The organism is Burkholderia sp. AU27893, from assembly GCF_002223205.1.
Lineage (GTDB): Bacteria > Pseudomonadota > Gammaproteobacteria > Burkholderiales > Burkholderiaceae > Burkholderia.
In genome coordinates this window covers 571,270-626,953 of sequence record NZ_NKFD01000004.1, presented here as the reverse complement: position 1 = coordinate 626,953, position 55,684 = coordinate 571,270, and the positions used below count along the sequence as shown (strand labels likewise).

The following is a 55,684-nucleotide window of genomic DNA, read 5'->3' as shown; positions in this document are numbered from 1 at the left end:
TCCGGTCGCGTCGTCGCTGCGCGATGCGACGCTGGCCTGACGCACTGAACCCAAGGGAGACCGACATGACCCGTTTCAAGCCATCCCGCCTCATCGCGGCGCTGCTGCTGTGCGCCACCGCCCCGCTCACCGCGTTCGCACAGGGCCCCGACGGCACGCTCGTGACGATCCGCAACTTCATGTTTTCGCCGATGTCGACGACGATCAAGGCCGGCACGACGATCACGTGGAAGAACCTCGACGCGGAACCGCACACCGTCGTCAACGACGCGGGCATCTTTCATTCGAAGGCGCTCGACCAGGACGAGACGTACGCGTTCCGCTTCGACAAACCGGGCGTCTACAAGGTGTTCTGCGGGATTCACCCGTACATGAAGGAGACCATCACGGTCGAATGACGCGGCGCGTCACGACATGCGCTTGAGGGTCGGAAACGACCGACGTCGAAGCAGACGCGGCCGCCCGTTGCACTGCGGGCGGCCCTGCGCCGCCGATCGCCTAAACTGAATCGATCCGTTCGGACCCGACCCACCCTCATACGCAGCGAGGCCAGCCATGACCGCAAGCCAGCCGGCACGCATGGATCTCCCCGGGCAAGTGGTGCTCGTGCTCCAGGGCGGCGGCGCACTGGGCGCATTCCAGCTCGGTGTCTTTCAGGCGATGGACGAAGCCGGAATCCGCCCCGATTGGGTGGTCGGGACATCGATCGGCGCGATCAACGCGGCGCTGATCGCCGGGAACCCGCCGGCGCAGCGTTACGACAAGCTGTCGGCATTCTGGCGCCGGGTGACCGAACGGACCCGTTTCGACACTGCGCCGCTGCTGCCCGGCTGGAACCGGACGCTGGCCGAGCTGATGATCATCGGCGGCGGCATCGCGGGATTCTTCCAGCCCAATCCGGCCTCGTGGCTCGGGCCGATGGTTCGCCTCGGCGTCGATCGCGCGTCGTATTACCGGATCGCGCCGCTGCGCGATACCCTGGCGTCGCTGGTCGATCCCGAGCTGCTGAACGCGGGCCACCCGCGCCTGACCGTCAGCGCGGTCAATGCATGCTCGGGCACGATGCGCTATTTCGATTCACGCGATACGCGACTGTCGCTCGAGCACATCATGAGTTCCGGCGCGCTGCCGCCCGCGTTCCCGGCGATCAGGATCGACGGCGAGCCGTACTGGGATGGTGGCGTGTATTCGAACACGCCGGTCGAGGTCGTGCTCGACGACAATCCGCGCCGCAGCTCGATCATCTTCTCGGTCCAGATGTGGAACCCGGCCGGCCCCGAGCCCCAGAGCATCTGGCAGGTGTCGGAGCGGCAGAAGGACATCCAGTACGCGAGCCGCACCGACAGCCACATCGCGCGCCAGCAGCAAATTCACCGACTGCGCCACGTGATCCGCGAACTGGCGCGGCACGTGCCGGAGGCCGAACGCGCGTCGCCGGCCGTGCGCCGGCTCGCCGCGTGGGGATGCGAAACCACGATGCATCTGATCAAGCTCGCGGCACCGCGACTCGCCGACGACAATCAGTTCAAGGACATCGATTTCACGCCGGCCGGCATCGAGGCCCGCCGGCAGGCCGGCTACGAGGCCGCACAACGGGCCATCGCGGCGCGTCCGTGGGAGACACCGACGGACCCGACGGAAGGCCTGACGGTATTCGACGCCAGCGGGCCGCCGATCACGGAAGATCCGGCATGACACGCGGCACCGCTATCGCGCGCCGACGGCACCGGCACGATCACATGCGCCCGGCGGCCTGAAGGCAGGCCCGGCCGGCCGCATTCACCTCGACCATCGCCACGCCGTCCCGCGCGGGGTGCCGGACCACGTAGCCGCGCGTGCAGGCTTCCTCCCACACCGGCAGGCGCGGGCACGACGTGCGCCACGCATCGATCACTTCGTCATAGGGCCGCCCGGCGGGCCCGATCCATTCGAGCAGGTCGAGGATCAGCGACTCGATCGACGCCGATTCGCGCTCGAGCACGGCCGGATTGACCACGTGGATCGGCTGCCCGGCCGCATACGACACGATCTGGTCGAATACATCCGCGAACTGCGTCTCGTATTCGTCCTCCGTCACGTAGCCGATGTGCGGCGTGCATACGACATTCGGCAAACGCAGCAGCGGATGCCGCGGGTCGTGCAACGGCTCCGTCTCGTAGACGTCCACCGCCGCCATCCCGGGTCGGCCGGCCTGCAACGCCGCTTCGAGCGCGCCCGGTGCGACGAGGCCCGCGCGGCTCGTGTTCACCAGCAGCGCGCCCGGTTTCATCCGGCCCAGATCCGCGGCCGCCACGATGCCGCGCGTGGCCGGCACGAGTCGCAAATGCAGCGAAAGCACATCGCAGGTTTCGAAGAAGGCGGGCTTGTCCGGCGCCGTGCTCCACCCGTCGTCGCGCGCACGCTGCAGCGACGTTTCGCGCGCCCAGACCAGCACGTTCATCCCGAACGCGGCGCCGTACCGCGCAACCTCCGCACCAATCCGGCCATAGCCGTAAATCCCCAGCGTGCGCCCGCGCAGCGTCCGCCCGACGCCGATCTGCCAGTCACCGGCCTGCAGCGCGCGCATCTGCTGCGGAATCTGGCGCATCGCGGCGAGCACGAGACCCCACGTGAGCTCCGCGGCCGCATAGGAGGGCGTGCCCGCATGCTGGTTCGACGACACGATCACGCCGTGTGCGGTACATGCGTCGATGTCGATGTGCGGATAGACGCTGCGCTGGCTGATCAGCCGCAGCTTCGGCAGCCGCGCGATCAGCGGCGCGCGAATCTGCGTGCGTTCGCGGATCAGCACCAGCACTTCCGTGTCGCGCAGGCGCTCGGCCAGCGCGTCGACGTCCTGCACGTGATCGTTCCAGATCGTGACCGCGTGCCCGTCGAGCTTACGAAAGCACGGCAGCGTGCGCAGCGTGTCGAAATAATCGTCGAGGATCGTGATGTTCATGGCGAACGCTCCTGGCAACGCCGTCATCCTGAACCGGGAACGCTTCGCAGGGAAATGAATTTATCTTGCCGATTCCTGCATTTTTCTGATCGATCGATGTTCGCCCTGCGCGGATCTCGCACGCCCACTCACTGCCCTGCCGCGCGCATGTCCGGCGCCGTGCCGGCAACGACCGGACACGATTGCGGCAACGCCTGCCCGAACAGCACGGCCAGCCCGCAAGCGGACGTGAACATGCCGAGGCCGTCATGCCCGACGCCCGGCACTTCGACGACCTGCTGCGCGAGATCGTCAGGATGCCGTTTCTTCAGGTAATCGAAATACGCGAGCCCGCGTGCGAGCCGGTACGGGCCTTGCGCCATGGCCGCGCATGAGCGGTCGATGAAGTGGGTGTAAGGGTTCGTGTCGGCCAGGCCGAGCAGGTACACGACGTGACGCGCGACATAGCGTGTTTCGAGATCCCGCACGTCCTGCGACGCAACATAAGGCGGCGCCGACTTCAGCCCGTATTTCCACTCGGTCGCGCTCGGGCAGGTTCCGCCTGCGATCGCCTGGCCGTCCGGCCGCTCGTCGTCGAAATACAGGTAGCTCGACGGGTTCGCGACCACATAGCGCACCGCGATGCCGGCCCGCGCGAGCGCATCGCCTTCGTGCCCGGCCACCGCATAGCGCTGCAGCAACTGCGCGCCGGCGGAGTGGCCGATCACGACGACCGTCGACAACGCGGGATACAGGCTGCGGTCGGCGAAATGCGCGAGCAATGCGTCGAGCGCGGTGAACGAACTGATCGGGGCGGGCTGGCGTGCCGGTTCGCCGCCCTTCCATCCTTCCTGGGTCCAGGCGAGCGTCGGCGCGGGCAGCGAGAACGCACGCGTATCGGCGCGTGTCAGGAATTGCGGCGCGACGACCATCGTGCCCTGGCCCGCCGCACCGGCCTTCTCGACGACCTTGAGCCCCGATGCGAAATAAGCGTCGGCGTTGCGCAGCGTCCCGTGAATCACGATGAACACACGCGTGACGTCGGGTACCGCCTTGTCGACGGGATGGTCGGCATAGACGGGCAACATCGCGCTGCCCTGCGGCGTGTCGACAGTCAAGCGCTGGTCGGCGACTGCCTTCACCGGTGCTTCGAGACGTTCGCGCTGGGTGGGCGTGGCGGCTTCGACTGGATGCGCGCCGCCCAGGACGCCGATGGCTGCCGCGAGCGAAATCGCGAACGCCAGGGTTCGAGTGGCCGGCAACACGCGTGAGCGCCGGATGCTTACGGAGGCGACGGAAATGAGTGACATGGCAACCGATCGAGTGGCGGATATGACTTTAACGGCGATGGTCGCAGAATCCGTCGCGCGCTGCCGGACGGTTACGGGAAGCGCGTCAGTCGACCGGTTCTGCGCGGCGTTCGCGCCACGCGCCCATCCTCGGCATCACCGCACGTCGAACGTCGGGACACCTGGCCAACGACCGAATACCAACGTTACGCAACAGTGCGCTCTTTCAATTACAAATTCCGCACATTTAAAATAAAAATAAGAATAAATTATTTACCCTGGATCAAATTTTAAAAATCCATCACATACAATAAAACCGCCGATCCAGATGATTTATGTGACACCGAATCGGCATCCCGTTTCAATTATCGATATTGTTTCAACAATAGATAAGGAGAAGCGATCATGGCTCAAGTTACGCTTTGGGGCAGTGTGCAGGGCAACGGCACGGTCGTGGATGGCTCGGGCGGATTCACGGTGAAACGTGAAAGCACGGGAACGTATCAGCTCTCGTTCAGCACCGCATTCATCAAGACGCCGGCGGCTACCGCGTCGCAATGGGGATACGGCGGCGGGCAGAACACGCTGGACAACGTGATCTTCCCGGCACTTTCCGGCAGCGGCGCCACGATTCAGACCGGCGACTCGAATGGCAAATATACCGACCGGAATTTCAGTTTCGTCATTATCGGCACGATCAGCTGATATCCGATCGAATCTGCATTTACGCTGAAATCCGGGATTTCCTGGAAATACCATTTCGTCAATCCCGAGCGAAATGCAGGCGCCATGGGTTCGTCAGTTTGACGAACCCGGATGCCGGGATGAATCCCGCGAAATCGCCATTTCGCGGACACCCATTCCCGGCATCCGTCACCGGCCCCGCCAGCCGCCGACGGGTCGATCGCGCTGACCGGCAAGCGGATCGTCAGGATCGTCGATATCCCGACGATCGACGGGCCGGGGTGCGTCAGCCCGACGCTTCGGACGGATCGCGCTGCATCCGTTGCACGATCGCGTCCAGTTCGCCGAGATGCGTGACCACCGCCTGCTTGCCCGCGCGTGCCCATCCATCGAACGACGTCATCCCACTCACCGCGCCGACGAACGCCACGCCGGCACGCTCGGCCGCCTGTGCATCCACCGCGTGGTCACCCACGTAGATCGCCGAACGGGCCGGCACGCCCAGCCGTGCCAGCGCCAGCGCGAGCCCTTCGGGATCGGGCTTGTGACGCTGCACGTCCTCCCCGCCGATCAGCACGTCGACGCGCGACTGCAGTTCGTTCAGCGCAAGAATCGCCTCGATCCGGTAGCGGAACTTCGACGACACGATCGCGACCGCGAGACCCTGCTCGCGCAGACGCGCAAGCAGCGACGGCACCTCGGGATAGATGCGCGTGCCGTGCACCATGATCTCGTCGGCGCGTGCCACGAAGTGGCGCGCAAACGCGTCGGCCCGCGCCGGCTCGGTTTCGCCCGTCAGCGAGCGGAACATCTCGTGCAGCGGCAGCCCGATCACGGCACCGATCTGCGCCGGCGTCACGCCTGCGGCATCCAGTTGATGCAGCGCGTATTCGGTGCATTCGATGATCGCGGCGGACGAATCCGCCAGCGTCAGATCGAAATCGAAGATGACGGCCTGAACCGGCATGAAAGGACTCTCCGAAAGAAATCGGCTTGCGCGCGATGCGCCAACCGGCATGACGTTGCGATACATACCCGCGTGTCGATCGATCAGCGTTCCTGACCGGATTGCTCGCGATCGGCCGCGTCGAACCCGTCCGGGTCGCGCTTCGCCCATTGTTTTGCCCACCCCAGCAACGGTTGCAGCGACGCCTCGAGCCGCCGGCCTTCGGCCGTCATGCAATAGCCGCCCTCGCCGTGCTCGACGAGGCCCGACGCCTTGAGCTCGGCCAGCCGCGTATTGAGCAGGCGCGCATTCGTTTCGCAGGCTTCCTGCAGTGCCCGGAATGTGAGCGGCTCGCCGCGCAGTTCCCACAGGATGCGCAGCGTGGTGCGCCGCCCGAGCAGATCCAGCACGACCATGATGGGTCGTCCCGTCTTCGATCCGCGAACGCGCTGTCCGATTTTTGGTGTGGTCATGCTGTACTTTTTAAAGCAATCGCCACGCGGAGTCAATTGCTTGAATCGCGCCTCGCCTTTGCTTTACTTTTTAAAGCGTGGCGCCTACGCTTCCACGCATGCATCGTCTCAGGCACGGGGCTCACATGACTCAGCGTATTGCATCCGCATCACCGCCGTTCGAACCCGACATCGCAGCGTCGATCGACCGGATCATGCAGGGCCGTCCATCGTTGCGACTCTTCACCACGCTCGCGCGCGATCCGCGCCTGTTCACGAAATTCTTTGCCGCCGGCCTGCTGGACAAGGGCCATCTCGACATCCGGCAACGCGAGATCGTCATCGACCGCACTACCGCGCTTTGCGGGTGCGAATACGAATGGGGCGTGCATGTCGCCGTGTTCGCCCGGACGGCGAAGCTGACCAGCGAACAGATCCGGTCGTTGGCGCTCGGCTCGGCAGACGATGCATGCTGGGACGATGACGCCCGGGTGCTGATTCGGATGTGCGATGCGCTGCATCGGCACTGCGATATCGACGATGACCTGTGGCACGCGCTGTGCCTGCATTTCAGTGACGAGGCACGGCTCGAGCTGCTGATGCTCGCGGGCTTCTATCGGACGGTCAGTTGTCTCGCGACTGCACTGCGCCTGCCGCTTGAAGCGCATGCGGCACGGTTTCCGTCTCGTACGTCGGCATGTGCGGTTCATTCCCCTGATTTGCCGACCGAGGATCGACCGTGATTTCCGGCATGGCGACGAATACAAGGCGAGGGTCGAACGGGTGGATGGTTTTCCGCCCGTGATACGCGTGCTGGATGCGGTCGCGCATGTCGATGCGACCCAGGGGCGGTACACGTTTGTCGGACCGCCCGACTGAGGGTCAGATTGCGCCGTTGCGGTGCGACCCGACTCCCCCTTGAGATTCGCTACGATCCATCCCCGTTATCGCATTTCACTATCAACCCCATTGCCAGCAATGCTTTCAAACATATCGTCAAGTTCCGATATATGATTCGCCCATCGACGATACCTGTTTGCCTGACTGAAACGCCCGCCCGATCCATGCCGACCGAACTCGACATCGAAGCCATCCTGAAAGCGCTCTCGAACCCCGTGCGCCGGGAAATCCTCCTCTGGCTGAAAACGCCGGGCGAGCATTTCCCGAACCAGACGCTGCCGTATGAACACGGCGTCTGCGCGGGCCAGATCGACGCGCGCTGCGGGCTGTCGCAGTCGACCGTCTCCGCGCACCTCGCGACGCTCCAGCGCGCGGGGCTCGTGACGTCGACACGGATCGGCCAGTGGGCGTTCTTTCAACGCAACGAGGCCGTCATCGACGCATTTCACGACGCCCTGCGCCGCGAACTCTAGTCAACACGGCCGAACCCGGCCATGCGGAGCGCTGTCGCCCATGACGCGACGGTTTCCCGCCTTTCGTGAAGAGGTTATTTGCCATGCCCACCCTGTTCGATCCCGTCACCCTCGGCGACCTGACCCTGCCGAACCGCATCGTGATGGCGCCGCTCACGCGCTCCCGTGCCGGTGCGACGCGCGTGCCGAACGCACTGATGGCCCGCTACTACGCCGAGCGCGCGACGGCCGGCCTGATCATTACCGAGGCAACGTCGGTCACGCCGCAGGGCGTCGGCTACGCAGATACCCCCGGCATCTGGTCCGACGAGCAGGTCGAGGGCTGGAAACAGGTGACGCAGGCCGTGCATGCGGCCGGTGGGCGCATCGTGCTACAACTCTGGCACGTCGGCCGGATCTCCGACCCGGTGTTCCTGAACGGCGACCTGCCGGTCGCGCCGAGCGCGATCGCCGCGGGCGGCCACGTGAGCCTCGTGCGTCCGCAGCGCCCGTACGTGACGCCGCGCGCACTCGAGCTCGACGAAATCCCGGGCATCGTCGCCGCGTACCGCAAGGGGGCGGAAAACGCGAAGGCCGCCGGCTTCGACGGTGTCGAGATCCACGGCGCAAACGGCTACCTGCTCGACCAGTTCCTGCAGGACAGCACCAACCACCGCACCGATGCGTACGGCGGCCCGATCGAGAACCGCGCACGCCTGCTGCTCGAAGTGGTCGATGCGGCGATCGACGTGTGGGGCGCCGGCCGCGTCGGCGTGCACCTTGCCCCGCGCGGCGACGCGCACACGATGGGCGATTCCGATCCGGCGGCAACCTTCGGCTATGTCGCGCGCGAACTCGGCCGCCGCAAGATCGCGTTCATCTTCACGCGTGAGTCGTATTCGGGCGACCATCTGAGCCCGCGCCTGAAGGAAGCGTTCGGCGGCCCGCTGATCGCGAACGAGCAGTTCACGCTCGACACCGCGCAGGCCGCGCTCGCAGGCGGCAGCGCCGACGCGATCGCATGGGGCAAGCTGTTCATCGCGAACCCCGACCTGCCGCGCCGCCTCGAACTCGGCGCGCCGCTCAACAAGCCGGTGCCGGAGACGTTCTACGCGGAAGGCGAAACGGGTTATACCGATTACCCGGCGCTAAGCGACGCGGCCTGATCGCGCAGCGAGCCATGCGCGACGATTGGACCAGCCTCGCCCGTTCGTTCGTCGCGCACACCACCGGGCGGGCATGCAACGCGCTCGCCCTTCCCGCTCACCGCCTGCCGTCCACGGCGGGCGCGTCGACGAACAACGCCAGACCGACCAGGCTCGCCGCGCTGCATCCCAGCACATACCACGCAGGGGCGTAAAAACTGCCGGTCGCGCGCCACATCGCACCGACGATCAATTGGGCGAAGCCGCCGAAAATCGTCACGCCGAGCGCATAGATCATCCCGAGCGACATCGCCCGCACTTCGGGCCGAAATGCATCGAGAATCATCACGAAGCCGGCGGGACTCGACAGCGTCATCAAGCCGATCAGCACGATCACGACCGCGACCGCGGTGACCACCGACGGCCACCTGCTCATCGCGTAAAACGCCGGCAGCACGAGCACGGCCGACGCGACACACGTCACGCCCACCAGCCGCTTGCGACGACGCACGCGATCCGCAAGCCGTCCCGCGAGCGGTGAGCCGATCAGCAGCACGGCGCCCGCCGCGCAGCCCGACAGCAGCGACACCGACGCCGGCATGCCGACGGTCAGTGTCAGGAACGATGGCAGGAAAAACACGATCGTATAGGTGGTCGACGTGCCGCCGATCACGAGCAGCGTGCCGGCCACGACCTGCCGCCACGGAATGCGCGCACGCTCGCGCGGCGCGCCGGCCGCCGCGGGCGGCAGCGTATCGTCGAGGTGGCGCCGTAGATAGAAGCCGACCGGGCCGATCAGCAGACCGAGCACGAACGGTACGCGCCATCCCCACGCGTGCAGCGCTTCGGGCGACAGTGCGCGTGACAGCGTCAGCGCGACGAACGCGCCGACGAGGGTCGCGCCGCCCTGGCTCGCCATCTGCCAGCTCACCCGCTCGCCGCGCCTGCCGGCGTCACCCGCCTCCATCAGCAGGGTCGTCGCGGCGCCGACTTCGCCGCCCGCCGAAAAGCCCTGCAGCAGACGCCCGATGACGATCAGCAGCGGCGCGGCGATGCCGATCTGCGCATAGGTCGGCGCGAAGCCGATGATCCCGGTGCCGAGCGCCATCAACGCGACCGTCAGCACGAGTGCCGGCTTGCGCCCGGCGCGGTCCGCATAGGCGCCGATCGCGACGCTGCCGAGCGGTCGCGCGACGAACCCGACGCCGAACGTCGCGAGCGACAGCATCAGCGCGCCGACGTCGCTCGACGCGGGAAAGAACAGCTTGCCGATCAGGGCGGCGAAAAAACTGTAGACGGTGAAGTCGAAGAACTCGAGTCCGTTGCCGAGTGCGGCCGCAACGACCGTGCGGCGCGTCACGCGCGGCGCGGCATCGACCGGCGCAGCGGCCGTGCGATTCAGGGTATGCATCGGAAAATTCCCGTTCAGAAGTTGTGATACATGCCGAGCGACAGCGTCACGGGGGTCGTCCCGGTGCGTGGTGCGGTGCCGCCAGGCTCGGTCGGCAGCGGGTCGCCGTTCAGCAACACCGTCGAGATGCCGTAGTTGCGGATGAACCCCGCACGCGCATAGAGGCCCGTGCGTTTCGACAGCAGGTAGTCGTAGCCGAGCATCGCACCGAGCGCCGAGTCCTTGGCCGGCTGGCCGGCCGCGTCGCGTACTCCCGACGTATCGCGAAAGACGACCGACGCGCGAATCGCATTGACGCCGAACGGTACGATCGCGCCGACCGTGTAGACGCGCGCGATGCCGTCGCCGGCCAGCTTCGGCGCGTACTGGTTGAACGATGCGGACAGCACGATCCGCCCCGTGTCATAGACGGCGCCGAGCCCGTACAGGTCGTTGCGCACGGTGCTCACCCCGTTGACACCCCACACCTGGTTGTAGCTCGCGGCCAGATAGGTCGTGCCGTTGTACCACTGCAGCAGCGCGCCTTGCGCGGACGCCGCGGGCGCGCGCCCGGCAACGTTGCTCGGCGCATACATCAGCATGAGCGACGTGGTGCCCGCAACGATCGGCGTACGGTACGTGATGGCGTTGTCGACGCGCGCCGGCAATTGCGTCGCCCCTGGCCCGAGGTCCGAGTTGTAGCCGACGCCACGGCTCGTCTGCACGGCTGCCGCGCCCAGCCATGTATAGACCGAGTTCGTGCCCACCGTGCCGAATACGTCGATGAACAGCGGCAGCGCCGTGCCGATCTGTTTTCCGAGACGCAGCCGCCCGAAGTTGTCCGATGACAGGCCGACCCACGACTGCCGGTTGTAGGTCGACTGCTTGTCCTGCTGCGCGCCGTTGTTCGCGAGAAAACCGCTTTCGAGGTTGAACTCGGCACGCCAGCCGCCGCCGAGGTTCTCACGACCGAAGAAGCCGAATTTGGAGGTCCACTCGCCGCCGCTCTGCGTCTGCCACAGCGAATGGCCGCCGACCGTCTGGTAGTTGATCCCCATGTCGATCGAGCCATACAGCGCGACGCCCTCCGTCAGTCGACCGTTGTACTCGGGCACCGCCGCCAGCAACACGTCCTGATAGGGCACGGCGCGCGCGTTGCCGGCGCCGAGCGCGAGACAGGCCGCGCCAAGTGCAAATCGCTTCTTCATTCGCTATCCTTATCTTCAAGTCAATGCATGTCCGGCCGGTGGTCTCCTGTGCGCCGTCGTCAGCCCGCCGTCAGGAAGCGTTCGGCGATACCGGCGAAATAGGCCGCCCCCCAGCTCAGCGCAGTGTCGTTGAAGTCGTACCGCGGGTTGTGCACCGAACACCCGCCCCTGGAATCGACGCCGTTCCCGATCAGGACGTAGCAACCCGGTACGCATTCGGTCATCCACGAGAAATCCTCGCTGCCCATCACGCCGTCGGGTAACAGCGTGAGCGCGCCTTCACCGGCCAGCGCCGCGATCGTCTCGACCGCGAGATCCGACGCCGCGCGGTCGTTGTCCACGACACGCGAGATCGAGTGGTATTCGATCTGCGCGGTCATCCCGTAAGCCTGCGCCTGCGCGTCGACGATCCGGCGGATCCGCGCCTCGATTTCGTCGCGCGTGGCCGCATCGAGCGCACGCACGGACAACTGCAGCGTCGCGGTTTCCGGAATCACGTTCGGCGCGGTGCCCGCATGGAACGTGCCGACGGTCACGACGGCCGGTTTCAGCGGATCGACGTTGCGGGAGACGATCGATTGCAGCGCGGTCACGATTTGCGCGCCCGCGACGATCGGGTCGCTCGCGAGCTGCGGCATCGCACCGTGCCCGCCCTTGCCCGTCACGGTGATCGTCACCGAATCGGACGAGGCCATCATCGGCCCGTAGCGCAACGCGAAATGGCCGACCGGCACGCCCGGCGCGTTGTGCAGCGCATACACGCGTTCACACGGGAACCGTTCGAACAGGCCACCGTCGATCATCCGCTTTGCGCCACCGAGCCCTTCCTCGGCTGGCTGGAAAATCACGTTGAGCGTGCCGTCGAATCGGCCCTGTTCAGCGAGATAGTGCGCGGCGGCCAGCAAGATCGCCGTATGGCCGTCGTGTCCGCACGCGTGCATCGTGCGCGCAACCGTGCTCGCATACGGCAGCCCCGTCGCCTCCTCGATCGGCAGCGCGTCCATGTCGGCGCGCAGGCCGAGCGTGCGCGCCGACGCGCCGCGCCGCAATTGGCCGACGACACCCGTGCCGCCCACGCCCGTCGTCACGTCGTAACCCCATGCGGCCAGCTGTTCGGCGACGAGTTGCGCGGTGCGGGTCTCGGCGAAACCGAGTTCGGGATGGGCGTGGATGTCGCGGCGGATCGCCACGAATCGGGACTCCGACTCGCGAATCGCCGCGAGTACGTGAGCAAGGTTCTGCGTCATGAATGGCTCCGTGGAATCGGCCGCGTCGCGACCGTCCTGGCCAAGCATAGAGACGCGTTTCGGGTCAAAAAACTCACGAATTTTGATGCGGATAACTTTTGGTAATATATTTCGCATCATGAAAATCCATCAATTGCGCGCGCTCGTCGCGGTCACGACAGCCGGTAGCATCAAGGCCGCCGCCCAGACCCTGCACGTCACGCAGCCGGCCATCAGCAAGGCGATCCAGGAACTAGAGAACGAGTTCGGCGTACCGCTCCTCGAGCGCAAGCCGTGGGGCGTCGTGCCGACGCCGGAAGGCGACGCGCTGCTGGGGCGCGCGCAGGCTGTCGTGCGCGAGCTCGAACGGGCGAGCGAGGACATGGCGCACATGAAGGGGCTGCGAGACGGGCGGCTCGTGATCGGCTTCACGCCGATCGTCGCAGTGACGGGCTTTGCGGAGGCCTACGCCGCGTTCCGCCGTCACTGGCCGAACGTCGAGTGCGAACTGCGTGAACTGACGTTCAACCTGCTCTCCGAACAGTTGCGCAATCGCACGCTCGATCTCGCGTTCGTCGCCGTCACGGGCCCGATTGCCGAGTCGGTCGACACCAAGGCGATCCGCACGTTCGACACCGCGTTCGTCACCCGCGAGAACGGGCGCTTTGCGGGCGCGACATCGCTAGACGCACTGCGCGACGCGGAATGGATCCACGCCGATGCGAGCGACAACTTCCCCACGTATATCGGTGACCTGCATGCGCACGCGGGCCTGCCCCCGCCGCGCTGCATCACGCGCTGCACGTCGTATGCGCTGTTCTACAGCCTGATGATGACCAACGATGCGATTTTCTCGTGGACCCGGCTCTCGCTCGCGGAAACCGTGTTCGGCCAGAAGCTGACGCCGCTGCCGTTACCGATGTCGCCGCCACCGCTGCAGCTGTACCGGCTCACGCCGCCGGGGCTGCAATTGACGCGGCCCGCGTCCGACTTTCTTGCACACGTGGAAGCCGCGTTCGCGTCGCTGCCGCTTACCGGAAACTAGGCATTGCGCTGATACCGGATCGTGACGCAGACGGCATCATGACTCGCCGGGCCCGCATCAGCCTGGAACGCGCACCCGCATGAATACGCGCTGCGTCTCGTCGAGCCCGAGCGACACGTGATACGCGCGGATCGTACGCAGGGTATCGTCGAGCGTGGCGTCATCGACGATGCTGAAACCGAGGCGCGCGTAGTACGGCGCATTCCACGGCGCGTCGCGAAACGTCGACAGCACGATCTCCACGATCTCCTCCTGCGCCGCGCGCGCCCTCACCTGTTCGATCAGGCGCGCGCCGATCCGCTGTCCGGCATGCGACGGCGCGACATCCAGCTCTTCCAGATAAAGCCGCTGCGCATCGAGCCGCCGGTAGAACGCAAATCCGACGCACGCCCCCTGCGCATCGACCGCCACATACGCGCGACCGTCGTCGATGCGCTCGAGCACGGCCGTCGCATCGGTCGGCTCGCCTTCGGCGATGCGGGTCATGCCGATTGCGCGGAACCGCTGCGCGGCGGCGACTTCGACCGCGGCCATCGCGGCCGCGTCTTCCCGCGTGGCGGGACGGATCAGGATCGATGCAGTCATCACGGCAATTCAGGCAGGCAGTCTGGAACGGCCGTCACTATAATCGAAACCTCATACGTTTCGAACGCCCCCACCCACGAGGTTCGCCATGGCTTTGTCCGCGCTCGCCGTCTTCGCCGTCACCCTGCTCGTCACCGCCGGCACGCCCGGCCCGAGCGTCGCCGCGCTGGTCGCGCGCGTGCTGACGAACGGCGTGCGGGACGTGCTGCCGTTCCTCGCGGCCATGTGGGTCGGTGAAGCGCTGTGGCTCACGCTCGCGGTCGCGGGGCTGTCCGCGTTCGCGCGCACGTTCGCGGCCGGGCTGATCGTGCTGAAGCTGCTCGGCGTCGCGTACCTGCTGTTCCTTGCATGGAAGATGTGGACCGCGCCGACCGCGACCGGCGCCGACGACCTGCCGCGCGGCCAGTCGCCGTGGCGCATGTTCGTCGCGGGCATGCTCGTTACGCTCGGCAATCCGAAGATCATGGTGTTCTATCTCGCGCTGCTGCCGACGATCGTCGATCTCTCGCACGTGGGTGTGACCGCATGGGCCGAGCTGGTCGGCACGATGCTCGCGGTCCTGATCCTTGCCGACTGCTTCTGGTCGCTGCTGGCGTCACGCGCACGGGCGTTCCTGACGTCGGCACGCGCGAAGCGGTTCGCCAACCGCACGAGCGCGACCGCGATGGCCGGTGCGGCGGTGGCGATCGCGACGCGCTGAGCGCCACTGTCCGACGCCCGTCGCGCCGCGGCCCCTCCACTGCCCGGGGAATCGACATGAAAACCTGGCTTTCGGCTGCCCTGCTCTGCCTGTCCGCCACGCTCGCGCACGCGGCCGGCATCAAGTTCGTCACCATCCCGGCCGACGCGGCCGGCCCCGAGCTGCGCGCCGTCATCTGGACGCCCTGCGCAACCCCCGCGCAGTCGCTCACGATCGGCCCGTTCGTGCTGAAAGGGCAACGCAACTGCCCGACCGTCGGCGACAAGCTGCCGCTCGTCGTGATTTCGCACGGCCACGCCGGTACCTACTTCGGGCACCACGACCTCGCCGAAACGCTCGCCGACGCAGGCTACGTCGTCGCGGCGATCAACCATCCCGGCGACACGCATACCGACATGAGCCGCGCGGCCGACCTGCGGGAGCTGGTCGAACGGCCGGACGACATCAAGCGCCTGGTCGACTACATGCTGGCCGACGGGCCCGACGCCGCGCATATCGATCCTGCCCGGATCGGCTTCTTCGGCTTTTCGCGCGGCGGCTATACGGGCCTCGTGCTGGCCGGCGCCAATCCGGATTTCGTCCACGCGCACGTGGCCTGCCCGGACCCGACCTGGCTGATCTGCAAGCAGATCCGCGACCACGACCTGCCACGCGAGCCGCTGACGCACGATCCGCGGATCAAGGCCTACGTGATCGCCGACCCGATGAACGAATTCCCGAGCGCCGATACGCTCAAGGACGTGCACGCGCCGATCCAGCTGTGGGGGTCCGAAGCGGGCGGCGACGGCGTGGAGCCGGAAACGGTCCCCGCGCTGGCCGGCATGCTGCCGCAACGGCCGGAATTCCACGTCGTGCCGAATTCTGCGCATTTCGCGTTTCTCGCGCCGTGCTCCGACCAACTGGCGCAGGTCTCGCCTGACGTCTGTACCGATGCGAAGGGATTCGATCGCGCCGCCTTCCACGAAACGCTCGATGCAAAGGCGCTCGCGTTCTTCAGCGCCAATCTGCACTAACAGCGAAACGTCTTGCGCCAGACGCCCGGCGCCGGCACATGGTCGTTGCACGCGATCAGCGCGCGCACCAGCGCCCAGTCGTCGTCATCGCAGAAGTCGAGCAGCATCGTGCCATACGGGCCGGGCTGCTCGCGCAGCCGCTCGGCCAGCCGCGCATGAATGCCCCGCACCCTGCCGTCGCCGTGCGCGACCACCGAAGGATTCGCGCCCATCCCGGTCCCGCTGCAGAAGTTGATCGCCCAGCGGCCGCTGTCCGGCGACGGCATGTCCGTCAGCAGCGCGTCGATCGCCCGCCACTTCCAGCCGATCGACGCGGCCACCGGCACGCGGTATTCGTCCTGGATCACGAATGCGCCGTCGGGATGATCGATCGTGAAGGTCGCGTTGTCGGGCCACGCGGTCAGGTCGATGCCGAGCGGCCGGCTGCTGCGAAAACGCCGCAGCAGCACGATCGCGCCGCGCACGTCGCCGAGCGTGGGCAGCGTGCCGCCGGCATGCCAGCGCAGCCGCGGATGCCGCGCACGATGCGCGTCGAACGTCGCATCGAAACTGCGCGTGCACGCTTGCGCCGGCCATTCGTCCTTCACCGACATCACGATGCATTCGCGCGGATGCGCGTCGAGAAAACGCGCACAGGTGGCCAGCACGTCGTCGAACGTCATGCCGAGCGCGATGCCGCCGTGATGGATGTCGAATGCATCGCGCACGTGCCGGCAGCGGATGTCGAGCAGCCGCACGCCATGCGCGAGCTGGGCATCGAGCGGCGCACGCTGGGTGCGCACGAGCCCGTCGTCGACGGTATACGCACAGGTGTCATGGCTGCCCGGTAGGGTCAGCGTATGCAGCAGCCGCGCATCGTCGAGCGCCGACATCCAGTCGGCGGGCGGCATGCACGTATCGTGGCTCGAAGGGATCATGAATCGATGAATGACAAGGAAAGAAAGCCGTGGGTCACGGCATCGGATGTCGCGGCGCGCGCCGGCGTGTCGCGCTCCGCGGTGTCGCGTGCATTCTCGCCGACGGCGAGCATCGCCCCGCAGACGCGTGAGCGCGTGATGGTCGCCGCGCGCGCGCTCGGCTACCAGGTCAACCTGATCGCCCGCGACATGATCACGCAGCGCAGCAGCATGATCGGCGTCGTGACGGCCGGGTTCGAGAATCCGTTTCGCGCACGACTGCTGTCGGACCTGATGGCCGCGCTCGGGCAGCGCGCGCTCACGCCGCTCGTGACCAATGCCGAAGATCCGCGCCAGGTCCGGCAATCGCTCGAACAGCTGCTCAGCTACCGGATCGCGGGCCTCGTGATGACGTCCGCGTCGCCGCCGCTGTCGGTGGCGCAGCAGTATCTCGAACACCGGATTCCGGTCGTGATGATCAACCGCGAGGCGAACCTGCCGGGCGCGGACATCGTCGTCAGCGACAACGCGGCGGGCGCCGCCCATGCGGCGCAGCGGCTCGTGCGGGCCGGCGCGCGCCGGCTCGCGTTCGTCGGGCCGCGCGGTGCGAGCTACAGCGCGCAGTCGCGTGCTACCGCGTTCGAACAAGCGATCGGGCGCGGCGATGCATTCGACGCGACACTCGCACACGTGCTCGACACGCCGTCCGATACGCATGCAAGCGGCGTCGACGCCGCGCGGCAACTGTTCGCGAACGGCAAGCGGCCCGACGGCGTGTTCTGCTCGTCCGACCTGCTCGCGCTCGGCGTGATCGACGTCGCGCGCAGCGAATTCGGGTTGCGCGTGCCGGACGACGTGCGCGTGATCGGCTTCGACGACATCCCTGCCGCCGATTACGATGCGTACCGGCTCACGACGCTGCGGCAGGACACGCGCGGCCTCGCGCAGGCGGCAGTCGAGCTGCTCGCCGACCGGATGCAGACGTTCGACGGCCCGTCGCGCACGCGCATCGTGCCGGTCACGCAGGTGGTGCGGGCCAGCTGCGCATAACCAAGGAGAATCGGGCGCGGCGACGCCGCGCGTCACTTCAGCCCGCCCGCGAACCCGCGCAACAGGTAGCGCTGCACATAGCCGGCCACGGCCAGCGTGGGCAGCGACGCCATCAGCCCCGCGCTCATCAGGTCGCCCCAGTCGATGCCGTTCTCCGTCACGTAGCCGGCAATCGCGAGCGGCAGCGTGAAGCGGCTCGGCGTCGACACGAACAGCAGCGCGATCAGGAATTCGTTCCACGCGGCGATGAACACGAAGATCGCGGTTGCGATCAGCCCCGGCGCGCACAGCGGCAACACGATCTGCACGAGGCGGCGCGCGAGCCCCGCGCCGTCGATGCAGGCGGCTTCCTCGTATTCGATCGGCACGTCGCGCACGAACGCGAGCAGCATCCAGATCGCCATCGGCAGCGCGTAGATCTGGTACGCGAGCATCAGGCCGAGCGTCGAATCGAGCAGGTGCAGCCGCTTCGCGAGCGCGAACAGCGGCACCGCGATCGTGATCGGCGGCATCAGCTTCAACGCGAGCACGAGCACGAGGAACAGCAGGTCGAGCCGTGCGGGAAACCGCAGCCGCACGAGCGCATACGCGGCCGGAAACGCGAGCGCCAACGCGAGCAGCGTCGTGCCGAAGCCGACCAGCAGCGAATTGAACAGCGGTGCACCGATGCCGTTGGACCACACCGAGGCGAAATGCTCGAAGGTCGGCGCGGCCGGCCAGATCCGCAACGGATGATCGAGCCGTTCGAGTGTCGGCATGAACGCCGCGCCGGCCATCCACAGGCACGGCAGCAGCAACAGCGCGAGCGCGGCGATGCGCAACGCCCACGGCATCGCGCGACCGAAAGCGGCGCCCGTTCGCGCGCCCGTGATGCGAGCGGGTTGCGCCGTCATGCGCGCCGTTTGCGAACCGTCTGCCATACGTACCCCGAGACCAGCAGCGCGGACGCCGCGAGCATCAGCACCGACGCGGCGCTCGCCGGCCCGACGTTGAAGAAGCGGAAGCCCGTGTCGTAGATATAGGTCGACAGCGTCTGCGTCGCGTTGCCGGGGCCGCCGCCCGTCAGCGCATAGACCTTGTCGAACAGCTTGAACGTGTCGATCGAACGCAGCAGCAGCGCGAGGCCGATCTGCGGCGCCGCGAGCGGCAGCGTGATGTCGCGCAGGCATTGCCACTCGCTCGCGCCGTCGGTGCGCGCGGCTTCGTACAGCTCCTGCGGGATCGACTGCAGCCCGGCGAGCACGATCAGGAATGCCATCGGCGTCCACTGCCACACGTCGACGAGCGCGAGCGACCACAGCGCGAGATGCGGATCGGACAGCCAGCGTACGCCTTCGATGCCGAACGCCGCGAGCAGCGTGTTCAGGAAGCCGTCGAAGTTGAGCCAGTTGCGCCAGATCGCCGAACACACGAGCGTGGACAGCATCATCGGCAGGATCGCGAGCGGCAGCGCGATGCGCCGCCCCGGAAACGCGCGCACGAACAGCAGCGCGAGGCCGAAGCCCAGCGCGACTTCGGCGAGCGACGCGACGATCGTGAAGCGCAGCGTGTTGCCGAAGCCGGCCGTGAACGCGTCGTCGCCGAGCACCGCGCGATAGTTCGCGAGCCCGGCGAACGCGCGCCGGCCGGCCGAGTAGTCGACCCGGCAGAACGAATCGATCAGCACCTGCGCGACCGGATACAGCGCGAGCGCGGCGAGCACCAGCAGCGCGGGTCCGAGCAGCGCGACGAACGGCAGGCTGCGGCCGAAGGCTTTCATGCGCTGTGTTCCGGCGAGGGTTCGAGGCGCGTGGTCACTTGCCGGCCGCGGCCGTCGCCTGCGCGATCTTCTGCTGCGCCTGGCGCAGCGCGGCGTCGGGCGCGGCCTGCCCGGTCAGCGCGAGCTGCAGCTGGTCGCCGAGAATGCTCTCGACCTGCTGCCAGTCGTTCACGCGCGGCCGCGCACGGCCGGCTTCGAGCGCCTTCAGCTGATCCGGGTACCAGCGGTACTGGCGCACCAGCGCCGGATCGTTGAACACGCTGCGGCGGGTCGGCGGAATGCCGATGCCGGCGAGGCGCGTTTGCGTATCGCGGGCGGTCAGGTACGCGAGGAAATCCTGCGCGAGCTTCGCGTGCGGCGCGTCCTTCGGGATGCCCATCTGCCAGATGCCGAGCATCGGCGCCGGGCCGGCGGTCTGCCCGGGCGGCGGCTGCAGCGCGATCTGCCCGACCACGCGCGACTGCTTCGGATCGTCGAGCGCCGGCACCCACGCCGGCCATACCTCGATCGACTGCGCGGCCGTGCCGCGCTGCAGCGCATCGCGCACTTCTGCTGCGCCATATACGTCGACGTCCTTCGGCGCGGATGCCTTCAGCGCGAGGAAGGTCTTCAGCGCGGCCTGCGCCTCACGCGAATCGATCGTCACGTTGCCGGCACGGTCGAACACGTCGCCGCCGTAGGCCCACAGGATCGGCAGGAAGCCCGTCACGACCGGGTTGCCCTTCGTGCCGCGGAACACGACGCCCGACACGCTCTTGTCCGCGCCGCCGACGGTCTGCGCGATCTTCAGCACGTCGTCCCAGTTGCGCGGCGGCTGCAGCTTGTACTTCGCGAGCAGGTCCTTGCGATACGCGAACATCTCGACGTTGCCGACGATCGGCAGCGCGTACAGCGCCCCGGCCGCGTTGCGGCCGAGCGCGACGGTGGACGGCACGAGATCGGCATCCGCGAGCGACGCGGGCAGCGGCTTGAGCCAGCCGTTGCCGATGAATTCGGGCGCCCACGTGTCGTCCATCATCACGAGGTCGTACGCGCCGGTGCCTTCGCGCATCGACAGCTTGAGCTTCTGGTACAGGTTCGCGTTCGGCAGCTTGAGCAGCTCGATCTCGGTGCCCGGGTGCAGCTTGTTGAAGCCGGCGACGGCGTCGGCCAGCCCCTTGCCGTAGATATCGTCGCGGCCTGCGATGACGAGATCCGCGGCAACGGCGTGCGTGGCGGCGAAGGACAGCGCAAGGGCGGCGGACAGCGCGCGCAGGCGGCTCAGCAAGGTCATGAGGTCTCTCTCGTTCGGCGTGGTGGCGGGACGGCCGGGCGTTGCACACGTGTGCAACGCGGGGGATGCTTCCGGCCGCCTGTAGCGAACGCCATTGTTCACGCCGATCGTTAAGAATTTATGGCACGCGGCGATCGCCGGTGCGCGGCGCCTGCCGCAGCGCTTGCCATGGCGAATCGGGCGGCAACCCGGCCGCCCGCCAACCGCCTGCCGCCTGCCGCTCGCCGCCCGTTGCTCCTCGCCGGCCGCCCGCGTTCCGCGCGCCGTGTCGCATGCCCTGCGCTTAAAAGTTCACACGAATGCCCGCCATCACCGCCAGTTGCCGGCTCGAGTTGCTGTTCGCGAGCACCGGGATCTGCGCGTAGTTCACCGCGTTGCCGTCCGCGTCGGTGCCGAGCCCCTTCCCGCTCGCGATCTGGCCGATCGCGACCGCATACAGCGCCGTGCGCTTCGACAGGCTGTAGTTCGTGCCGACGTTCACCTGGTGGAACCGCGTCGTGCCGCGCCCGTCGGTATGCGCGGCGTTGAAGATGTACGCAACGCCGCCCTGCAGCGCGGGTGTGAACATGTACGTGGCGTTCAGCTCGCCGATATCGAACGTGAACGCCTGCGTGCGCGGCTGCGCGGTGGTCGAGAAATAGCGGCTGTCGCCGAGGCGCGTATGCGTATAGGTGAGCGCGATCGTCGCGTCGCCGAACGTGACCGAGCCGCCCGCGCCGAACGCGCGCATCGAACCCGCATCCTGCAGCAGGCAATACATCGCCCCTGGGTTGCTGCACGCGAAATCGCCGATATAGCCGTTCGCGCCGCCGAGCGCCGCGTCCAGCGGCTGGTGCAGGTCGAGGTAGCCGACCGAGAATGCGACCGGCGCACGCGTGTACGTCGCGGCCACCGCGTAACCGCGCTTCGCGGAGAAATCGCCGGCCTGCCCGCCGAAGCTGAACGTGCCGCCGAACGTGAGGCCGTTGAAATCGGCGCTGGTGAACTTCACCGCGTTGTTGAAGTTGAACGCGGCGTTCAGGTTGTCGACGTCGCCGAGATGCGAGCCGTACGGCGTCGCCCAGTTGTTGCTCGACACGTACGCGCCGAGCATGTCGGTGTACGAGTCGTACTGGCGGCCGAGGCCGAGCGTGCCGATCCCGTCCTGGCGCAGCCCGACCCATGCCTGCCGGCTGAAGGCCGTGCCGCCCTGCAGCGCCTGCCCGTTCGCGGACAGGAACTGCTGCTCGAGCGTGAACACCGCATTGAGCCCGCCGCCGAGCGGCTCGGCGCCCTGGAAGCCGAACCGCGACGGCACGAGGTTGCCGCCACCCATCTGCCATGCATGGCCGCCGCCCGTGCTGCCGTCGGCGCGCGTGAACTGCTGGTTCGTCGAGTAGATGATGCCGGTATCCACGGTGCCGTACAGCGTCACGCTGCCCGAGGTCTGCGCGTGCGCGTGCATGCAACCCAGCGTCGCCGCCGCCGCGGCCAGTCGTCGTCCGATCTTCATGTCCCGCCCCTCTGTTGTCATCGATTCGCAGTGCAGATCGATGAGGTTATCGATATGGGTGACAGGACTCTATCCAGCGAAAATTCAGGACCTCTATCGCAAATCGGCAAACGGTCGCACGCGTTGCTTGCGACGGTGCTCGGCGGCGCCGGTTCGGCGCGCGTGCGTCATTCGGGGCGCGTCGTCTGCGACGGCAACTCGCCGAATAGATCGCGATACTCGCGCGCGAAATAGCCGAGGTGCGTGAACCCCCAGCTCGCGGCGGCCTCGCCGACGCCGAGCTGCTGCACGGGCGTCGTGCGCAGCATGCGGCGCACCGCGTTCAGCCGGATCGTGCGCAGATAGCCCACCGGCGTAACGTCGGCCACACGTTGAAAACTCGTTTGCAGCGTGCGGCGGCTGCAGCGCAGCGCGCGACACAGTTCGAGCACGGTGACGGGTTCCTCGGGCCGGTCGCGCAGATGCTTCTCGCAACGGCTCACGATGTCGCTGTAGGTGGCGTGCGTGATGTCGCGACGCTCGACGCCGATGCCCTGCTCGAGCGCATCGAGGAACATGCCGAGCATCGCGTCGCGGAACATCTTGCGGGTAGCCGCGTATTCGAGGTGGCCCGGGTTGCGCTGCGCATCGTCGATCAGCGACGACAGCCGCGCGCCGAGCGCGACGCCCTGCTCGTCGGACAGCCGCGTCACGTGGCGTAGCTTGCGCGCGCCGGACGCGCCGAATTCGGCTTCGCACAGCTCGTCGACCATGTCGGACGCCGCGCTGATCCCGACGAGCCCCATCCCTTCCGGCGTGTGGAATTCGAAATCCTCGCCGGCGCGCAGCGCGAGCAGCGCATAGCCGTCGACGGGCTGGCCCTGAAACGTGCCCGCGAGCGGCACGGACAGCGGCACCGCGAGCGACGTGCGCCCGGCCGGCGCGAGCCCGGTTTGCGCGACGCGCCGGTTGGTCGTTTCGCGGAAGAAGTGAAAATCGTCGTACAGCACCTGCGTGACGGTGCCCTTGAAGCGGCCCGGCGTCATCTGGCGGTACACCTGATGCCAGCCCGCGATCGCGAGCCCGTGATCGTGCACGTCTTCGTGTGAGCGTGACTGGAACAGCATCGGCATCTCCGGTAAAACCCTTAAACGCGGCCGCCGGTTCCCCGGCGCGCAACGCCACAGCTTACCCGTGCAAAATCCTGCGTAGTGCGGTTTCGAACGCAAGACAGGCCGCCGACAGCGCGGCGGCCTGCTCGCCCGTCACGCGGACGTAGCGGCGAAACGACGGCATCCGGTTCACGACCTCGCTGCCGCCGAACGGCACGATCGCGAGCGTCCAGCGGCCGTCGCGCGCGTCGATCGTGCAGTCGGTCAGGTGCAGCGGCCGCAGCGCGTCGGCCAGCGACGGCTCGGCGACCAGTGCGGCCAGCGTGTCGGCGAATCCGGGGTCGCATCCTGGAGCGGCCAGCCCGTCGATACCCGTGCAGCGCAGCCAGCCGGTCTGCCGCACGCGCGCACTGCCCTGCACGGCCGGGCCGCACGCGGTGGCCGCCACCTTCACGTTGACCGTGTGCATCAGGAACTGGCGGTCGATCCGCTCGTCGATGCTCACGCGCGCGCCGTTCGGCAGCCTCGCCGTCCGACTGCCGACGTGATCGGCATCGCGCTCGGCGCCCAAATCCGCCAGCACGCGCGCGGCGATCGCGCCGGGCCGGTGGCCGGGCGGCGGCGCATCGGGCGCCATGCGCAAGCGGGCGAGCACGGCCTTCACGATGCGACGTGCTCGTTGCGCAGCACTTCCTCGACCGGCACCGGCCTGAACGGATGCCGGCGCTGCACGACGAGCGTCCAGAACAGCGCGTACAGCGCGGTGAGCCCGAGCATCGCGCCGAACGGCACGTAGATGTCGCGCGCGTTCATGCCCGGCGGCGTGATGTACCAGATCGCCAGGATGATGCCGACGCTCGACACGATCTGCGGCAGCGGGAACAGCGGCGAACGGTACGGGCGAGGCAGGTCCGGGCGGCGAATCCGCAGCATCACGACCGACGCGGTGACGAGCAGGTACGCGGTGCCCCACGCGCAGGTCGCGGCGAGCACGAGGTGCAGGATGCTGTCGAGATTGCCGTTGATCAGCCATGCGTGGAAGATCGGCACGATCGCCGCCGCCACGATGCCGACCACCGGCGTCTTGAAGCGCGGATGCAGGTACGCGAAGCAGCGCGGCAGCGCGCCGTCGATCGCCATCCCGTACAGGATGCGCGGCAGCCCGGCCATCAGCGTGTTGATCGTCGCGGCGCCCGCACAGAGGAACGCGATGCCGAACCAGATGCGGCCGAACGGCCCGAGCACCTGCAGCGCGAACGCGGGAATCGCGCCCGGCGTGTCGAGCAGGTGCGTGAGGCCGTCGGCGCTCACCGGCACGTTCGCGACCTGGCGGCGAATCGCCGCGCCGTACAGGAACATGCAGATCGCGACGCCGACGAGGCCCAGCGCCATCGCGCGCGGAATCGTCTTGCCCGGCGCCTTCATTTCCGGCGCGAGCGGCGTGACGAACTCGCAGCCGACGAACATGAACATCGCCATCCCGACCAGCGACAGCACGGCCGGCACCGACGTGCCGACTTCCGAGCCGCCGAACCAGCCGTCGAGATGCACGGCCGGCGCGGCCGCGAGCCCAAGGATCCCGAAGATCATCAGCGACAGCCACATGCCGGCCGTCAGCACGATCTCGAGCTTGCTGAACACCTTGATGCCGATGATGTTGGTGATCGCGAACGTGACGACGAGGCCGACGCCGACGAGCCACGAGCTGTTGTGCTTCTCGAACGCGGCATTCAGCGATTCGAAATTGACGAGCGCCATGATGCCGCTCAGGATCGTTTCCGCCGTGCCGGCGAATACGTGCACGAGAAAATACGCGGAGATCGTGCCGGTGATCGCCCAGAAGCGGCCGAGCCCGCACGACAGGTAATCGTAAACCGAGCCGGCCGTCGGCAGCATCGCGGCGGCTTCGGAGAAGGTGGTCGCCTGCGCCTGCATCATCACGAACGCGATGATCATCGCGACCGCGAACGCCCAGCCGCCCATCCCGAAGCCCGACGTCGCGGTGAGAATCACCGGGCTGGCCATGATGAGGCCGACGGCGCTCGCCAGCGCGGTCGGAAAGCCGACCGCACCCGCCTTCAGCGCCGTGCCGCCCCCCGCTTCAGCCGGCGTGCCGGCGGGCGTGTCGCCCGCTGCGCCGGTAACTCCAGACCATCCCGACATCCCTGTCTCCTTCCTGTGTCGACCGCGGCCGCCGCTTCGTCGGCGGCCGCGGTTCCATGGCTATGCGGTCGGCCCGGGCGGCGCTTCGGCGCTTCGATTCCCGGGCCCCTAGTCGATCACACCTCGATCCGATGTCGAAAAAATACGCAGGCAAAATAATCCGGTCATAGCGCAAATCGGCAAACCGGCGGCGGCTACGCTGCGCGCCGCCGGCGTGCCGCCACGCGGTCACACCGTCACGCGAACGGTACGGCCTCGAAGCCCGCCGCGAGCGCGTCGACGATCCGGTCGAGCTGCTCGCGCTGGATCACGAGCGGCGGCGACAGGATGATCTTCGTGCCGACCGGGCGCACCAGCACGCCGTTTTCGCGCGCGACTTCCGCGACCGCGTTCGCATAGCCCGAGAGCGGGTCGATCGGCTCGCGCGTGTCCTTGTTCGCGACCAGGTCGAGCGCGAGCATCAGCCCCTTGCCGCGCACTTCGCCGACCGCCGCGAAGCGTTCCGCGAACGGCTTCAACGCCTCGAGCAGATACGCGCCCTGCTTCGCCGCGTTCGCCGGGAGGTCCTCCTTCACGACGATGTCGAGGCTCGCGATCGCGGCCGCGCACGCGACCGGATGGCCCGCATACGTGTAGCCGTGCATGATCGCGCCGCCGAAATCGGCGTTCGCGGCGAACGCGTCCTCGATCCGCGCGTTCACGACCGTCGCGCCGAGCGGCACGTAGCCCGACGAGATGCCCTTCGCGAGACACATGATGTCCGGGCGCACGCCCCAGCCGCGGCTGCCGAACATACTGCCGCTGCGGCCGAAGCCCGTCACGACTTCGTCGGCGATCAGCAGGACGCCGTAACGGTCGCACACCTCGCGCACCAGCGGCCAGTAGTTGGCCGGCGGCACGATCACGCCGCCCGCGCCCTGGATCGGCTCCGCGATGAACGCGGCCACCGTGTCGGGGCTCTGGAACTGGATCTCGCGTTCCAGCATCTCCGCGCAGATCCGGCCGAGTGCTTCGGGATCCTGCGTGAACGGGTTGCGGTACAGCCACGGCGTCTCGACGTGGAAGCAGCCCGGCAGGTTCGGCTCGTAGTTGCGGCGGAACACCGTGTTGCCGTTCACCGACGCACCGCCGAAGTGCGTGCCGTGATAGCCCTGCTTCAGCGAGATGAACTTCGTGCGGTCGGCCTGGCCGCGCACCTTCCAGTACTGGCGCGCGATCTTCAGTGCGGTCTCGATCGAATCGGAACCGCCCGAGCTGTACAGCACACGGCGCATCCCTTCCGGTTCGAGCATGTCGATCACCTTCTTCGACAGCTCCTCCGCGCGCGGATGCGAAATGCCGTCGAACAGCTGGAAGTATTCGAGCTCATCGAGCTGGCGCACGATCGCGTCCTTCACTTCCTGGCGGTTGTGGCCGACGTTCACGTTCCACAGGCCCGCGACGCCGTCGACGAGCTTGCGGCCCTGTTCGTCGAATACGTAGCAGCCGTCGCCGCGCACGATGCGGATCGGCTTGCGCTGTTTCATCTCGTTCGGGTGCAGCATCGGGTGCCAGAATTTCGCTTCGTTGTAGCTCATTGCAGTCTCCACTGTCGGATCGGTTGAGGTTGAGGCCGCGCGTCAGTGCGCGATGCAGACGGATTTGGTTTCGGTGAAGCCTTCGATCGCGTACTGGCCGAATTCGCGGCCGATCCCCGATTGCTTGTAGCCGCCGAACGGCATCGACGGGTCGAGCGGGATATGGCAGTTCACCCACACGGTGCCGGCCTCGATCTGCGGCACGAGGTTCATCACGCGCGTCAGGTCATTGCTCCAGACGCTCGCCGCGAGGCCGTACGGCGACGCATTCGCGAGGCGCACCGCATCGGCCGCGTCGTCGAACGGCACGACGACGATCACCGGGCCGAACACTTCGTCGCGCACGATCGCGCTGTCCGGATGCGGATCGGCGATCACCGCCGGCTTCACGTAGTAGCCGGGCAGGTCGTCGGCCGGCGTGCCGCCCGCGAGGAACGTCAGGCCCGCGCGGCGCGCGCCTTCGATGTGCTGGACGACCTTGTCGCGATGGTGCGCGGACACCAGCGGGTTGATCTGCGCGGTCGTGTCGAGGCCCGCACCGAGCTTCATCGACTGCGCGACGCCCGCGAGACCGTCCGCGAGCTGCTTGAACTTGCTGCGGTGCACATAGATGCGCGAGGCGGCCGCGCACACCTGCCCCTGGTTGAAGAACGCGCCGGCCGCGACGCCGTCGAGCGCCCGCGCGACGTCGATGTCGTCGAGCATCACGATCGGGTTCTTGCCGCCGAGCTCGAGCGAGAATCTCGTCATGTTCTGCACGGCCGCCGCGCCGACCAGCTTGCCGGTCGCGGTCGAGCCCGTGAACGAGATCTTCGCGATCGACGGGTGGCTCGCGAGCGCGGCGCCGCACACGCGGCCGCCGGTGACGACGTTGAACACGCCGGGCGGCACGCCGGCCTCGCGGGCGAGCTCGGCCAGGCGCAGCGCGGTGAGCGGCGTTTCCGGCGACGGCTTCAGCACGATCGTGCAGCCGGCCGCGAGCGCGGGAATCAGCTTCCACACCGCGATCATCAACGGGAAATTCCACGGCACGATCGCGGCGACCACGCCGACCGGCTCCTTGCGCGTATAGGCCGTATAGCGCGCGCCGGGCGGGAACGGGATCGACACGTCGAGGGTCTGGCCGGTGATCTTGGTCGCCCAGCCGGCCATGTAGCGCACGTATTCGACGCTCGCGCCGACCTCGATCGCGCGCGACACGTGGATCGACTTGCCCTGGTTCAGCGTTTCGAGCTGCGCGAGCGTTTCGGCGTCGGCTTCGATCAGGTCGGCGAGTTTCAGCAGGATGCGTTCGCGGTCGGCCGGGCGCAGGCCGCTCCACACGCGGGTGTCGAATGCGCGCTTCGCGCTGGCGACCGCGCGGTCGACATCGCGCTCGTCGGCGTCCGCGACCGTCGCAAGCCGCTCGCCCGTCGCGGGGTCGTACACGTCGAGCCGCGCGGCCGCGTGGGCGGGCTGCATTTCACCGTCGATGAAGAGGCCGAAGTCGCGCGCAACGAAGGTGCGCACGGTGTCGCTGACGGCGACGAAATTCGTGGTGCTCATGGGCGTCTCGAGGATTGTCGTGGCTGGACCGCGTGCGCACGGGCACGCGGGCGTCGTTCCACTGTATCGACGAGGGTTCGCGCCCGGTGAGCGCAAATTGGCAGCGCGTGGGCGGTGGGGATGGCGGGTTCGAACCGCGTGGGATGGCTCTGGTGGTCGACGCGAAACGCCGGCCCGGCGCTGTGCCGGTCAGCCGCTGACGTTCAAGACAAGCAGCGCGTTGGAATTCATGAATCGACGATCTCGAAGGTGCGAAGTCCGGAGCGCAATTATCCGATGAATTACAGAAACAACGCCCCCACCAGTTCCGTGCGGTTCGACACGCCGAGCTTGCGATACATGCGCATCAGGTGCGTCTTGACGGTCGGCTGGCCCAGCGCGAGATCGCGCGCGATCTCCTTGTTCGAGCGGCCGTCGCGCACGAGGCGCGCGATCTGCTCCTCGCGGTAGGTCAGCCGCTCCTCGCAGCCGATCCGGTGAATTCCACGCCGCGCGCGCAGCAGCGGGCTCAGCGCGGCTTCGGCCACCGGCTGCAGCCGCGCGAGCGCATCGATTTCGCCGGGCGCGAACCGCCCGGCCGTGCTGTTGCCGGCCACGCCGCCGCGCGTGTCGCCCGACCCGAAGCGCAGCAGCGAGAACGCGCCGACCGTGCGGCCCGCGTCGCGCAGCCAGATCTCGACGACGTCGGCCACGTCGTGCCGCCGCAGGAAGCGGGTCCAGTACGCGGACGCGTCGCGCCTTTCATCAGGCAATTGGGAAGCAAGCGTGACGACCGCACGCTCGCCGGCCGCACAGCGCGACGGATGCAGCGGATCGAGCATCCGGTAGCGCGCGACATAGGTGCGATGCATCGATTCCGGCATCCCGAACAGCTCGAAATCGGCCGGTTCGCCGCTCTTGTCGAGCCGGTAGAACACGGTCGCGGACGGGCTCGCGAACGCGTCGAACGCGTCCACGCACGCGCGCAGCGCGCGTGGCCAGTCGGCGGCGGCCGGGTCGGCGGGAGCGGATGAGGTCGGCATGGTGGAATCGGCTGGCGGGCGAACTTATTGAAGATCGAAGTTCGGGCCAGCCTACCGACGCCGAAAAGCGCCGGTGAGCACAAATCGGCAAATCGTCCCGGCCCGGCCGCCATCGCGGGTTAGGCCGGGGCGATGCGGGCGCGCGACGGTACGCGCGCCGCTTTCAGCGTGCGTTCGCGGCGAACGTGTCGCAGGCGCTCAGTTCGCCCGATTGCATCCCGCGCCGCAGCCAGTACACGCGCTGGTCGCTGGTGCCGTGCGTGAAGCTCTCGGGCACGACATAGCCCTGCCCTTGCTGCTGCAGCCGGTCGTCGCCGATCGCGGCGGCCGCCTTCAGCCCCTGCTCGAAATCGCCGGGTTCGATCAGCCGCTGGTTCGCGCGCTGCGCGTTGTTCGCCCACACGCCGGCGAAGCAGTCGGCCTGCAGCTCCATCCGCACCGACAGCGCGTTCGAGTGGGCCTGGCTCGCCCGCCGGCGTGCGGCGTCGACCTTGTCGGAAATGCCGAGCAGGTTCTGCACATGGTGACCGACCTCGTGCGCGATCACGTAAGCCTGCGCGAAATCGCCGCCCGCGCCGAAACGCTTGCGCAATTCGTCGTAGAAACCGAGATCGATGTACACCTTGCGGTCGCCCGGGCAGTAGAACGGCCCCATCGCGGTCTGTCCGGTGCCGCATGCGGTCGGCGTCGAGTTCGTGAACATCACGAGCGTCGGCGGCTGGTACTGCGCGTGCAGCTGGGTATTGAACACGCCCGTCCACGTGCGCTCGATATTGCCGAGCACCTTGCGCGTGAACACGACGTTCGGTTCGTTCGCCGCCGCGCCCTGCCGCTGCGCGGGCGCGGGCTGCGCCTGCTGCTGGCGGCCCTGCAGCGCCGACGCGCCTTCGAGTATCACGCGCGGGTCGATCCCGAAGAAATACGACGCGGCGAACGCAACCACGATCGTGCCGATGCCGATCGTCGCGCCACGCCCGCCGCCGAACCCGGCGGCACCGCGCCGATCCTCGACGTTTGTGCTTTCCGTTTCGTCGTCCAGCCTCATAGCCGGCCCTCCCTGTTCTTGTCGATGGTCCGGCACGCGAGCGCGCACCGGGCGATAGGTTGTCGTGACACGATCCCCTGCCGATACAAGAGCCGCGCACGGGGGTGCGTACTCCTGCCGGGATCGTCGGCCTGCCGCTCCGCTCGCACGACGGAATCGGCCGGCCGATGCGCCGCGCGTCGATGCGCGGCCCGCCCGCGCTATTCTGCCGGGCTTTCGTGACTTATCGCAAAAATGTGGAGGATAGAGCGATTCGGCGCCGCACATCGTCAGCCTTTGCAAAATGGCCCGCGGCCGCGCCAATCGCCCGGACGCCGCCCGCGTTCATCCTTTAGGCTGATACCGGCGCGCGCCGGCGCCACCTAAAGTGACCGGAAACGACACCTTTCCGGAGCACGACATGACCCACCCGCCACCCCGCACGATCGCGATCACCGGCGCGGGCACCGGTATCGGCGCCGCGTGCGCGCGCCGCTTCGCCCGCCGCGGCGACCGCGTCGTGCTGATCGGGCGGCGCCAGGCGCCGCTCGACACGCTGGCCGCCGAAACGGGCGGCCTCGCGCTGGCCGGCGACGCCGCAAGCACCGCCGACTGGGCCCGCTTCCTGCCGCAGGTCGCCGAACGCTTCGGCCGCGTCGACGCGCTCGTCGCATGCGCGGGCGGCCACGGCCTCGGCCGCGCGGACGAAACCGACGACGCGCAATGGCGCGACGCGATGCACGCGAACCTCGACACCGCGTTCGTCAGCGCGCGTGCGTGCCTGCCCGACCTGATCGCGCAGCGCGGCAGCATCGTGCTGGTCGCATCGATCGCCGCGCTCGCGGCCGGGCCCGGCGTGTGCGGCTACACGGTCGGCAAGCACGCGCTGCTCGGGCTCGCGCGGTCGCTCGCACGTGACTACGGGCCGCACGGCGTGCGGGTGAATGCGGTGTGCCCCGGCTGGGTCCGCACGCCGATGGCCGACGCGGAGATGGAACCGCTGATGTCGGCGTACGGCGACACGCTCGACGGCGCGTATGCACGCGTCAGCGCCGACGCGCCGCTGCGGCGCGCGGCAGACCCTGACGAGATCGCGGCCGTGTGCGCGTTCCTCGCGTCACCGGACGCGTCGTTCGTGACCGGCGCGACGCTCGTCGCCGACGGCGGCGCGATGGTCGTCGACGTGCCGACGCTCGCGTTCGACAAGCTTTGATGCGCGCGGGTGCGCCGCTCGCGTGACGTACGCGTCGCGGGCGGCGTTGCGCGCACGTCCTCTCGTCCTCCCGCTCCAGCGCCTGCCCACGCACGCGCGCCGCGCCGCCCGCTTATTTCTCGCCCGCGAAAATCCGCTACCATCGACCGATCCCGCCGCCCCGCCCGGCCCCGCCTCACGGTTCGAACGTCGATGAACATCCGGTTTCTTGAAACCTTCGTCTGGCTCGCGAAGCTGGAAAATTTCCGGCTCACCGCCGAAAAACTGCACACCACACAGGCTGCCGTATCGAGCCGCATCGCGTCGCTCGAGGACGCATTCGACGTGCGCCTGTTCGACCGCAACACGCGCTCGGCCACGCTCACGCCCGCCGGGCGCCGCATGCTCGCGTACGCGGAGCGGATCGTTCGGCTCGACGGCGAAATGCGCCGCGACATCGATGCCGCGAGCGATGCGGGCCTGATCCGGATCGGCGTGATCGAATCGATCGTGCACAGCTGGTTCCCCGCGCTGATGGCGCAACTGCGCGAGCGCTATCCGCGCCTCGACGTCGAGATCACGAGCGACACGACGCTGCACCTGATCCGCCTGCTCAGCACCGACGGCGTCGACCTGATCCTGCAGACCGACCCCGTGCCCGGCCCCGATTTCACGAACCTGCCGCTATGCGAATTCCCGGTGCGCTGGGTGGCCAGCCCGCGCCTCGGGCTCGGCGGCCAGGCGCTCGACGTTGCGCGCCTCGCGGAATTCCCGATCATCAGCTTCTCGCGCCACTCGGGCCCGCACGCAACGATCGAGCGGCTGTTCGCGGCCGTCGAGCGGCCGGCCAGCATCAACTGCATCACGTCGGTCGCCGCGATGATCCGCCTCGTCGCCGACGGCTTCGGCGTGGCCGCGCTACCGCCCGCGATCATCGGGCGCGAGCTGCACGAAGGCACACTCGAACTGCTCGATGTCGAACCCGAATTCCCCGCGCTGCCGCTCGTCGCGACATACCGCAGCCAGGGCCTGCCGGTGGCCGCGCGCATCGCGGAGCTGGCCAGCGAAGTCGCGCGTGCAATGTCGGCCGCCGCGCATCACGCGAAGACGGCCGCGCCCGACAGCGCGGACAAAACAGCCGCCCGTCCCGCGACAAAAGCCAAAGCGAAAGCACCGGCAAAAGCGAAGCGCACGACACCATCCGCCCCGCCCGCCGCAAAACGCCGCCCGCGCCGCTCATAAGAAAACCTGTTCACCGCGAATTTGTTTTCTTGTTGGACGGGCGCGGCCCGTCTTCGGGAAACTGAGGTTCCTGACACCCCCCGTCACGAGGAACCCCGCGATGACCCGCCTTTCCCTTCCGCACGGCCAGCTTTGCGTCTGGACGGATATCGACCCCGCGCACGAAGCCGATTTCAACGCGTGGTACGACCGCGAGCACATGCAGGAACGTGTCGCGATTCCCGGCTTCACGCATGCACGGCGCTTTCGCGCGACCGATCGCGGCCCGCGCCAGTACCTCGCGCTGTACGTGACGGACGCGCTCGACGTGTTCCAAGGCGACGCGTACCGGCGCGCATTCACGCAGCAGACCGCATGGTCGCTCGCGAACTTCGAGCGCATGACGGGCACGCAGCGACGCGTCGGAGAACTGACGATCGAGGCCGGCGACGGCGAAGGCGCGCATCTCGCGCTGTTCGTGCTGCCGCCGGATCGCATCGACGTGCCGCAGCTGCGCGAGCGTTTCGACGACGTGCTGCACGAACCGGGCATCCACGCGGCACGACTGTTTTGCACCGCGCCCGAGCTGTCCGCGCCGATCGGCGCCGATGCGGCCGCCCGCCCGGCGGCCGATGCGCTCGTGCTGATCGAAGGCAGCGATGCGGCCGCGACCCGCCGCGTGGCCGCCACGCTCGCCGGGCACGACGACGTGCGCACCTTCGCGCTGCTGTGGCGCGCCGCCGCGCCGCTGCATGTCGCGCGCGGCGACGTCGAAACCGAACCCGCTGCCGCGGCATGTTCGGCCTGATCGCCCACGCCGGCCGCACCGCAGGCGCGACGCACACCCACGCATCGGTCCGGCATTTCATCCCGTTCCCCGTCACGACACGCCCGACACCATGAACACGCTCGCCCCGCCCGCCGCCCACGCGCCCCGCCGCGTCCGCACCAGCCGACTCGCGACCGCGAGCATGATCGGCACGTCGCTCGAGTGGTACGACTTCACGATCTACAACACGCTCGCCGCACTCGTCTTCAACCACCTGTTCTTTCCGTCGGTCGATCCGCTGGCCGGCACGATCCTCGCGTTCTCGACCTATGCGGTCGGCTACGTGTCGCGCCCGCTCGGCGGCTTCGTGTTCGGCAATCTCGGCGACCGCATCGGCCGCCGCGCGGTGCTGATGCTCACGCTCGTGCTGATGGGCGTGACGACCGCGTTGATGGGCGCGCTGCCGACCTACGCGCAGGCCGGCATCCTGAGCCCGATCCTGCTCGTCGCGCTGCGCTTCGTGCAGGGCGTCGCGCTCGGCGGCGAATGGGCAGGCGCGGTGCTGCTGTCGGTCGAGCACGGCGACCAGAAGCGGCGCGGGCTGTCCGCATCGTGGACGCAGATCGGCCCGTCGTTCGGCACGCTGCTCGGCACCGGCTGCATCGCGCTCGTGACGCTGTCGACCACGTCCGGCGACTTCCTGTCGTGGGGCTGGCGCGTACCGTTCGCGGCCAGCGCGCTGCTCGTGGTGTTCGGCTTCTGGCTGCGGCGCGGCGTCGACGAAACGCCGCAGTTCGAGCAGCTCGCCGAATCGCACGCGACCGCCGAGGTGCCCGTCGCGGACGTGCTGAAGTATCACTGGAAGCGCCTGCTGATCGCGGGTGGCTCGCGGATCGGCTCGGACGTGCTGTATGCGCTGATCGTCGTGTTCACGCTCACCTACGTGACGACCGTGCTGCACCTGTCGCGCCCTGTCGCCTTGACGGCCGTGATGATCGGCACGGCGTGCAACGCGCTCGCGGTGCCGTGCTTCGGCGCGTTGTCGGACCGCTTCGGCCGCCGGCCCGTGTATCTCGCCGGCGCGCTCGCCGGCATCGTGTGGGCGTTCGTGTTCTTCACGCTGCTCGATTCGGCGCGCCCCGGCGCGATCGTCGCGGCCGTCGCGATCGGCCTGGTGATCCACGCGGTGATGTACGGCCCGCAAGGCGCGTTCGTGACCGAACAGTTCCCGACCCGCGTGCGCTACGCGGGCTCGTCGCTCGCGTACACGCTAGCCGGCATCGTCGGCGGCGGCTTCGCGCCGCTCGTGATCGCCGCGCTGTTCCGGCAGACGGGCACGACGACGGCCGTGTCGCTGTATGTCACCGGCGCGCTCGTCGTCACGTCGATCGCGCTCCTCGTCGCACGCGAAACCGCGCACAAGCCGCTCGCGGATTGAACGTCGCCGCCGGCAAGCCGATTCATTCCTTCGCACTTCAAACTGATACGCATATGCCAACCCTGTCGTTCAATGTCATTCCCCGGAAAGGGGCGCCGGCCATCGTCGACGTCGAGATCGCGCGCGTCGTGATCGCCGGCTGGGCCGGCCGCGATCCGGCCGCGATCCAGGCGCATATCGACGAACTCGCCGCGCTCGGCGTCGCGCCGCCGTCGACCACGCCCTGCTTCTATCGCGTGTCGGCCGCGCTGCTCACGCAGGCGCCCGCGATCGGCGTGCTCGGCGCACGCTCGGGCGGCGAGATCGAATGCGTGCTGGTCGACAGCCCGGCCGGCACGCTCGTGACCGTCGGCTCCGATCATACGGATCGTGAGGTCGAAGCCTACGGCGTCGCGGTGTCGAAGCAGGTGTGCGCGAAACCGCTCGGCCGCGACGCGTGGCTTTATGCGGAAGTAGCGGATCACTGGGATGCGATCGAGATGCGTTCGTGGCTGATTTCGCAGGATGGCGGGCGGACGGCGTACCAGCACGGCGCGGTGAGTGGTTTGCTCGCGCCCGAGGTGCTGTGGCAGCGCTTCGACGATCGCCGGACGATGCCCGCGCGCGGCGCGATGTATGGCGGCACGGTTGCCGTGCATGGCCCGATTGCGGCAATGGGCGACGGCGACGCGTTCGAGATGGAGCTGCACGATCCGGTGCTCGGGCGCAGCCTTCGGCACCGCTACGCCGTGGAAGTGTTACCGGTCGTGGCATAACGGGCAACGAGGCGCGGCAGATGGGCACGACACCGTTCTGTCGCCGCGCCGGCTCCCGCGAACACGCCTAAAAGCAGTGATAATCGGGAAAGTTGAGCTGCGAGTTGCCGCAATACAGCACACCAGCTAGGTTGGTACACCCGCTCAATGCAAGCATCATTGCGCCCGCAACCGACACTTTCCATCCGAAATGCAACATTGCGCCCCCGTTTCCGCCTGATCGACATGAGCCGACATGATGCGCATCGGACGTGCCCGGGTATGTGGAGAATTGTTGTGCCGCAGGTGCTGCAGTTCGCCATCGTGCCCGCCCGTGCCGGAGCATGGACCCAGGCACGAGCCGTTGCTCACTTGAGACACCCGAGCCCCGCCAGCGTCGCTTCCACCGCCGTGTCGAGCGGCGTCACCGGCTCACGGCCGAGCACCGCGGTCACCCGCGTGTTGTCGAGCCGGATCGGCTCGCGCCACAGGTAGCGCATCTCGAGCAATTCGCGCAGCGTCGTGACGAACAGCGCCGCCGCCCATACGAACCACCACGGGAACTTGCGCACCGTCGGCCGCAGCCCATGCCGCTGCGCGACGCGGCGCACGGCCTCCGCCATCTGCGTGCCGTCCGCATCCCAATGCCCGCCGAGATGAAAGCGCGCGAACGGTTCCAGCGTGTCGCGCCGCTCGATCAGCTCGACCATCGCGCGCGCGGCGTCCGGCACATACGACCATTGGTGCCCGATGCCATCCCGCCCCGGCACGCTGATGGACGCAACCGGCTGCCCGGCCTTGACGAACCCCGCCGCAAACCAGCTGTTGCCGGTCAGCTTCGGCCCGAAGAAATCGCCGGCCCGCACGATGATCGTGCGAACGCCCTGCCCGGCCGCCTCCTGCAGCCGGCGCTCCAGCTCGACGCGAATCGCGCCCTTGCGCGTCGACGGATGCTGCGGCGCGTCTTCGACCAGCACCGGAAACGCATCGGCGCCGTAGTTGTAGACGGTGCCCGGCAGCACGACGGTGGCCCGCTCCGCCTTCGCCGCCGCGATCGTGTTGTCGATCATCGGCAGCACCTGCCCGGCCCAGTTCCGGTAGCCCGGCGGATTCACCGCGTGGACGATCACGCTGCAGCCGCGCGCGGCGCGGACGACCGCGTCACGATCCATCGCGTCGCCGCGCATCCACGTGATGCCGTCGCGCTCCACGACTTCGGCGTCGAGCCCGCGCTTCAACCCGCGCACCTGCCAGCCCGCATCACGCAACTGCCGCGCGACTTCCCCGCCAATTCCGCCGCTCGCGCCGAGCACGAGTGCCTGTCGTTGCGTCCCGCCTGCGTGAGTCGTCATTACCGCTCTCCTTGAATGAACCGTGATGACACGCATTCTGGCGCGGCTTCTACTATCAAGGAATTGCCGAACCCAATGGATCAGCTATACATTTATGTATGACCATCGATCTGAACTGGGAACGCTACCGCACCTTCCTCGCCGTGCTGACGGAAGGCTCGCTGTCGGGCGCGGCGCGCGCGCTCGGCATCACGCAGCCGACGGCCGGCCGCCACGTCGCGGCGCTGGAGGCCGCGTTCGGCCAGACGCTGTTCACGCGCTCGCCGTCCGGCCTGTTGCCGACCGAGGCGGCGCTCGCGCTGCGCGGCCATGCGGAGGCGCTGCGCAGCGCGGCCGCGGCGTTCGAGCGCGCGGCTGCGAGCCACGGCGCCGGCGTGCGCGGCATCGTGCGGATCTCGGCCAGCGACGTGATCGCCGTCGAAGTGCTGCCGCCGATGCTCGCGCAATTGCGGCGCAATCATCCGGGGCTCGTCATCGAGCTGGTGCCGACCGACCGCCTCCAGGACGTGCTCAAGCGCGAGGCCGACATCGCGGTACGGATGGCGCCGCCCACGCAGGAGGCGCTCGTCGCGCGCCGTATCGGCGCGGTCGATGTCGGGCTGTATGCGCGCGACGACTACCTGGCGCACAACGGGGTGCCCGAGACGACCGACGAACTCGCGCATCACGCGCTGATCGGCTTCGATACGGTCACGCCGTTCATCCGCTCGATGAGCCGCAGCATGCCGCTGTGGAAGCGCGATGCGTTCTCGCTGCGCACCGACAGCAACCTCGCCCAGCTCGCGATGATCCGCGCCGGCTACGGGTTAGGCTTCTGCCAGAGCGGGCTCGCGAAACGCGACGCACGGCTCGTGCGCGTGCTGCCGGACACGCTCGCGATGCAGCTGGAAACCTGGGTCGTGATGCATGAGGACCTGCGGTCGAGCCCGCGCTGCCGCGCGGTGTTCGATGCGCTGGCCGACGGGCTGCGTGCGTATGTGAGCGGCGAAACCGTCGAATAAACCGGGCGCGGCGACGGCACGAACGCAGGGAACGAAGCGCCCGCGCCGCGCTATTCGTAGATTTTCCCGGCGAACAGGATGTCCGCCATGCGCCGCCACGGATTGTCGGGCACGTCGTAGAAACGCAGCCCTTCCTCCGACACCTCGGCCCAGTCGACCATCGCGTCGAGATACTCGCCGATCGAGCGGTTTTCCCAGCCGAGCGCGGCGCGGGCGTACGGCGACGGCGGCACGTCGGCCTCGAGCTGGCGCTCCGTGTTCCAGTCGTGGCCGAGCACGCGCAGGAAGTGGATCAGCGAGCGTTCGTCGACCACGCGCTCCAGCGCATCCTGCAGCTTCGCGGCCATCTGGCGTTGCAGTTCGTCATTCATTTTTTGTCCCCTGGCGCGCCTCTCACCACGCGCCGCCGCCAATCGTGCGGCCCGGTTTTACATCAGCAATTGCCGCGACAGCACCTCGCGCGCCTGCGTGACGGCTTCGCGTTCGCCGGGCATCGGCGGCGTCAGCGAAAACACCGCGTCGGGCAGCGGCGGCAGCCGGTATTTCGCGCCGAGCCGCATCATGCCGTCGCCGATCGCCGACGCGCACAGGCAGCCCACCCCGAGCCCCGCCGCCAGCATCGACTGCAGCCCCGCCACCCCCGACGCGCTGTGCACGAGCCGGTACGGCATGTGCTGCTCGTCGAGCGAGCGCACCGCGACCTGATGCATCATGCAGTCGTCCGGCAGCAGCACGAGCGGCAGCGGCTCGGGCAACTGCTCGGCGAGCGCGGGCGATGCGACCCACGACAGCGGCTCACGCCGCAACACCCAGCGCGTATCGGCCGACGCCGGCCGGAACGGCCCGCTCGACAGGTTCATCACCACGCCGAGATCGACCTGCCCGCGCGCATGCGCGGCCTCGATATCGGCGCTCTTCATCGCGCTGACGTGCAGGCTCAGTTGCGGGTAGCACTCCCGCAGCCGCGCGAGCAGCCCCGCGACTTCGTTGGTCCGGTAGTAATCGGTGATCGCGACGCGCAGCTCGCCCTTGATCGCCTGCCCGCGCACTTCGTCGAACGCGGCCTCGTTCAGCGCGACGATGCGCCGCGCGTGCTGCAGCAGCCGCGAGCCGGCCGGCGTCGGCTCGACTCCGCGCTTGCTGCGCACGAACAGCGGCACGCCGGCGCGCGATTCGAGCTTGCGCACCTGCTCGCTGACCGTCGACTGCGACAGGTGCAGCAGCGGCGCGGCGGCCGTCAGGCTGCCGGCGTCCGCGACCGCCGCGAAAGTACGCAACTGATCCAGGTCGAAACCGCGCATCGCCATTCTCCATCCATCGATTAACCCGATGGATGCTACCACTAATTCCCGCTTTTCCGATTTATCGCCACCGCCGAGAATGGGGGTCAATCGCCCGCCCACGGCCGAACCGGCGCTTCTGTCGTCGCATCCGGCGTGAATGTGGCACTCATTCTTTCGGACCTGCTTCCATGACGAACGACACCCTTGCCCCCTGCGGGCCGGCCGGCACGGCCGCCGCAGCGACGCCGCGCAGCCACCACGGCTGGGCGCTGGTGGTCCTGCTGGTTGGCGCGATTTTGCCGCCGCTTGACTACTTCATTGTGAATCTCGCGCTGCCGGCCATCCGCGACGGCATCGGCGCACGCCCGGCAGAGTTGCAGCTGGTCGTATCGGCGTACGCGTGCGCGAACGCCGTCGTGCAGATCACCGGCGGCCGGCTCGGCGACCTGTACGGCCGCAAGCGGATGTTCATGATCGGGATGGCCGGCTTCGTCGTCGCGTCGACGCTGTGCGGGCTCGCCGGCAGCGGCGCGGTGTTGGTCGGCGGCCGCGTGCTGCAGGGCCTGTTCGCCGCGATCCTCGCGCCGCAGGTGCTCGCGACGATCCGCAGCGTGTTCAGCCCGCAGGAGCAGGTGCGCGTGATGGGCTTCTACGGTTTCGTGTTCGGTCTCGCGGCCGTGATCGGCCAACTCGGCGGCGGCGCGTTGATCAGCCTGCATCCGTTCGGGCTCGGCTGGCGCGCGATCTTCCTCGTCAACCTGCCGATCGGCATCCTCGCGCTGATCGGCAGCTGGCGCTTCATCCCGGAGAGCCGGCCGCCGAAAGGCCAGCGCATCGACGTGCCGGGCATGGTGCTGCTGTCGCTGTTCCTGCTGATGCTCGTCTACCCGCTCACGCACGGGCGCGAGGCCGGCTGGCCGCTGTGGATGGTCGCGTGCCTCGTCGGCGCGCTGCCGATGCTCGGCGCGCTGCTGGCGGTCGAGGCGCGCCGTCTCGCGGGCGGCCACGATCCGCTGCTCGACGTGCGCCTGTTCCGCAATCCCGTCGTCGCGCTCGGGCTCGTGCTGGCGTTCCTGTTCTATACGCTGAGCGCGTTCTTCCTGAGCTACGGCATCTACCTGCAGGGCTGCCTGAACTGGTCGCCGCTCGCGTCGGGGCTCGCGATCCTGCCGCTCGGGCTCGGCTTCCTGTCGAGCCCGCTGCTGATGCCGCGACTCGTCGGCCGGTTCGGCGGCTATCGCGTGCTCACGCTCGGTTTCGCGATGCTCGCGGCCGGCGTCGCGACGGCCGCCGCGCTGGCGGGTGCCGCCACGCCGGGCATCGGCTTTTACGTGGGGATCGCGGCGATCGGGATCGGCCAGGGCCTCGTGCTGCCGTCGGCCGTGCGGATCGTGCTCGCGGAAGTCGACACGGCGCGCGCCGGTGTCGCCTCCGGCATGGTCACCGCGATGCTGCAGATCGGCGCGGCCGTCGGCGCGGCGACGCTCGGCGGCGTGTTCTTCGCCCGGCTCGGCGCGCATCCAGCCGCACTCGATTACGTGCAGGGCTTCAGGACGTCGATGTTCGCGCTGACGGCCGTGCTGCTCGTGTGCATCGCGCTGTCGGCGATGCTCGGGCCGCTGCATCGGCGGCTGCATGCAGGCAGATAAGCGGGACGGGAAGCGTTGCGACGGCAAGGTCTGACGCGGAAGCGGTGCCGATGCAGGCGCGGACGCTTGCCGGCATCCGGCTCACGCGGGATGCTGGCGTTGCGCCTGGCGCGCCTCCCATTCGGCCAGCTCGAGGCGATAGCGCGCGAGGGCTTCGTCGTAGAGATCGAAGACGCACGGCGAGCAACCGCTGTTGCAGCAGTCTTCGAGTTCGGGCTGGATGGGCGGGGTCGGACGGGGATCGTCGACGGACGGATCCGGAGAGACAGTGTTGGGCACGGCGAAAATCGAATGAATGGACGCGTTCAGTATAAGCGGATGCCGCACGGCATGCGTGCCGCGCGGGCCATACCATGCTGCGTCATATCCCCAGTATCGTCACCTGGTCATGGCGGATCCGGACCTCGCGCGCCCACGCATCGATTTCGGCAATCACTTCCGCAAGCGCGGCGCAACGCGTGTCCAGACGGTCGATGAAATCCTGCCGCGAATCGCGGAATACGAAGCCGAGCCGCTCGAGTGTCGTCGTTGCCGCCGTGGCGTCGCTCACGCTTCGCCGGGCGCTGATCCATAATGGCGCGATTGTCGGCGAACCCGGCGACGCCGTCGATGTCTCGCTTCCATCGCGTTCCGGCCGGCGCACGACCCGGACCCACCACGACGCTCGCCGCCGCATCCTCGTCATCGCCCCACAGGAGCCGCACGATGGCCGAAGCAGTGAATCCGCCGGAAGTCTGGGCGCCGTTCGGCGCGTTCTCGATGGCCGTGATCCAGGGCGATGGCCGGATCGTGCATCTGAAGGGGCAAGTGTCGCTCGACCGCGACGGCCGGGTGGTCGGCCACGGCGACATGCGCACGCAGGTGCGTCAGACGCTCGACAACATCCGCACCGTGCTCAACGCGATGGGTGGACAGATGCAGGACGTGATCTCGCTCGTTCACTACGCGACCGACATCGATGCCTTCATGCAGGCAGGCGACATCCGCAAGACCTACTTCGCCGAGCCTTATCCCGTGACGACGACCGTCCAGATCGAGCGTCTCTACCATCCCGATCTGCTGATCGAGATCACCGCTGTTGCAGAAATTCCGCTGGCACGGTTTCGGCGGCCTGCACCGCGCGCGTGACTCAGCGATGTGGCGATGTGGTACCGCGCCGTATGACGCGCCGGCCGTCACCTTCCCGACCGGCGCGCCTGCCCACACCCCGAGCGCTTACTTCCCCTGCGCACCCGGCTTCGCGGCACCCGCACCCGCCTTGTCGGCCAGCGGCTGCCACGCGGCGCCGAGCGAATACCAGTCGACGCGGCGCGTGAGCGTCATGATGCCGGCGAGGATAGCGAACAGCAGCAGCGAACCGAGCATCAGCGCATTGTCCTCCGACAGCAGCAACCCGTAGAGCGCCGCGTACAGCACCGCGAGCAACACCGCGAACACCGCCCCGCGCTTCACGCTGTGCAGCACGAACGACAGGTAGAAGGCGAGCAACCCGATGCAGGCGCCGCTCGCCGCGAGGTACGCATACGCGAACTTGATGTGTTCGGACAGGCTCAGCAGCAACAGGAAGAACAGCGCGAGCGACAGGCCGACCAGCGTGTACTGGATCGGGTGAATGCGCAGCCGCTTCACGAGCTCGTACATGAAGAAGCTTGCAAACGTGAGCATCACGAACAGCGCGCCGTACTTCGTCGCACGCTCGGCCTGCAGGTAGACGTTCACGGGTTCGATCACCGACACCGACGCCATTTCGATCGCGCCTTCCCCGTCGCCGGAGATGATCTGCTCACGCGCTTTCGTATTGAACGACGTCACGCGCCAGTTGCCGGTGAAGCCGCGCGCATCGACCGTGCGGTTGTTCGGCAGGAACGCGCCGTCGAAGCTCGGATGCGGCCACGTCGATTTCAGCGAGAAATCGTTCTGGTCGCCCACCGGCGCAAACGCGACGGAATCCGCACCGCGCAACGGCAGGTCGACGCTGAACGGCACGACCGCCCCCGCGTTTGCGTCCGCCAGCGCCGCGAGATCGACGTTCGCGTGCACGCCCTGGCGCAGGCTGTCCAGCCGCGTGCCCTGCTCGACGTCGAAGCGCGTGCCGCCGATGCGCAGGTCGGGCTGCGCGGTCAGCCCGCGAATGTCGCCGATGCCGATCGACACATAGGCATCGTCGATCTTGAAGCTCACGTGGCCGTCCGCCTGCGGCAGCTTCTTCAGGTCCGGCAACGGCAGCGTGCCGGTCATCCGGCTTGCCAGCTCGTACACCAGCGCCTTGTGGATGCCGCGATAGCGGACGCTGGTCGTCAGCGTGCCGTCGACGTTCAGCGTCTTCGGAAACACGAGCAGGCGCTTCGTCTCGCTGCGCAGGCTCGTCTTCGTCGCGCCGCCGGCCGCCGAATCGTCGCGCACCCGCGTGACTTCCGTGTAGTGCACGACGAGCACGGGGCCCGCCACCGTCTGCGGCCCCGCATAGCTCGACCAGATGCTCTGCAGCGCATCCCGGCGATACGCGGCCCGTTCATGCACGATGCTTTGCACCATCTGCAGCGGGATCAGGATCAGCAGCGCGAGAAACGCGGTGATCGCGAATTTGAACAACAGGACTCGATTCATGGCCGACAGGTACCGGAGTAAAAGGGTACGGTCAGCATGAGCCGCCCCGGTGAAGGGCGATTGAAGCCGGTGTGAAGCGAAGGTGTGGCGAACGTGAAGTCGAAGCGTGTTCAGCCCGCCGACGGCAGCGTGAGCGTCGCGCACGCGCCGCCTTCGTCGCGGTTCGCAAGCGCGACCTGGCCGCGGTGCAGCATCGCGACCTCGCGGACGAAACACAGGCCGAGGCCCGTGCTGCGATCCTGGCCGTCGGGGCGCGGCAGCGAATAGAAGCGCTCGAACACGCGCGCCAGTGCGTAGTCGGGCACGCCGGGGCCGTCGTCGGCCACGCGCACGACCGCGACGTGCGCCCTGCCCGCCGGCTGCCGTTCGAGCGCGATGCGGATCGTGCTGCCCTGCGGCGCGAAATCCAGCGCGTTGTCGAGCAGGTTGCCGAGCGCCTGGCGCAGCAGGAACGGATCGCCTTCGACGATCGCCGGATCGGCCACGTCGTGCGCGTCGATCGCGAGGTTCACGCCGCGCTGCCGCGCGCGCGGCTCGATATCCTCGACGAGCTGTTCGAGCACCGGCCGCAGCGCGACCGGTTCGCGCACCGACAGGCGCTGCTTCTGCTCGACTTCGGCGAGCGCGAGCAGCTTGCGGATCATCTGTTCGAGGCGGCCGGCCTGGCGGCGGATGTTCTCGGTGAAGCGCCGCCGGTTCGCGACCGGCATCTCTTCCTGCAGCAGTTCGGCCGCGCCGCTGATCGCCGCCAGCGGGCTCTTCATCTCGTGCGTGAGCGTGTGGATGTAGGTCTCGACGTACTGCCGGTCCTCCAGCCGCTGATGCATGCTTTCGACCGCGCGCCCGAGCTCGGCCAGTTCGCTCGCGCCCTGCAGCGGCATGTCGGCGCGCTCGCCCGCCGCGATCGCGCGCGCATAGCGCTGCAGGCGCCGCAGCCCGACCACCAGCCACCACGTGCAGGCCACGCCGATCAGGATCGCGCCGCCCATCAGCAATGCGCCGTACAGCATGATCTTGCGCTGGCTGCGCGCGATGAACGGCGCGACCGTCTGGTTCGGCTTCGCGATCGTCAGCACGCCGATGATCGCGTTGCCGTGCCGGATCGGCGCCGCCACGTGCATCACGGTGCTGCTGTCGTCGTTCGGATCGCTACGCGTGCTGCGCGCGCCGTACTCGCCGCGCAGCGTCCGGTACACGTCGTTCCAGCGCGAATAGTCCTGCCCGAGCGCGCGGCCGGACGAGTCGTAGCGCACGATGCCGTGCGCGTCGGTGATGTAGAGGCGGTAGCCGATCGTGTTCTTCTGCACGCCCCATACGTTCGCGCTGATCGGGCGTTCGTGCAGCTTCGACAGTTGCCGCGCGAACGCGCCGTCGGCGATGCGGCCGTTCGCCATGTCGTCGGCGGCCAGCGTCGCGAGCACTTGCGCGGTATCGACGAGCGTGTCCTCCATCGCCTCGCGCACGCCCGGCTTCACCTCCTGCACGAACACGCGCAGCGTGATCAGCGCAGCCAGGCCGACGATCAGGAAAAAACCGAAGAAGATGCGCAGGCCGATATGCATGGGCGGTGCCGGTCGTTACGGTTGCAGCGAATAACCCATCCCGCGATGCGTGCGGATCGGGTCGCGCTCGGGGTCGATCGCGCGCAGCTTCGCGCGCAACGTCTTGATGTGCGTGTCGACCGTGCGGTCGGCCGAATCGAAGGCCTCGTGCCACACGAGGTCCATCAGTTGCTCACGCGAATAGATGCGCCCCGGATGCCGGACCAGCAGCGCCAGCAGCCCGAACTCGTAGCGCGTGAGGTCCAGTGCGTGGCCGAGCCACGATACGCGGGCGCCGTCGGTGTCGAGTGTGAAACCCGGTGCGGTTGTCTCGGCCTGTGCGGGTGATGTTGCAGGCGCGGATGCCGCTTCGGGCGCAGCCGTCCGGTAGAACCGCCGCAGGATCACGCGCACCCGCGCCGCCAGCTCGCGCGGCGAAAACGGCTTGACCACGTAATCGTCGGCGCCGATCTCGAGCCCGACGATCCGGTCGATTTCATCGTGCCGCGCGGTGAGGAAAATCACCGGCACGTCGGAGAACGTGCGCAGCCGCCGGCACACCTCGAAGCCGCTGAGATCCGGCAGGCCGACGTCGAGCACCACGAGATCGACGCGCGTGTCGCGCAGGTGGTCGAGCGCCGCCTGGCCGAGCATGCAGTGGACGGTCTGCATGCCGTCGGTGCCGAGGGCATAGATGATCGTGTCCGCGATCGCCACTTCATCTTCGACGATCAGGATAGTGGGCTGATGCATGGTCTGAGGCTGGGCTCGCGCAATCCGGTGCGACATTGTACGCACGGCCGGCCGTGGCGCGAGCCCCTGCCTTGCCCTTGCCCTGCCGCGCTATGCCACGCGGCCGGTCACTGGAATCGACGCGCCGGTGATCGCCTGCGCATCGGCCGACAGCAGGAAGCCGATCGTCGCCGCGATCTGCTCCGGCTTCACCCAGCGCGTGAAATCCGCGTCCGGCATGTCGGCGCGGTTCGGCGGCGTATCGATGATGCTCGGCAGGATCGCGTTCACCGTCACGCCGCGGTCGAGCAGTTCGGCCGCCAGCGCCTCGGTGAGCCGCGCGACGCCGGCCTTCGCGGCCGCGTAGGCGCCCATCCCCGTGCCGGCCTTGAACGCCGCGCCCGCGCCGATGTTGACGATGCGCCCGGCCGGGTTCGCCAGCAGGTGCGGCAGCGCGGCCTTCGATGCGTTCAGCGCGGTCTTCACGTTCAGTTCGTACATGCGGTCCCACGTGGCGGCGTCGCCGTCGGCGATCGTCTGCCACACGAACGCGCCCGCGATGTTCAGCAGCGCATCGACCCGGCCGAATTCGCGCTGCACGGTGTCGAGCGCCTGCGCGGCGGCCTGCGGATCGACGAGATCGATGCCGCCGATGCGCAGCGCGTCGGCCGGCACGCCGGGCAGCGCCTGCGCCGCCGGGGCCGCGCCGCGGCCGATCAGCGCGACGCGTGCACCGCGCGCGCCGAGCCACGCGGCCGTCGCGACGCCCAGATGGCCGAATCCGCCGGTGATCGCGACGGCCTTGCCTTTGAAATCGTGTTCCATCGATGTTTTCTCCTGGATCGAGGGTTGCTTGATGATGCGTGTCGCATGAGCGATGCCGGCTGCGGCATGCGTGCGCGGCCGGCAATGTGCCACAGGGTAGCGCCGTTCACGCATCCGTGCGCACGGCGACGAGGCTGCGACGGCGCAGCTCTTCCGTCGTTTCGCCCTGGTTGTCGGGGCGCCAGCCCGGCGGCAGCAGCACGAAGCGGATCGCGGTCCACACGTCGCGGGCGGTTGCGACGTCGCGGGCAAGGCTCGCCCAGTGCTCGAGCTCGACGACGAACGGGTTGCGCGAGCGGGTCGGCGTGACGAGGCCGAAACGGCACGGCTCATCGGCGCGCTCGGCGACGTAGGTGCCGAACAGCCGGTCGAACACGACCAGCACGCCGCCGTAGTTCGCATCGAGATAGTCGAGGTTCGACGCGTGGTGCACGCGGTGCGCGGACGGCGTGTTGAATACGGTTTCGAGCCAGCCGAGCTTCGGCATCCACGTGTTGTGCAGCCAGAACTGGTACATCAGGTTGAACGACAGGATCGCGAGCACGGCTTCCGGACGCACGCCGAGCCACACGAGCGGCGTGAAGAACATCGCGGCGCCGGCGATCTTGCCGGTCCAGCCGAGGCGAAACGCGGACGACAGCGTCAACTGGTTCGGCGAATGATGCACCGCATGGGTCGACCAGAAGAACCGCACGCGGTGCGACGCGCGGTGATACCAGTAGTAGCAGAACTCCTGGCCGACGAACACGAGCAGCGCGAGTGCAACGCTGTGGAGCGGGATCGTGAAGAGCCGGTGCGCCCATGCGAGGTCGAACAGCGGCGTGGCGAGCGACAGCGGCACCAGCGCGAGCAGCTTGCGGCCCGCGAGATCGACGAGCGACAGCCACACCTCGTTCCAGTCGAACGGTTCCGGCCCGCGGGCGCGGCGCCAGGTGAGCACGGCCGCCTCGACGAGCGAGACGGCGACGATGAAGAGCGTGACGTAGTACGCGAGCTTTCCTGTGGTGGTGAGCATGATGGGACTTTCCTCCGGTTGAGTCGGACGCGTCATCGGCGGCACGGGCTGCCATCGCGTCGAATGGAACGCACTGTAGTGGGCGCGGAACGGGAAGACCACGCGGGAAATATGTCGCCGTATGTCGTGGGGGAAGGCGCTCGGATGAGGTGTGGCGGGGGGAGGCGCTTGCGGGCTGGAGCGGGGCCGATTTCGGGCTGCGCGTTCGTGTGTCATGCGGGAAATGTGTCACCGCATGTCGCGGTGAAATGCGTCCGGGCGGTAAGCGGCGCTCGCGTGCGCTCATGGGTTGAAAACCGGCCCGCTTGTGCGTGCGCGCTTGCATGTCCGGCGAGCAATGTATCGCCGCCTGTCGCGCCGAAACCGGTCGACGCTGCACGCAACCGGCGGCGACGGATGCGGCTGCGCGACACATGCATGCGACAGGTGCCGATCGGAAGCCGATTCGTCGGACGGCATGCGATTACGGCCTCAGGAAGGAGAAGCCGGTTCCGGTCGCACGTGGCGCACTGCCCGTGTTCGGTTCGCGCGATTCACCACAGTGCATCTATGAATCGGCCGGCAAATATGTCGCCGCATGTCGCCGCGACACATTTGCGCGCTGCGCAAGACAGGTTCGGCCCCCGTGTCGCGCCACCCTGCTCTCACGCAATTGCATCGCCGACAGCCTTGCCCGGCGCGGCATGCCCGCGATCGGCGCGGCCGGCACACGCATTCGTCGTACTTCGAATCGGCACGCCACGTGTAACACCGCGACATCTTTTATGACGCGACGAGCGCGTGTCATCGCCCTAAAGTTCGTCCCGTCGCCACGCCACTGCGTGCACCGAAACGAACCGCAAGGACACCCGATGAAAAACCGCCTTCTCGTCATAGCCACTGCCCTCACCCTCGCCTGCGCGCCGGCCTTCGCCGGCTGGTCCGGCCACGGCACCGCATACACGCCGCGCGGCACCTACAACGGCGCACACGCCGGCTCGTGCGGCGGCGGCAGCTGCTCGCATGCGGGTGGCGTGATCGGCCCCGGCGGCGGTATCGCGACCAACACGGGCACCGTCACGCGCACCGCGCCCGGCCAGTTCTCGAACAGCGGCACGGCCGTCGGCCCGAACGGGCGCTCGGTCGAACACAGCGGCGACACGAGTTGCGCGGGCGGCACCTGCTCGCACACCGGTTCGCTGACGGGCTCGGACGGCCGCAGCGCCACGACGTCGGGCAGCGTGACGCGCAACGGCCCGGGCCAGTATTCGTCGAGCGGCACGATCACGGGCGCGAACGGCAACACGGCCAGCCACACGGCATCGACGAATTGCGCGGGCTCGACCTGCTCGCGCTCGGGCACCGTGACGGGCACCGACGGTGGAACCGTCACGCATTCCGGCAGCGCGACGCGCGTGGCGCCGGGTGTCGTGAAGACGTCGGGCGGATCGACGGTCGTGCACGGCGGCACGGTGTCGACCGGTGGCACGGCCGTGATCCACGGCAGCACGACGGCGGGCGGCACGGTCGTCGTGGCCGGCGGGACGGTGCCGGTTCCTGTCCCGGTGCCGGTGCCCGTCGTGGCGCCCGCGCCTGCTGCCGTGGTCGTGACGGCCCCGCCGCCCGTCGCCACCGTCGCTGTCGCGGCACCGGCGCCCGCACCGGCCGCCGTCGTGGTCACGCCCCCGCCGCCTCCGCCCGCCGTCATCGTCACGCCGCCGCCCCCGCCGAAGGTCGTGCGTGTTGCGGCGCCGAAGGCCATCGTCGTCACACCCGCGCCGCGCGTCGTCTACGTCGCCCCGCCGCCGCCGAAAGTCCTGTACCTCGCGCCGCCGTTGCCGCGCTCCGTGTACGTCGCGCCGCGCGCTGTGTATGTCGCTCATCCGCCGCGCGCCGTCATCTGGGTGCCCGCCCACTGGGCCGGCCGCGTGTGGGTGCCTGCGCACTGGGCGTAACCCGGACGCGCTTCGTTTCGCTTCGTTTCGTTTTCCATCCGTTTCATCAACCACCCGGCCGGCGCAGACCGTCGGCCACGCAAGGAGAAACCCCATGAAGTCCATCAAGAAGATGATTGCCGTCGTCGTTTTGTGTATCGTCTCAGCAGCAGCGTCGGCCCAGCAGATGCCGCCCGGCGCGGCGAACGGCGGTGCGCGCGTCGAACGTGCGCTGATGCAGTTGCAGACCCGCTTCGCCAGCGCGAACACCACGCACGACGGCAAGCTGACCCGCGAACAGGCGGCCGCGGGCATGCCGATGGTCGCGCAGCATTTCGACGAAATCGACACGCAGCACAACGGCTATGTCACGCTCGAGCAGCTCGCCGGCTTCATGCGCCAGCGCATGGCGGCCCGTTGAGCCCGCACGACGATCCGGCCGCGCACGCACCGGGAGGCAAGCGATGGAACAGTCCTGCAGGATCGTCGTGCTCGACGACGAAGCCGAGCTGCGCAACATGCTGCAGCGCTTCCTGACCAGCCACGGCTTCCAGGTGCGCGCGGTCGCCGACGGCAAGCGGCTCGACCGCCTGCTCCAGCGCGAACCGTACGACCTGCTGGTGCTCGACCTGATGATGGAGCCCGAGGACGGCCTGAGCGTGTGCCGGCGCCTGCGCGCCGACGGCCAGACGCTGCCGATCCTGATGCTCACCGCGAAAGGCGACGCCGCGGACAAGGTCGTCGGCCTCGAGACGGGCGCCGACGATTACCTGGCGAAGCCGTTTCTCCCCGACGAACTCGTGGCCCGCGTCCGCGCGCTGCTGCGGCGACAGAAGATGGCGGCCGGCGAGCCGACGGTCACGTCGCAGCGGTTGCGTTTCGGCGAGTTCACGTTCGACGTCGGCCAGCAGACGCTGATGCGCGACGGCACACCCGTGGAAATCCATTCGGCGCAGATGCTGCTGTTGCACGCGCTCGGCTCGTCGCCGAACCGCGCGGTGAGCCGCGAGAACCTGCTCGCCCGCGCGCGCGGCCGCGACCATGACGCACTCGACCGCAGCGTCGACGTGCAGATCCTGCGGCTGCGGCAGATCGTCGAGGACGACCCCGGCAAGCCGCGCTTCATCAAGACCGTCTGGGGCATCGGCTACATGCTGGTGGCCGGCATCGAGTCGTGATGCGCATCCCGCTACCGCGCTCGCTGCTCGCGCGCAACATCGCGCTGCTGGTGGCGCTCGTCGCGCTGTCGCTCGTCTGTTCGCTCACCGTGCTGCTGCACTACGTGCAGCGTCCACGCATCGAGCGGGCGTCGATCGTCTTCTCCGACTACGTGCAGTTGCTCGACCGCACGCTCGCTGCCCTGCCGCCGGACGCCGGCCGCACGGTCATCGCGCAGTTCGGCGGCCAGGCCGCATTGCCGCCCGCCGCACCGCCACAAACGCCGAACCTGGCGGCTTTCTTCCGCACCTGGCAGCGCGACGTGTTCATGCAGGCGCTCGAGCGCCACTTGCCGCCCGACCTCCCGGCGCGCTGGCAATCGGGCGACGACGAGCGCCTGTGGATCCGCCTGCACGTGGCCGGCTCGCCCGTGTGGGTGCCGCTGCCGATGGCCGCCGACGCGCAGGCGAGCGGCATCACGACGGCGCTCGTGCTGTCGGTCGGGCTGGCGCTGCTCGCGGCGCTGACCGGCTACCTGATCCAGCTTCACCTGAACCGGCCGCTCGATGCGCTGGCACGGGCGGCGCAGCGCGTCAGCGCGGGCGAGCGCCCGCCGCCGCTGCCCACCGACGGCCCGACCGAAATCGCCGACGTGAGCCGCGCGTTCAACCAGATGGCCGACGCGCTGCAACAGGCGGACGCGACCCGCTCGCTGATGCTGGCCGGCGTGTCGCACGACATCCGCACGCCGCTCACCAAGCTGCGCCTGGCGATCGCGATGGCGCTGCCGCGCGGCACGCACGACGCGCTCACCACGTCGACCGAGCATTACCTCGACCAGATCGATACGATCCTGCAGCAATTCATGGACTACGCAGGCAGCGGCGAGCGCGAAACGCCGCAAACCGGCGACCTGAATGCGCTGATCGGCCAGCTCGTCGCGGATTTCGCGGGGCTCGGCCATGAATTCGATTTCGACGAAGGCGAGGTACCCGCGTTCGCGTTCCGTCCGATCAGCCTGATGCGGCTGCTGATGAACCTGATGCAGAACGCGGTCGTCTATGGCAAGACCGGCCTTGGCGTGCGTACGTGGGCCGAGCGGGGCATCGCGTACGCGGTGGTCAGCGATCGCGGCAACGGTATCGGCGCGGCCGAACTCGAACGGCTCAAGGCGCCGTTCAGCCGGGGCGCGAATGCGCGCAGTCATGCGGGCGGCACGGGCCTCGGACTCGCGATCGTCGAGCGGATCGCCCGCCTGCACGGCGGATCGCTGACGTTCCGCGACCGGGATGGCGGCGGGCTGGAGGCGGTCGTTGCGCTGCCGCTTGATTCGTCAGGGGCGGTGCGGCGGTCGATGTCGGTCTGAGGGGTTGTTTGGCTTTGGCTTTGGCTTTGGCTTTGGCTTTGGCTTTGGCTTTGGCTTTTGGCTTTTGGCTTTTGGCTTTTGGCTTTTGGCTTTTGGCTTTTGGCTTGGGCTTCTGGCTTCTGGCTTCTGGCTGCCGCCCGCCGCCCGCTGCCCGCTGCCCGCTGCCCGCTGCCCGCTGCCCGAGGCCCGAGGCCCGAGGCCCGAGGTGTGCAGTGTGCGGCGTGGCCGTCTGACCGTCTGCCGCCTGGCCTTTTGTCCGACTGTCTACCTGTCCGCCCCAACGCCATACGACCTCGCGTATCCGCACACCGCAGCACGTGACATGCGCCGACATAATTCCTGCGTGGCGCATCACGCCCGACCTCCGCATACTTGCGCCTGCGTGTTGCGCAACGGCATGAAACCTCTCCCCAGCCAGCGATCACGCCCCGCTTCCGATCGTTCGCGTTCCTGAATGCCGCGACAGTATCGGCACCTTCATCCAGGCCACGGAGATCGACATGTTTTCTTCCCTTCACGCACTTGCCGCCCACGCCAAACGTCTGACCAGTGTCGCGCTGATCGCCGGCACCGTCGCGATGACCGGCTGCGCATCGACCGCGACCACGTCCATGACCGCCGCGCCGGCAACTCGCACGCAGCCGCAGGTTCATGCGGACGTCGTGTATGTATCCACGTTCGACGTGGACACGACCGACGTCAAGGTCGACGGCGGAATGATCAGCAAGATCGCGACCCTCGCGAGCGGATCGTCCGCCGACGTACAGCGCCAGCAGAGCGCGCTGAAAACTCGCGAGCAGCTCGCCGACGCACTCGTGCGTGAACTCCGGTCGCAAGCCATCCCCGCGCTGCGCGGCCCGGTGCCGGACGGACGCAACGCGCTGATCGTCGAAGGCCGGTTCGAGTCGATCGACGCGGGCAACCGCCGCCGCCGCACGCTGATCGGGCTCGGCGCGGGCAAGAGTGAAGTGAAGGCGTCGGTCACCGTGCTGTTCCAGCCGGCGCATGGCGCGCCGCAGCCGCTCGGCACGTTCTCGTCCAGCGCGAACAGCGGCCACCTGCCCGGCATGGTGGAAACCGCCGGGGTCGGCGCGGCGGCCGGCCGCCTCGCGACGTCGGCAGCGGTTGGCGCCGGCCTGCATGGCGTGTCGGAAGTGAAGCACGACACGGTGACAGCCGATACGGACCGCCTCGCGCGCTCGATCGCGAAACAACTCGCGACGCAGAACGCGGCAAATGCGTGGCTGCCGACGGTGTCGGCGAGCTGACGCACCGGGCCGCCGCCTGCGCGGCCCGGCGGGCACGCAGGCGAGCGGCCGGGCATAATGCGCGAGGCCGGTCCGGCGCACGCGCCGCGACCGTGCCGAGCCACCCGACGGCCCGCATCACGGCCCGTCCCGAATCCTGAACTTCAATCCGTGAATGTCATGCAAGTACTCGTCGTAGGAACCGGCAAGCTGGCCAGCGAACTGCTCGACGCGCACCGGCTCGACCCGGCCACCTGCCGCGTGATCCCCTGGTCGGACAGCGCGCGCGACGACGCGCAGCGCAGCGACGCCCGAACGATCGTCGTGCATGCCGGTTCCGGCCGCGAACTCGCCGCCGTGATCGCGTTCTGCGCGGCCACCGGATCGCCACTCGTCGAACTGTCGACCGGCTCCGAGCTCGAAACCGGCTCGCACGCTTTCCCGGTCGTGCTGTGTCCGAACACGAACATCCTGATGCTCAAGTTCATGAGCATGCTGGAAACCAGCGGCCATCTGTTTCACGACTGCCGAATCACCCTGACGGAGTCGCATCAGGCCGGCAAGACGTCCGTCCCCGGAACGGCCGTCGGGATCGGCCAGTCGCTCGGCGTGCGGCCGGAAGACATCCGCTCCGTGCGCGACCCGGACGTGCAGCGCAGCGAATTCGCGGTCGCCGACGATCAACTCGGCCGCCACGCGATACACCGGATCCGCATCGACGACGGCGCGTGCAGCCTGCAGTTCGAATCGCGTGTGGTGGGCGCGACCCCGTACGCCGACGGTGTATCGCGCATCGTCGACGCTGTTCGACAGCACGATCTCGAGCACCGCCGCTATTCGATCGTCGAGTTCATCCGCAACGGCTGGCTGTAGCCGCGGCGATGCGCGGCGGGCGGCACGCACGCGTGGCGACGCAGACGTTTTTTGCGAAACGCAAGAAGGTTCCGTGCCGGTTTCCGTGGATGTCGTCGATCGCCCGATCCGCGGTATCCGGGCCGCCATGAATCTCGCCGACCGCGCCTGACGTCCCGCATTGGCAGCGTTCAACATTGCGCCAACCGGCTTCGTCGCCACGGCTGCCAGGAAAATTCGACGAGCAATCGTCCTGCCGCATTCGCTGGCAAGTTATCGGCCGAGGTTCATTCGCCGGGAGGGGGCACGAGTCACCGCTAACGCCGGCGCCTGAACCGCTCCCCGCGCGGACCGCTGGGTGGACTGGCCCGACAGGCCACTCGTGGACCATGACGAGAAGCCGGACTGACGCCTGCGCAGATTCACCCGACGAATCCCGCCAAGCCCGCTGCGCGAATTCGAAGCGTGCCGCTGGAACCGCCCTGTTCCGCCAGTTGTTGCCCGGCCCACCGTCACTCGCCGCCAAGCACCGCCCCGCTCTCGGGCAGCGTCGCGCCGCCGTCGACGACGATCGTCTGCCCGGTGATGTAAGCGGCATCCGCCGACGCGAGAAACAGCATCGCGTTCGCGATATCTTCCGGTTCGCCCATCCGCGCGAGCGGAATGTCACGCGCGATCTGCGCGGCGACCGACGCGTCGCCGAGATTGCCGGCCGCCGGCGTACGGATCATGCCCGGCTCGACGCCGTTGACCGTCACGTTGCGGCGCGCGAGTTCCAGCGCCGCCGCGCGAATGAAGCCGTTCACGCCAGCCTTTGACGCCGCGTAATGCGCGAGCCCCGGATACGCGACACGCGGCCCCGTCACCGACGACGTGACGAGCAGCCGCCCCGCTCCTGCGCGCTCGAATGCCGGCAGCGCAGCCTGCGCGAGCCAGAACAGC

General features: G+C 68.3%; 55 protein-coding genes and 1 pseudogene (2 of these 56 running past the window's edge). 25 read left to right on the top strand and 31 right to left on the bottom strand.

Going from position 1 to position 55,684, the window contains the following annotated elements; translation table 11 throughout:
• The 3 genes from CFB47_RS22755 to CFB47_RS22745 all read left to right on the top strand — a co-directional run.
• Positions 1–40, top strand: the 3' end of a protein-coding gene (locus CFB47_RS22755; RefSeq protein ID WP_089462356.1) for a metallophosphoesterase. Its footprint begins 905 nt before the window's first position; only the last 40 of its 945 coding nucleotides appear in the window; its start codon lies beyond the left edge, outside the window; it ends in the stop codon at positions 38–40.
• Positions 41–65: 25 nt separating this feature from the next.
• On the top strand, positions 66–398 hold the full coding sequence (locus CFB47_RS22750) for a cupredoxin family copper-binding protein (RefSeq protein WP_089458541.1): 333 nt from the start codon (positions 66–68) through the stop codon (positions 396–398).
• 157 nt (positions 399–555) lie between these two features.
• Complete coding sequence (locus tag CFB47_RS22745) at positions 556–1,695, top strand: patatin-like phospholipase family protein (RefSeq protein ID WP_089462355.1); 1,140 nt, start codon at positions 556–558, stop codon at positions 1,693–1,695.
• 280 nt (positions 1,696–1,975) lie between these two features.
• On the opposite strand, the pseudogene CFB47_RS22740 reads toward CFB47_RS22745, so the two are convergent.
• A pseudogene (locus tag CFB47_RS22740) lies at positions 1,976–2,941 on the bottom strand (D-2-hydroxyacid dehydrogenase family protein); the annotation flags it as partial.
• A gap of 128 nt (positions 2,942–3,069) precedes the next feature.
• Entirely contained in the window at positions 3,070–4,230 is a 1,161-nt protein-coding gene (locus CFB47_RS22735) for an alpha/beta fold hydrolase (protein WP_089462353.1), read from the bottom strand.
• 384 nt (positions 4,231–4,614) lie between these two features.
• On the opposite strand from CFB47_RS22735, the gene CFB47_RS22730 reads away from it, so the two are divergent.
• Positions 4,615–4,914: a hypothetical protein gene (locus CFB47_RS22730; protein WP_226202705.1), complete on the top strand. Its 300-nt coding sequence runs from the start codon at positions 4,615–4,617 to the stop codon at positions 4,912–4,914.
• 265 nt (positions 4,915–5,179) lie between these two features.
• Here the strand turns inward: CFB47_RS22730 and CFB47_RS22725 are convergent, their stop codons facing one another.
• Together CFB47_RS22725 and CFB47_RS22720 are read right to left on the bottom strand one after the other, a co-directional pair.
• Complete coding sequence (locus CFB47_RS22725) at positions 5,180–5,860, bottom strand: HAD family hydrolase (protein ID WP_089462352.1); 681 nt, start codon at positions 5,858–5,860, stop codon at positions 5,180–5,182.
• An 83-nt stretch (positions 5,861–5,943) separates the two neighbouring features.
• Positions 5,944–6,255 carry a winged helix-turn-helix transcriptional regulator gene (locus tag CFB47_RS22720; RefSeq protein ID WP_241022590.1) on the bottom strand — a complete coding sequence of 104 codons (312 nt, stop codon included), beginning with the start codon at positions 6,253–6,255 and terminating at the stop codon, positions 5,944–5,946.
• 182 nt (positions 6,256–6,437) lie between these two features.
• Here CFB47_RS22720 and CFB47_RS22715 point away from each other — a divergent pair, with 182 nt between their 5' ends.
• The 3 genes from CFB47_RS22715 (at position 6,438) to CFB47_RS22705 (ending at position 8,809) form a co-directional block, all read left to right on the top strand.
• Positions 6,438–7,034, top strand: coding sequence for a carboxymuconolactone decarboxylase family protein (locus tag CFB47_RS22715; RefSeq protein WP_089462350.1), 597 nt, complete (start codon positions 6,438–6,440; stop codon positions 7,032–7,034).
• A gap of 321 nt (positions 7,035–7,355) precedes the next feature.
• Positions 7,356–7,664, top strand: coding sequence for a helix-turn-helix transcriptional regulator (locus CFB47_RS22710; protein ID WP_089427115.1), 309 nt, complete (start codon positions 7,356–7,358; stop codon positions 7,662–7,664).
• Between the two features lie 83 nt (positions 7,665–7,747).
• Complete coding sequence (locus tag CFB47_RS22705) at positions 7,748–8,809, top strand: alkene reductase (protein WP_089458546.1); 1,062 nt, start codon at positions 7,748–7,750, stop codon at positions 8,807–8,809.
• A gap of 97 nt (positions 8,810–8,906) precedes the next feature.
• Here the strand turns inward: CFB47_RS22705 and CFB47_RS22700 are convergent, their stop codons facing one another.
• Genes CFB47_RS22700 through CFB47_RS22690 form a run of 3 tightly spaced genes read right to left on the bottom strand, consistent with a single transcriptional unit; the run spans position 8,907 to position 12,633 of the window.
• Complete coding sequence (locus CFB47_RS22700) at positions 8,907–10,199, bottom strand: MFS transporter (RefSeq protein ID WP_089462349.1); 1,293 nt, start codon at positions 10,197–10,199, stop codon at positions 8,907–8,909.
• 14 nt (positions 10,200–10,213) lie between these two features.
• On the bottom strand, positions 10,214–11,386 hold the full coding sequence (locus CFB47_RS22695; protein WP_089462348.1) for a porin: 1,173 nt from the start codon (positions 11,384–11,386) through the stop codon (positions 10,214–10,216).
• Positions 11,387–11,445: 59 nt separating this feature from the next.
• Positions 11,446–12,633 carry a M20 aminoacylase family protein gene (locus CFB47_RS22690; RefSeq protein WP_089463514.1) on the bottom strand — a complete coding sequence of 396 codons (1,188 nt, stop codon included), beginning with the start codon at positions 12,631–12,633 and terminating at the stop codon, positions 11,446–11,448.
• A 118-nt stretch (positions 12,634–12,751) separates the two neighbouring features.
• Between CFB47_RS22690 and CFB47_RS22685 the strand changes: the two genes are divergently transcribed.
• Positions 12,752–13,657: a LysR family transcriptional regulator gene (locus tag CFB47_RS22685; protein ID WP_089462347.1), complete on the top strand. Its 906-nt coding sequence runs from the start codon at positions 12,752–12,754 to the stop codon at positions 13,655–13,657.
• Positions 13,658–13,714: 57 nt separating this feature from the next.
• On the opposite strand, the gene CFB47_RS22680 is transcribed toward CFB47_RS22685, so the two are convergent.
• Positions 13,715–14,242 carry a GNAT family N-acetyltransferase gene (locus CFB47_RS22680; RefSeq protein ID WP_089462346.1) on the bottom strand — a complete coding sequence of 176 codons (528 nt, stop codon included), beginning with the start codon at positions 14,240–14,242 and terminating at the stop codon, positions 13,715–13,717.
• Between the two features lie 88 nt (positions 14,243–14,330).
• On the opposite strand from CFB47_RS22680, the gene CFB47_RS22675 reads away from it, so the two are divergent.
• Entirely contained in the window at positions 14,331–14,942 is a 612-nt protein-coding gene (locus tag CFB47_RS22675) for a LysE family translocator (protein ID WP_089462345.1), read from the top strand.
• 56 nt (positions 14,943–14,998) lie between these two features.
• Positions 14,999–15,955, top strand: a complete 957-nt coding sequence (locus tag CFB47_RS22670; RefSeq protein ID WP_089462344.1) for a serine aminopeptidase domain-containing protein — start codon at positions 14,999–15,001, stop codon at positions 15,953–15,955.
• Here CFB47_RS22670 and CFB47_RS22665 read toward each other — a convergent pair.
• Positions 15,952–16,872: a phosphatidylinositol-specific phospholipase C gene (locus CFB47_RS22665; RefSeq protein WP_179258967.1), complete on the bottom strand. Its 921-nt coding sequence runs from the start codon at positions 16,870–16,872 to the stop codon at positions 15,952–15,954. The genes CFB47_RS22670 and CFB47_RS22665 overlap by 4 nt on opposite strands.
• A 6-nt stretch (positions 16,873–16,878) precedes the next feature.
• On the opposite strand from CFB47_RS22665, the gene CFB47_RS22660 reads away from it, so the two are divergent.
• Positions 16,879–17,901: a LacI family DNA-binding transcriptional regulator gene (locus tag CFB47_RS22660; protein WP_089462342.1), complete on the top strand. Its 1,023-nt coding sequence runs from the start codon at positions 16,879–16,881 to the stop codon at positions 17,899–17,901.
• A gap of 32 nt (positions 17,902–17,933) precedes the next feature.
• On the opposite strand, the gene CFB47_RS22655 is transcribed toward CFB47_RS22660, so the two are convergent.
• From CFB47_RS22655 to CFB47_RS22605, 11 genes are all read right to left on the bottom strand, one after another.
• Positions 17,934–18,821 (bottom strand): carbohydrate ABC transporter permease, encoded by an 888-nt coding sequence (locus tag CFB47_RS22655; protein WP_373453153.1) that lies wholly within the window; start codon positions 18,819–18,821, stop codon positions 17,934–17,936.
• On the bottom strand, positions 18,791–19,660 hold the full coding sequence (locus tag CFB47_RS22650) for a carbohydrate ABC transporter permease (protein WP_089462341.1): 870 nt from the start codon (positions 19,658–19,660) through the stop codon (positions 18,791–18,793). The genes CFB47_RS22655 and CFB47_RS22650 overlap by 31 nt, the downstream gene beginning before the upstream one ends.
• Positions 19,661–19,694: 34 nt before the next feature.
• Positions 19,695–20,933, bottom strand: coding sequence for an ABC transporter substrate-binding protein (locus CFB47_RS22645; RefSeq protein WP_046548265.1), 1,239 nt, complete (start codon positions 20,931–20,933; stop codon positions 19,695–19,697).
• Between the two features lie 283 nt (positions 20,934–21,216).
• Entirely contained in the window at positions 21,217–22,425 is a 1,209-nt protein-coding gene (locus tag CFB47_RS22640; RefSeq protein WP_089462340.1) for a porin, read from the bottom strand.
• Between the two features lie 167 nt (positions 22,426–22,592).
• On the bottom strand, positions 22,593–23,531 hold the full coding sequence (locus CFB47_RS22635; RefSeq protein ID WP_089442229.1) for a helix-turn-helix domain-containing protein: 939 nt from the start codon (positions 23,529–23,531) through the stop codon (positions 22,593–22,595).
• 61 nt (positions 23,532–23,592) lie between these two features.
• A complete protein-coding gene (locus CFB47_RS22630) occupies positions 23,593–24,180 on the bottom strand; it encodes a DUF3156 family protein (RefSeq protein WP_089462339.1) in 588 nt (195 codons plus the stop codon).
• On the bottom strand, positions 24,177–25,679 hold the full coding sequence (locus tag CFB47_RS22625; RefSeq protein WP_089462338.1) for an APC family permease: 1,503 nt from the start codon (positions 25,677–25,679) through the stop codon (positions 24,177–24,179). Before CFB47_RS22625 ends, CFB47_RS22630 begins: the two co-directional genes overlap by 4 nt.
• Positions 25,680–25,915: 236 nt before the next feature.
• A complete protein-coding gene (locus CFB47_RS22620) occupies positions 25,916–27,256 on the bottom strand; it encodes an aspartate aminotransferase family protein (RefSeq protein WP_089427101.1) in 1,341 nt (446 codons plus the stop codon).
• A 42-nt stretch (positions 27,257–27,298) separates the two neighbouring features.
• A complete protein-coding gene (locus CFB47_RS22615; protein WP_089462337.1) occupies positions 27,299–28,801 on the bottom strand; it encodes an aldehyde dehydrogenase family protein in 1,503 nt (500 codons plus the stop codon).
• A gap of 281 nt (positions 28,802–29,082) precedes the next feature.
• Positions 29,083–29,823 (bottom strand): LuxR C-terminal-related transcriptional regulator, encoded by a 741-nt coding sequence (locus tag CFB47_RS22610; RefSeq protein WP_089462336.1) that lies wholly within the window; start codon positions 29,821–29,823, stop codon positions 29,083–29,085.
• Positions 29,824–29,986: 163 nt separating this feature from the next.
• Positions 29,987–30,868: a neutral zinc metallopeptidase gene (locus CFB47_RS22605; RefSeq protein ID WP_089462335.1), complete on the bottom strand. Its 882-nt coding sequence runs from the start codon at positions 30,866–30,868 to the stop codon at positions 29,987–29,989.
• Between the two features lie 400 nt (positions 30,869–31,268).
• Here CFB47_RS22605 and CFB47_RS22600 point away from each other — a divergent pair, with 400 nt between their 5' ends.
• From CFB47_RS22600 to CFB47_RS22580, 5 genes are all read left to right on the top strand, one after another.
• Positions 31,269–32,060 carry an SDR family NAD(P)-dependent oxidoreductase gene (locus CFB47_RS22600; RefSeq protein ID WP_089462334.1) on the top strand — a complete coding sequence of 264 codons (792 nt, stop codon included), beginning with the start codon at positions 31,269–31,271 and terminating at the stop codon, positions 32,058–32,060.
• A 192-nt stretch (positions 32,061–32,252) separates the two neighbouring features.
• Complete coding sequence (locus CFB47_RS22595; protein ID WP_089462333.1) at positions 32,253–33,281, top strand: LysR family transcriptional regulator; 1,029 nt, start codon at positions 32,253–32,255, stop codon at positions 33,279–33,281.
• A 100-nt stretch (positions 33,282–33,381) separates the two neighbouring features.
• Positions 33,382–34,068, top strand: a complete 687-nt coding sequence (locus tag CFB47_RS22590) for a DUF4286 family protein (RefSeq protein WP_089462332.1) — start codon at positions 33,382–33,384, stop codon at positions 34,066–34,068.
• 91 nt (positions 34,069–34,159) lie between these two features.
• Entirely contained in the window at positions 34,160–35,467 is a 1,308-nt protein-coding gene (locus CFB47_RS22585) for an MFS transporter (protein ID WP_089462331.1), read from the top strand.
• Positions 35,468–35,520: 53 nt separating this feature from the next.
• A complete protein-coding gene (locus CFB47_RS22580; RefSeq protein ID WP_089462330.1) occupies positions 35,521–36,222 on the top strand; it encodes a DUF2848 domain-containing protein in 702 nt (233 codons plus the stop codon).
• 347 nt (positions 36,223–36,569) lie between these two features.
• Here CFB47_RS22580 and CFB47_RS22575 read toward each other — a convergent pair whose 3' ends face one another.
• A complete protein-coding gene (locus CFB47_RS22575; RefSeq protein ID WP_089462329.1) occupies positions 36,570–37,553 on the bottom strand; it encodes an NAD-dependent epimerase/dehydratase family protein in 984 nt (327 codons plus the stop codon).
• Positions 37,554–37,651: 98 nt separating this feature from the next.
• Between CFB47_RS22575 and CFB47_RS22570 the strand changes: the two genes are divergently transcribed.
• Positions 37,652–38,554: a LysR family transcriptional regulator gene (locus CFB47_RS22570; protein WP_089442028.1), complete on the top strand. Its 903-nt coding sequence runs from the start codon at positions 37,652–37,654 to the stop codon at positions 38,552–38,554.
• A gap of 50 nt (positions 38,555–38,604) precedes the next feature.
• Here the strand turns inward: CFB47_RS22570 and CFB47_RS22565 are convergent, their stop codons facing one another.
• Both CFB47_RS22565 and CFB47_RS22560 read right to left on the bottom strand, forming a co-directional pair.
• Entirely contained in the window at positions 38,605–38,925 is a 321-nt protein-coding gene (locus CFB47_RS22565; protein WP_089458566.1) for a hypothetical protein, read from the bottom strand.
• A 57-nt stretch (positions 38,926–38,982) separates the two neighbouring features.
• Complete coding sequence (locus CFB47_RS22560) at positions 38,983–39,855, bottom strand: LysR family transcriptional regulator (RefSeq protein WP_089429065.1); 873 nt, start codon at positions 39,853–39,855, stop codon at positions 38,983–38,985.
• A gap of 170 nt (positions 39,856–40,025) precedes the next feature.
• On the opposite strand from CFB47_RS22560, the gene CFB47_RS22555 reads away from it, so the two are divergent.
• A complete protein-coding gene (locus CFB47_RS22555) occupies positions 40,026–41,486 on the top strand; it encodes an MFS transporter (RefSeq protein WP_089462328.1) in 1,461 nt (486 codons plus the stop codon).
• 81 nt (positions 41,487–41,567) lie between these two features.
• Here CFB47_RS22555 and CFB47_RS22550 read toward each other — a convergent pair whose 3' ends face one another.
• Both CFB47_RS22550 and CFB47_RS22545 read right to left on the bottom strand, forming a co-directional pair.
• Positions 41,568–41,765, bottom strand: coding sequence for an oxidoreductase-like domain-containing protein (locus CFB47_RS22550; protein ID WP_089462327.1), 198 nt, complete (start codon positions 41,763–41,765; stop codon positions 41,568–41,570).
• An 82-nt stretch (positions 41,766–41,847) separates the two neighbouring features.
• A complete protein-coding gene (locus CFB47_RS22545) occupies positions 41,848–42,036 on the bottom strand; it encodes a hypothetical protein (protein WP_089462326.1) in 189 nt (62 codons plus the stop codon).
• Between the two features lie 155 nt (positions 42,037–42,191).
• Here CFB47_RS22545 and CFB47_RS22540 point away from each other — a divergent pair, with 155 nt between their 5' ends.
• Positions 42,192–42,614, top strand: a complete 423-nt coding sequence (locus CFB47_RS22540; protein WP_089462325.1) for a RidA family protein — start codon at positions 42,192–42,194, stop codon at positions 42,612–42,614.
• Between the two features lie 87 nt (positions 42,615–42,701).
• On the opposite strand, the gene creD is transcribed toward CFB47_RS22540, so the two are convergent.
• From creD to CFB47_RS22515, 5 genes are all read right to left on the bottom strand, one after another.
• Positions 42,702–44,093, bottom strand: coding sequence for a cell envelope integrity protein CreD (gene creD, locus CFB47_RS22535; protein ID WP_089458569.1), 1,392 nt, complete (start codon positions 44,091–44,093; stop codon positions 42,702–42,704).
• A gap of 110 nt (positions 44,094–44,203) precedes the next feature.
• Positions 44,204–45,655, bottom strand: coding sequence for a two-component system sensor histidine kinase CreC (gene creC, locus CFB47_RS22530; protein ID WP_089462324.1), 1,452 nt, complete (start codon positions 45,653–45,655; stop codon positions 44,204–44,206).
• A gap of 15 nt (positions 45,656–45,670) precedes the next feature.
• Positions 45,671–46,387: a two-component system response regulator CreB gene (gene creB, locus CFB47_RS22525; protein WP_089458570.1), complete on the bottom strand. Its 717-nt coding sequence runs from the start codon at positions 46,385–46,387 to the stop codon at positions 45,671–45,673.
• A gap of 90 nt (positions 46,388–46,477) precedes the next feature.
• On the bottom strand, positions 46,478–47,191 hold the full coding sequence (locus CFB47_RS22520; RefSeq protein WP_071332246.1) for an SDR family NAD(P)-dependent oxidoreductase: 714 nt from the start codon (positions 47,189–47,191) through the stop codon (positions 46,478–46,480).
• Between the two features lie 106 nt (positions 47,192–47,297).
• Entirely contained in the window at positions 47,298–48,206 is a 909-nt protein-coding gene (locus CFB47_RS22515) for a sterol desaturase family protein (protein WP_089442019.1), read from the bottom strand.
• Between the two features lie 851 nt (positions 48,207–49,057).
• On the opposite strand from CFB47_RS22515, the gene CFB47_RS22510 reads away from it, so the two are divergent.
• The 6 genes from CFB47_RS22510 to CFB47_RS22480 all read left to right on the top strand — a co-directional run bounded on the left by CFB47_RS22510 (position 49,058) and on the right by CFB47_RS22480 (position 54,763).
• Positions 49,058–50,140, top strand: coding sequence for a hypothetical protein (locus CFB47_RS22510; protein ID WP_089462323.1), 1,083 nt, complete (start codon positions 49,058–49,060; stop codon positions 50,138–50,140).
• Positions 50,141–50,234: 94 nt separating this feature from the next.
• Positions 50,235–50,540, top strand: a complete 306-nt coding sequence (locus CFB47_RS22505) for an EF-hand domain-containing protein (RefSeq protein WP_089442017.1) — start codon at positions 50,235–50,237, stop codon at positions 50,538–50,540.
• Positions 50,541–50,583: 43 nt separating this feature from the next.
• Entirely contained in the window at positions 50,584–51,297 is a 714-nt protein-coding gene (locus CFB47_RS22500) for a response regulator (protein ID WP_089462322.1), read from the top strand.
• Entirely contained in the window at positions 51,297–52,643 is a 1,347-nt protein-coding gene (locus CFB47_RS22495; protein ID WP_089462321.1) for an ATP-binding protein, read from the top strand. Before CFB47_RS22500 ends, CFB47_RS22495 begins: the two co-directional genes overlap by 1 nt.
• A 500-nt stretch (positions 52,644–53,143) precedes the next feature.
• Complete coding sequence (locus CFB47_RS22485; RefSeq protein WP_089462320.1) at positions 53,144–53,911, top strand: DUF4410 domain-containing protein; 768 nt, start codon at positions 53,144–53,146, stop codon at positions 53,909–53,911.
• 159 nt (positions 53,912–54,070) lie between these two features.
• On the top strand, positions 54,071–54,763 hold the full coding sequence (locus tag CFB47_RS22480) for a dihydrodipicolinate reductase (RefSeq protein WP_089462319.1): 693 nt from the start codon (positions 54,071–54,073) through the stop codon (positions 54,761–54,763).
• Positions 54,764–55,254: 491 nt separating this feature from the next.
• Here the strand turns inward: CFB47_RS22480 and CFB47_RS22475 are convergent, their stop codons facing one another.
• A protein-coding gene (locus tag CFB47_RS22475; protein WP_089462318.1) for an SDR family oxidoreductase crosses the window boundary here: on the bottom strand, positions 55,255–55,684 show its 3' portion. The gene runs 380 nt beyond the window's last position; the window shows 430 of its 810 coding nt (coding positions 381–810); its start codon lies beyond the right edge, outside the window — the gene reads right to left on this strand; the stop codon is at positions 55,255–55,257.

Excerpts from the sequence above, each read along its gene's own strand:
- CFB47_RS22750 (WP_089458541.1), top strand. The coding sequence starts at position 66 with ATGACCCGTTTCAAGCCATCCCGCCTCATCGCGGCGCTGCTGCTGTGC.
- CFB47_RS22745 (WP_089462355.1), top strand. The coding sequence starts at position 556 with ATGACCGCAAGCCAGCCGGCACGCATGGATCTCCCCGGGCAAGTGGTG.
- CFB47_RS22735 (WP_089462353.1), bottom strand. The coding sequence starts at position 4,230 with ATGTCACTCATTTCCGTCGCCTCCGTAAGCATCCGGCGCTCACGCGTG.
- CFB47_RS22730 (WP_226202705.1), top strand. The coding sequence starts at position 4,615 with ATGGCTCAAGTTACGCTTTGGGGCAGTGTGCAGGGCAACGGCACGGTC.
- CFB47_RS22725 (WP_089462352.1), bottom strand. The coding sequence starts at position 5,860 with ATGCCGGTTCAGGCCGTCATCTTCGATTTCGATCTGACGCTGGCGGAT.
- CFB47_RS22720 (WP_241022590.1), bottom strand. The coding sequence starts at position 6,255 with ATGGTCGTGCTGGATCTGCTCGGGCGGCGCACCACGCTGCGCATCCTG.
- CFB47_RS22715 (WP_089462350.1), top strand. The coding sequence starts at position 6,438 with ATGACTCAGCGTATTGCATCCGCATCACCGCCGTTCGAACCCGACATC.
- CFB47_RS22710 (WP_089427115.1), top strand. The coding sequence starts at position 7,356 with ATGCCGACCGAACTCGACATCGAAGCCATCCTGAAAGCGCTCTCGAAC.
- CFB47_RS22705 (WP_089458546.1), top strand. The coding sequence starts at position 7,748 with ATGCCCACCCTGTTCGATCCCGTCACCCTCGGCGACCTGACCCTGCCG.
- CFB47_RS22700 (WP_089462349.1), bottom strand. The coding sequence starts at position 10,199 with ATGCATACCCTGAATCGCACGGCCGCTGCGCCGGTCGATGCCGCGCCG.
- CFB47_RS22695 (WP_089462348.1), bottom strand. The coding sequence starts at position 11,386 with ATGAAGAAGCGATTTGCACTTGGCGCGGCCTGTCTCGCGCTCGGCGCC.
- CFB47_RS22690 (WP_089463514.1), bottom strand. The coding sequence starts at position 12,633 with ATGACGCAGAACCTTGCTCACGTACTCGCGGCGATTCGCGAGTCGGAG.
- CFB47_RS22685 (WP_089462347.1), top strand. The coding sequence starts at position 12,752 with ATGAAAATCCATCAATTGCGCGCGCTCGTCGCGGTCACGACAGCCGGT.
- CFB47_RS22680 (WP_089462346.1), bottom strand. The coding sequence starts at position 14,242 with ATGACTGCATCGATCCTGATCCGTCCCGCCACGCGGGAAGACGCGGCC.
- CFB47_RS22675 (WP_089462345.1), top strand. The coding sequence starts at position 14,331 with ATGGCTTTGTCCGCGCTCGCCGTCTTCGCCGTCACCCTGCTCGTCACC.
- CFB47_RS22670 (WP_089462344.1), top strand. The coding sequence starts at position 14,999 with ATGAAAACCTGGCTTTCGGCTGCCCTGCTCTGCCTGTCCGCCACGCTC.
- CFB47_RS22665 (WP_179258967.1), bottom strand. The coding sequence starts at position 16,872 with ATGATCCCTTCGAGCCACGATACGTGCATGCCGCCCGCCGACTGGATG.
- CFB47_RS22660 (WP_089462342.1), top strand. The coding sequence starts at position 16,879 with ATGAATGACAAGGAAAGAAAGCCGTGGGTCACGGCATCGGATGTCGCG.
- CFB47_RS22655 (WP_373453153.1), bottom strand. The coding sequence starts at position 18,821 with ATGGCAGACGGTTCGCAAACGGCGCGCATGACGGCGCAACCCGCTCGC.
- CFB47_RS22650 (WP_089462341.1), bottom strand. The coding sequence starts at position 19,660 with ATGAAAGCCTTCGGCCGCAGCCTGCCGTTCGTCGCGCTGCTCGGACCC.
- CFB47_RS22645 (WP_046548265.1), bottom strand. The coding sequence starts at position 20,933 with ATGACCTTGCTGAGCCGCCTGCGCGCGCTGTCCGCCGCCCTTGCGCTG.
- CFB47_RS22640 (WP_089462340.1), bottom strand. The coding sequence starts at position 22,425 with ATGAAGATCGGACGACGACTGGCCGCGGCGGCGGCGACGCTGGGTTGC.
- CFB47_RS22635 (WP_089442229.1), bottom strand. The coding sequence starts at position 23,531 with ATGCTGTTCCAGTCACGCTCACACGAAGACGTGCACGATCACGGGCTC.
- CFB47_RS22625 (WP_089462338.1), bottom strand. The coding sequence starts at position 25,679 with ATGTCGGGATGGTCTGGAGTTACCGGCGCAGCGGGCGACACGCCCGCC.
- CFB47_RS22620 (WP_089427101.1), bottom strand. The coding sequence starts at position 27,256 with ATGAGCTACAACGAAGCGAAATTCTGGCACCCGATGCTGCACCCGAAC.
- CFB47_RS22615 (WP_089462337.1), bottom strand. The coding sequence starts at position 28,801 with ATGAGCACCACGAATTTCGTCGCCGTCAGCGACACCGTGCGCACCTTC.
- CFB47_RS22610 (WP_089462336.1), bottom strand. The coding sequence starts at position 29,823 with ATGCCGACCTCATCCGCTCCCGCCGACCCGGCCGCCGCCGACTGGCCA.
- CFB47_RS22605 (WP_089462335.1), bottom strand. The coding sequence starts at position 30,868 with ATGAGGCTGGACGACGAAACGGAAAGCACAAACGTCGAGGATCGGCGC.
- CFB47_RS22600 (WP_089462334.1), top strand. The coding sequence starts at position 31,269 with ATGACCCACCCGCCACCCCGCACGATCGCGATCACCGGCGCGGGCACC.
- CFB47_RS22595 (WP_089462333.1), top strand. The coding sequence starts at position 32,253 with ATGAACATCCGGTTTCTTGAAACCTTCGTCTGGCTCGCGAAGCTGGAA.
- CFB47_RS22590 (WP_089462332.1), top strand. The coding sequence starts at position 33,382 with ATGACCCGCCTTTCCCTTCCGCACGGCCAGCTTTGCGTCTGGACGGAT.
- CFB47_RS22585 (WP_089462331.1), top strand. The coding sequence starts at position 34,160 with ATGAACACGCTCGCCCCGCCCGCCGCCCACGCGCCCCGCCGCGTCCGC.
- CFB47_RS22580 (WP_089462330.1), top strand. The coding sequence starts at position 35,521 with ATGCCAACCCTGTCGTTCAATGTCATTCCCCGGAAAGGGGCGCCGGCC.
- CFB47_RS22575 (WP_089462329.1), bottom strand. The coding sequence starts at position 37,553 with ATGACGACTCACGCAGGCGGGACGCAACGACAGGCACTCGTGCTCGGC.
- CFB47_RS22570 (WP_089442028.1), top strand. The coding sequence starts at position 37,652 with ATGACCATCGATCTGAACTGGGAACGCTACCGCACCTTCCTCGCCGTG.
- CFB47_RS22565 (WP_089458566.1), bottom strand. The coding sequence starts at position 38,925 with ATGAATGACGAACTGCAACGCCAGATGGCCGCGAAGCTGCAGGATGCG.
- CFB47_RS22560 (WP_089429065.1), bottom strand. The coding sequence starts at position 39,855 with ATGCGCGGTTTCGACCTGGATCAGTTGCGTACTTTCGCGGCGGTCGCG.
- CFB47_RS22555 (WP_089462328.1), top strand. The coding sequence starts at position 40,026 with ATGACGAACGACACCCTTGCCCCCTGCGGGCCGGCCGGCACGGCCGCC.
- CFB47_RS22540 (WP_089462325.1), top strand. The coding sequence starts at position 42,192 with ATGGCCGAAGCAGTGAATCCGCCGGAAGTCTGGGCGCCGTTCGGCGCG.
- creD (WP_089458569.1), bottom strand. The coding sequence starts at position 44,093 with ATGAATCGAGTCCTGTTGTTCAAATTCGCGATCACCGCGTTTCTCGCG.
- creC (WP_089462324.1), bottom strand. The coding sequence starts at position 45,655 with ATGCATATCGGCCTGCGCATCTTCTTCGGTTTTTTCCTGATCGTCGGC.
- creB (WP_089458570.1), bottom strand. The coding sequence starts at position 46,387 with ATGCATCAGCCCACTATCCTGATCGTCGAAGATGAAGTGGCGATCGCG.
- CFB47_RS22520 (WP_071332246.1), bottom strand. The coding sequence starts at position 47,191 with ATGGAACACGATTTCAAAGGCAAGGCCGTCGCGATCACCGGCGGATTC.
- CFB47_RS22515 (WP_089442019.1), bottom strand. The coding sequence starts at position 48,206 with ATGCTCACCACCACAGGAAAGCTCGCGTACTACGTCACGCTCTTCATC.
- CFB47_RS22510 (WP_089462323.1), top strand. The coding sequence starts at position 49,058 with ATGAAAAACCGCCTTCTCGTCATAGCCACTGCCCTCACCCTCGCCTGC.
- CFB47_RS22505 (WP_089442017.1), top strand. The coding sequence starts at position 50,235 with ATGAAGTCCATCAAGAAGATGATTGCCGTCGTCGTTTTGTGTATCGTC.
- CFB47_RS22500 (WP_089462322.1), top strand. The coding sequence starts at position 50,584 with ATGGAACAGTCCTGCAGGATCGTCGTGCTCGACGACGAAGCCGAGCTG.
- CFB47_RS22495 (WP_089462321.1), top strand. The coding sequence starts at position 51,297 with ATGCGCATCCCGCTACCGCGCTCGCTGCTCGCGCGCAACATCGCGCTG.
- CFB47_RS22485 (WP_089462320.1), top strand. The coding sequence starts at position 53,144 with ATGTTTTCTTCCCTTCACGCACTTGCCGCCCACGCCAAACGTCTGACC.
- CFB47_RS22480 (WP_089462319.1), top strand. The coding sequence starts at position 54,071 with ATGCAAGTACTCGTCGTAGGAACCGGCAAGCTGGCCAGCGAACTGCTC.